55 protein-coding genes, 1 tRNA gene, 1 other RNA gene and 2 pseudogenes (1 of these 59 only partly in view) are annotated in these 57,671 nt (G+C 35.0%); 8 read left to right on the forward strand and 51 right to left on the reverse strand.

Annotated elements, in window-relative coordinates; all coding sequences use genetic code 11:
- The 5 genes from JHK62_RS02625 to JHK62_RS02645 all read right to left on the reverse strand — a co-directional run.
- Window positions 1-519, reverse strand: partial view of a BMP family lipoprotein gene (locus JHK62_RS02625; RefSeq protein WP_199575122.1) — the 5' portion only. Its footprint begins 543 nt before the window's first position; only the first 519 of its 1,062 coding nucleotides appear in the window; its start codon is at window positions 517-519; the stop codon falls past the left edge of the window.
- Between the two features lie 85 nt (window positions 520-604).
- The gene (locus tag JHK62_RS02630; RefSeq protein WP_199575123.1) at window positions 605-994 is read right to left on the reverse strand and encodes a cytidine deaminase; all 390 of its coding nucleotides are present in this window, start codon (window positions 992-994) and stop codon (window positions 605-607) included.
- The gene (gene deoC, locus JHK62_RS02635) at window positions 981-1,643 is read right to left on the reverse strand and encodes a deoxyribose-phosphate aldolase (RefSeq protein ID WP_199575124.1); all 663 of its coding nucleotides are present in this window, start codon (window positions 1,641-1,643) and stop codon (window positions 981-983) included. The genes JHK62_RS02630 and deoC overlap by 14 nt, the downstream gene beginning before the upstream one ends.
- A 26-nt stretch (window positions 1,644-1,669) precedes the next feature.
- Window positions 1,670-2,947, reverse strand: coding sequence for a pyrimidine-nucleoside phosphorylase (locus tag JHK62_RS02640; RefSeq protein ID WP_199575125.1), 1,278 nt, complete (start codon window positions 2,945-2,947; stop codon window positions 1,670-1,672).
- Entirely contained in the window at window positions 2,934-3,557 is a 624-nt protein-coding gene (locus JHK62_RS02645; RefSeq protein ID WP_199575126.1) for a class I SAM-dependent methyltransferase, read from the reverse strand. Before JHK62_RS02645 ends, JHK62_RS02640 begins: the two co-directional genes overlap by 14 nt.
- A gap of 75 nt (window positions 3,558-3,632) precedes the next feature.
- Here JHK62_RS02645 and coaA point away from each other — a divergent pair, with 75 nt between their 5' ends.
- Entirely contained in the window at window positions 3,633-4,553 is a 921-nt protein-coding gene (coaA, locus tag JHK62_RS02650; RefSeq protein WP_199575127.1) for a type I pantothenate kinase, read from the forward strand.
- 52 nt (window positions 4,554-4,605) lie between these two features.
- Window positions 4,606-4,857 (forward strand): 30S ribosomal protein S20, encoded by a 252-nt coding sequence (gene rpsT / locus JHK62_RS02655; RefSeq protein ID WP_199575128.1) that lies wholly within the window; start codon window positions 4,606-4,608, stop codon window positions 4,855-4,857.
- A 24-nt stretch (window positions 4,858-4,881) separates the two neighbouring features.
- On the opposite strand, the gene JHK62_RS02660 is transcribed toward rpsT, so the two are convergent.
- The 19 genes and pseudogenes from JHK62_RS02660 to pcrA form a co-directional block, all read right to left on the reverse strand.
- Complete coding sequence (locus JHK62_RS02660; RefSeq protein ID WP_199575129.1) at window positions 4,882-6,180, reverse strand: sensor histidine kinase; 1,299 nt, start codon at window positions 6,178-6,180, stop codon at window positions 4,882-4,884.
- Window positions 6,170-6,844 carry a response regulator transcription factor gene (locus tag JHK62_RS02665; RefSeq protein WP_199575130.1) on the reverse strand — a complete coding sequence of 225 codons (675 nt, stop codon included), beginning with the start codon at window positions 6,842-6,844 and terminating at the stop codon, window positions 6,170-6,172. Before JHK62_RS02665 ends, JHK62_RS02660 begins: the two co-directional genes overlap by 11 nt.
- A gap of 164 nt (window positions 6,845-7,008) precedes the next feature.
- Window positions 7,009-9,555: a M1 family metallopeptidase gene (locus JHK62_RS02670; protein ID WP_199575131.1), complete on the reverse strand. Its 2,547-nt coding sequence runs from the start codon at window positions 9,553-9,555 to the stop codon at window positions 7,009-7,011.
- 44 nt (window positions 9,556-9,599) lie between these two features.
- Window positions 9,600-10,253, reverse strand: a complete 654-nt coding sequence (gene phoU / locus JHK62_RS02675) for a phosphate signaling complex protein PhoU (protein WP_199575132.1) — start codon at window positions 10,251-10,253, stop codon at window positions 9,600-9,602.
- Window positions 10,254-10,261: 8 nt separating this feature from the next.
- A complete protein-coding gene (gene pstB / locus JHK62_RS02680; RefSeq protein ID WP_199575133.1) occupies window positions 10,262-11,020 on the reverse strand; it encodes a phosphate ABC transporter ATP-binding protein PstB in 759 nt (252 codons plus the stop codon).
- A gap of 17 nt (window positions 11,021-11,037) precedes the next feature.
- A complete protein-coding gene (gene pstB, locus JHK62_RS02685; protein ID WP_199575245.1) occupies window positions 11,038-11,853 on the reverse strand; it encodes a phosphate ABC transporter ATP-binding protein PstB in 816 nt (271 codons plus the stop codon).
- Window positions 11,850-12,734, reverse strand: a complete 885-nt coding sequence (pstA, locus tag JHK62_RS02690) for a phosphate ABC transporter permease PstA (protein ID WP_199575134.1) — start codon at window positions 12,732-12,734, stop codon at window positions 11,850-11,852. Before pstA ends, pstB (JHK62_RS02685) begins: the two co-directional genes overlap by 4 nt.
- A complete protein-coding gene (gene pstC / locus JHK62_RS02695) occupies window positions 12,724-13,656 on the reverse strand; it encodes a phosphate ABC transporter permease subunit PstC (protein ID WP_199575135.1) in 933 nt (310 codons plus the stop codon). The genes pstA and pstC overlap by 11 nt, the downstream gene beginning before the upstream one ends.
- A complete protein-coding gene (locus JHK62_RS02700) occupies window positions 13,649-14,524 on the reverse strand; it encodes a phosphate ABC transporter substrate-binding protein PstS family protein (protein WP_199575136.1) in 876 nt (291 codons plus the stop codon). The genes pstC and JHK62_RS02700 overlap by 8 nt, the downstream gene beginning before the upstream one ends.
- A 98-nt stretch (window positions 14,525-14,622) precedes the next feature.
- Window positions 14,623-15,930, reverse strand: a complete 1,308-nt coding sequence (locus JHK62_RS02705) for an RsmF rRNA methyltransferase first C-terminal domain-containing protein (protein ID WP_199575137.1) — start codon at window positions 15,928-15,930, stop codon at window positions 14,623-14,625.
- Window positions 15,931-16,066: 136 nt separating this feature from the next.
- Window positions 16,067-16,837, reverse strand: a complete 771-nt coding sequence (locus JHK62_RS02710; RefSeq protein WP_199575138.1) for an inositol monophosphatase family protein — start codon at window positions 16,835-16,837, stop codon at window positions 16,067-16,069.
- Window positions 16,821-17,105 carry a UPF0223 family protein gene (locus JHK62_RS02715; protein WP_199575139.1) on the reverse strand — a complete coding sequence of 95 codons (285 nt, stop codon included), beginning with the start codon at window positions 17,103-17,105 and terminating at the stop codon, window positions 16,821-16,823. The genes JHK62_RS02710 and JHK62_RS02715 overlap by 17 nt, the downstream gene beginning before the upstream one ends.
- On the reverse strand, window positions 17,095-17,511 hold the full coding sequence (locus tag JHK62_RS02720) for a Spx/MgsR family RNA polymerase-binding regulatory protein (protein WP_199575140.1): 417 nt from the start codon (window positions 17,509-17,511) through the stop codon (window positions 17,095-17,097). The genes JHK62_RS02715 and JHK62_RS02720 overlap by 11 nt, the downstream gene beginning before the upstream one ends.
- Window positions 17,512-17,634: 123 nt before the next feature.
- Entirely contained in the window at window positions 17,635-18,546 is a 912-nt protein-coding gene (locus JHK62_RS02725) for a bifunctional riboflavin kinase/FAD synthetase (RefSeq protein ID WP_199575141.1), read from the reverse strand.
- A gap of 43 nt (window positions 18,547-18,589) precedes the next feature.
- Window positions 18,590-19,480, reverse strand: coding sequence for a tRNA pseudouridine(55) synthase TruB (gene truB / locus JHK62_RS02730; RefSeq protein ID WP_199575142.1), 891 nt, complete (start codon window positions 19,478-19,480; stop codon window positions 18,590-18,592).
- A gap of 47 nt (window positions 19,481-19,527) precedes the next feature.
- Window positions 19,528-20,427 (reverse strand): annotated as a pseudogene (locus tag JHK62_RS02735) (DUF2130 domain-containing protein); the annotation flags it as partial.
- A gap of 173 nt (window positions 20,428-20,600) precedes the next feature.
- Window positions 20,601-20,778, reverse strand: a pseudogene (locus JHK62_RS07975) (DUF2130 domain-containing protein); the annotation flags it as partial.
- 62 nt (window positions 20,779-20,840) lie between these two features.
- Window positions 20,841-21,797, reverse strand: coding sequence for an aromatic acid exporter family protein (locus JHK62_RS02740; protein WP_199575144.1), 957 nt, complete (start codon window positions 21,795-21,797; stop codon window positions 20,841-20,843).
- A 72-nt stretch (window positions 21,798-21,869) separates the two neighbouring features.
- Window positions 21,870-24,122, reverse strand: a complete 2,253-nt coding sequence (pcrA, locus tag JHK62_RS02745; RefSeq protein WP_199575145.1) for a DNA helicase PcrA — start codon at window positions 24,120-24,122, stop codon at window positions 21,870-21,872.
- Window positions 24,123-24,315: 193 nt separating this feature from the next.
- Between pcrA and JHK62_RS02750 the strand changes: the two genes are divergently transcribed.
- Window positions 24,316-25,515, forward strand: coding sequence for a cation diffusion facilitator family transporter (locus tag JHK62_RS02750; protein ID WP_199575146.1), 1,200 nt, complete (start codon window positions 24,316-24,318; stop codon window positions 25,513-25,515).
- Window positions 25,516-25,537: 22 nt separating this feature from the next.
- Here JHK62_RS02750 and JHK62_RS02755 read toward each other — a convergent pair whose 3' ends face one another.
- From JHK62_RS02755 to JHK62_RS02800, 10 genes are all read right to left on the reverse strand, one after another.
- Window positions 25,538-25,870 (reverse strand): zinc ribbon domain-containing protein YjdM, encoded by a 333-nt coding sequence (locus tag JHK62_RS02755; RefSeq protein ID WP_199575147.1) that lies wholly within the window; start codon window positions 25,868-25,870, stop codon window positions 25,538-25,540.
- A 198-nt stretch (window positions 25,871-26,068) separates the two neighbouring features.
- The gene (locus tag JHK62_RS02760; RefSeq protein WP_199575148.1) at window positions 26,069-27,049 is read right to left on the reverse strand and encodes an Imm51 family immunity protein; all 981 of its coding nucleotides are present in this window, start codon (window positions 27,047-27,049) and stop codon (window positions 26,069-26,071) included.
- A gap of 99 nt (window positions 27,050-27,148) precedes the next feature.
- Window positions 27,149-27,532 (reverse strand): hypothetical protein, encoded by a 384-nt coding sequence (locus JHK62_RS02765; RefSeq protein WP_199575149.1) that lies wholly within the window; start codon window positions 27,530-27,532, stop codon window positions 27,149-27,151.
- A gap of 440 nt (window positions 27,533-27,972) precedes the next feature.
- Window positions 27,973-28,452 (reverse strand): hypothetical protein, encoded by a 480-nt coding sequence (locus tag JHK62_RS02770; protein WP_199575150.1) that lies wholly within the window; start codon window positions 28,450-28,452, stop codon window positions 27,973-27,975.
- Window positions 28,453-28,484: 32 nt separating this feature from the next.
- Window positions 28,485-29,054 carry a PBECR4 domain-containing protein gene (locus tag JHK62_RS02775; protein WP_199575246.1) on the reverse strand — a complete coding sequence of 190 codons (570 nt, stop codon included), beginning with the start codon at window positions 29,052-29,054 and terminating at the stop codon, window positions 28,485-28,487.
- Between the two features lie 255 nt (window positions 29,055-29,309).
- Complete coding sequence (glmS, locus tag JHK62_RS02780; protein ID WP_199575151.1) at window positions 29,310-31,127, reverse strand: glutamine--fructose-6-phosphate transaminase (isomerizing); 1,818 nt, start codon at window positions 31,125-31,127, stop codon at window positions 29,310-29,312.
- Between the two features lie 157 nt (window positions 31,128-31,284).
- Entirely contained in the window at window positions 31,285-31,842 is a 558-nt protein-coding gene (gene lepB, locus JHK62_RS02785) for a signal peptidase I (RefSeq protein WP_199575152.1), read from the reverse strand.
- 86 nt (window positions 31,843-31,928) lie between these two features.
- On the reverse strand, window positions 31,929-33,431 hold the full coding sequence (pyk, locus tag JHK62_RS02790) for a pyruvate kinase (protein ID WP_199575153.1): 1,503 nt from the start codon (window positions 33,429-33,431) through the stop codon (window positions 31,929-31,931).
- A 54-nt stretch (window positions 33,432-33,485) separates the two neighbouring features.
- Window positions 33,486-34,496, reverse strand: coding sequence for a 6-phosphofructokinase (pfkA, locus tag JHK62_RS02795; RefSeq protein WP_199575154.1), 1,011 nt, complete (start codon window positions 34,494-34,496; stop codon window positions 33,486-33,488).
- 81 nt (window positions 34,497-34,577) lie between these two features.
- Entirely contained in the window at window positions 34,578-37,682 is a 3,105-nt protein-coding gene (locus JHK62_RS02800) for a DNA polymerase III subunit alpha (RefSeq protein WP_199575155.1), read from the reverse strand.
- Between the two features lie 167 nt (window positions 37,683-37,849).
- Here JHK62_RS02800 and JHK62_RS02805 point away from each other — a divergent pair, with 167 nt between their 5' ends.
- The 4 genes from JHK62_RS02805 to JHK62_RS02820 all read left to right on the forward strand — a co-directional run bounded on the left by JHK62_RS02805 (window position 37,850) and on the right by JHK62_RS02820 (window position 39,865).
- Window positions 37,850-38,218: a GntR family transcriptional regulator gene (locus JHK62_RS02805; RefSeq protein ID WP_199575156.1), complete on the forward strand. Its 369-nt coding sequence runs from the start codon at window positions 37,850-37,852 to the stop codon at window positions 38,216-38,218.
- Window positions 38,215-38,913: an ABC transporter ATP-binding protein gene (locus JHK62_RS02810; RefSeq protein ID WP_199575157.1), complete on the forward strand. Its 699-nt coding sequence runs from the start codon at window positions 38,215-38,217 to the stop codon at window positions 38,911-38,913. Before JHK62_RS02805 ends, JHK62_RS02810 begins: the two co-directional genes overlap by 4 nt.
- Before the next feature lie 14 nt (window positions 38,914-38,927).
- Entirely contained in the window at window positions 38,928-39,740 is an 813-nt protein-coding gene (locus JHK62_RS02815; protein ID WP_199575158.1) for an ABC transporter permease, read from the forward strand.
- A 53-nt stretch (window positions 39,741-39,793) separates the two neighbouring features.
- Window positions 39,794-39,865 (forward strand) — tRNA-Arg (locus JHK62_RS02820).
- A 30-nt stretch (window positions 39,866-39,895) separates the two neighbouring features.
- On the opposite strand, the gene JHK62_RS02825 is transcribed toward JHK62_RS02820, so the two are convergent.
- The 7 genes from JHK62_RS02825 to rpiA form a co-directional block, all read right to left on the reverse strand.
- Window positions 39,896-40,534: a DUF3862 domain-containing protein gene (locus tag JHK62_RS02825; protein ID WP_199575159.1), complete on the reverse strand. Its 639-nt coding sequence runs from the start codon at window positions 40,532-40,534 to the stop codon at window positions 39,896-39,898.
- A gap of 36 nt (window positions 40,535-40,570) precedes the next feature.
- Window positions 40,571-40,917, reverse strand: a transfer-messenger RNA (tmRNA) gene (gene ssrA / locus JHK62_RS02830).
- A gap of 340 nt (window positions 40,918-41,257) precedes the next feature.
- The gene (locus JHK62_RS02835; RefSeq protein ID WP_199575160.1) at window positions 41,258-42,028 is read right to left on the reverse strand and encodes a LytR family transcriptional regulator; all 771 of its coding nucleotides are present in this window, start codon (window positions 42,026-42,028) and stop codon (window positions 41,258-41,260) included.
- 1 nt (window position 42,029) lies between these two features.
- Window positions 42,030-42,740: a purine-nucleoside phosphorylase gene (gene deoD, locus JHK62_RS02840; protein ID WP_199575161.1), complete on the reverse strand. Its 711-nt coding sequence runs from the start codon at window positions 42,738-42,740 to the stop codon at window positions 42,030-42,032.
- A gap of 9 nt (window positions 42,741-42,749) precedes the next feature.
- Entirely contained in the window at window positions 42,750-43,556 is an 807-nt protein-coding gene (locus JHK62_RS02845) for a purine-nucleoside phosphorylase (RefSeq protein WP_199575162.1), read from the reverse strand.
- A gap of 46 nt (window positions 43,557-43,602) precedes the next feature.
- Window positions 43,603-44,814: a phosphopentomutase gene (locus JHK62_RS02850; protein ID WP_199575163.1), complete on the reverse strand. Its 1,212-nt coding sequence runs from the start codon at window positions 44,812-44,814 to the stop codon at window positions 43,603-43,605.
- A 10-nt stretch (window positions 44,815-44,824) separates the two neighbouring features.
- Entirely contained in the window at window positions 44,825-45,505 is a 681-nt protein-coding gene (gene rpiA, locus JHK62_RS02855; protein ID WP_199575164.1) for a ribose-5-phosphate isomerase RpiA, read from the reverse strand.
- 220 nt (window positions 45,506-45,725) lie between these two features.
- Here rpiA and mnmE point away from each other — a divergent pair, with 220 nt between their 5' ends.
- Complete coding sequence (mnmE, locus tag JHK62_RS02860) at window positions 45,726-47,099, forward strand: tRNA uridine-5-carboxymethylaminomethyl(34) synthesis GTPase MnmE (RefSeq protein ID WP_199575165.1); 1,374 nt, start codon at window positions 45,726-45,728, stop codon at window positions 47,097-47,099.
- Between the two features lie 121 nt (window positions 47,100-47,220).
- Here mnmE and pepV read toward each other — a convergent pair whose 3' ends face one another.
- The 10 genes from pepV to JHK62_RS02910 form a co-directional block, all read right to left on the reverse strand.
- Complete coding sequence (pepV, locus tag JHK62_RS02865; protein ID WP_199575166.1) at window positions 47,221-48,630, reverse strand: dipeptidase PepV; 1,410 nt, start codon at window positions 48,628-48,630, stop codon at window positions 47,221-47,223.
- 9 nt (window positions 48,631-48,639) lie between these two features.
- Entirely contained in the window at window positions 48,640-49,242 is a 603-nt protein-coding gene (locus tag JHK62_RS02870) for a nitroreductase family protein (RefSeq protein WP_199575167.1), read from the reverse strand.
- 104 nt (window positions 49,243-49,346) lie between these two features.
- Entirely contained in the window at window positions 49,347-51,134 is a 1,788-nt protein-coding gene (gene uvrC / locus JHK62_RS02875; RefSeq protein WP_199575168.1) for an excinuclease ABC subunit UvrC, read from the reverse strand.
- A 64-nt stretch (window positions 51,135-51,198) separates the two neighbouring features.
- Window positions 51,199-52,122, reverse strand: coding sequence for a 2-dehydropantoate 2-reductase (locus JHK62_RS02880; protein ID WP_199575169.1), 924 nt, complete (start codon window positions 52,120-52,122; stop codon window positions 51,199-51,201).
- A gap of 30 nt (window positions 52,123-52,152) precedes the next feature.
- Window positions 52,153-53,211 carry a PTS sugar transporter subunit IIC gene (locus JHK62_RS02885; protein WP_199575170.1) on the reverse strand — a complete coding sequence of 353 codons (1,059 nt, stop codon included), beginning with the start codon at window positions 53,209-53,211 and terminating at the stop codon, window positions 52,153-52,155.
- A gap of 132 nt (window positions 53,212-53,343) precedes the next feature.
- Entirely contained in the window at window positions 53,344-54,039 is a 696-nt protein-coding gene (locus tag JHK62_RS02890; protein ID WP_199575171.1) for a YjjG family noncanonical pyrimidine nucleotidase, read from the reverse strand.
- Window positions 54,040-54,158: 119 nt separating this feature from the next.
- A complete protein-coding gene (locus tag JHK62_RS02895) occupies window positions 54,159-54,788 on the reverse strand; it encodes a hypothetical protein (RefSeq protein WP_199575172.1) in 630 nt (209 codons plus the stop codon).
- Window positions 54,789-54,865: 77 nt separating this feature from the next.
- The gene (locus JHK62_RS02900; protein WP_199575173.1) at window positions 54,866-56,218 is read right to left on the reverse strand and encodes a HAMP domain-containing sensor histidine kinase; all 1,353 of its coding nucleotides are present in this window, start codon (window positions 56,216-56,218) and stop codon (window positions 54,866-54,868) included.
- Window positions 56,202-56,873 (reverse strand): response regulator transcription factor, encoded by a 672-nt coding sequence (locus tag JHK62_RS02905; protein WP_199575174.1) that lies wholly within the window; start codon window positions 56,871-56,873, stop codon window positions 56,202-56,204. Before JHK62_RS02905 ends, JHK62_RS02900 begins: the two co-directional genes overlap by 17 nt.
- 105 nt (window positions 56,874-56,978) lie before the next feature.
- Entirely contained in the window at window positions 56,979-57,614 is a 636-nt protein-coding gene (locus tag JHK62_RS02910) for a PepSY domain-containing protein (protein ID WP_199575175.1), read from the reverse strand.
- Window positions 57,615-57,671 lie beyond the last annotated feature (57 nt).

The raw sequence follows: 57,671 nt of genomic DNA on the forward strand, positions 1-57,671 counted from the left end.
ACCACCTACAAATCCAACACTCTTAGTTTTAGTTGTTTTTGCAGCTGCAATACCAGCAAGATAAGCTGCTTCATGGTCAGCAAAAGTAACACTTGCTACGTTATCAAGATCATCGATAACGTCATCAATGATAACAAAGTTAGTATCAGTGTAATCTTCCGCTGCTTTGGCAACAGCATCACGTAAAGCAAAACCAATACCGAAAACTAATTTATAATTTCCACTAACAGCAGAGTCTAAGTTTGTTGCATATTCTGATTCACTAGTAGATTGGAAATAGTCAAAACCTTTTCCTTTAGAAAGACCATTTTCATCTCCCCAAGCTTGTAAACCTTCCCAAGCTGATTGGTTAAATGATTTATCGTCAACACCACCTGTGTCTGTCACCATCGCAACATTAAGTTGTGATTCATCCTTGCTAGAGTCTTTAGATGAATCTGATGAGTTACGATTTGAACACGCTGCAAGTCCTAAAACGGCAACAGTAGCCAAACCAACGCCAACAATTTTCTTGTTCATAAAAATGAACCCTCCTAAAATTTTTTATTGCAACTTACTGTTGCTAGTTTCTTAAACCTTATGGTTCAAGTAGAAATCTTACAGACTATGATAAATCTGTAAAAGAATATGGAAGTAACTCCCCGACCGTCATCTCGACCGTCTGACCATTTTTAGCAATCAATGTCACTTTGCAGCCTTGTTCAAAAAATTCCGCCATTACTTGACGACAAGCACCGCAAGGTGAAATTGGTTCTTTGGTTTCACCGTATATTGCAATTTCAGATAAATCTTTATGTCCTTCTGAAATAGCTTTAAAGATAGCAGTACGTTCAGCACAATTACTTAAACCAAAACTAGCATTTTCAATGTTACATCCTAAAAAGACATCACCTTTTTTGGTTTTAAGTGCTGCACCAACTGGAAATTTTGAGTAAGGAACATAGGCGTTTTTGCTAGCAGTTTTTGCTAACATCATTAAATTAGTATCCGCCATTAACTGTTTTTCCTTCCACAATTGCAACTCCTGCAGAAGTCCCGATTCGAGTTGCCCCGGCATTAATAAATGCTAGAGCATCTTCGTAAGAACGAGCACCACCAGCAGCTTTAACACCAATATCTGGTCCAACTGTTTCGCGCATCAAGGCAATATCTGGAACTGTTGCACCACCAGTTGAAAAACCAGTAGACGTTTTAACGAAATCAGCACCAGCTTTAACAGCAGCTTGACAAGCAGCGATCTTTTCATCATCTGTCAATAGAGCCGTTTCAATAATAACTTTAACCAGTTTATCACCACTAGCTTCTACTACACTTCTAATATCTTTTTCAACAAAGTCAAGATTTCCTGATTTTAATTGGCCGATATTGATCACCATATCTATCTCATCAGCGCCATTTGCAACAGCATCTTTTGTTTCAAAGGCTTTTGTAACACTTGTTGTTGCTCCTAAAGGAAACCCAACAACTGTACAAACTTTAACCGAGTTGTCTTTTAACTGTTCAGCAGCATGTTTGACATGACTTGGATTGACACAAACACTTGCAAATTGATACTTTTTGGCTTCTTCAATTAATTGATCAATCTGGTCAACTGTACTTTCAGCTTTTAAAAGTGTGTGATCAATATATTTATTAATTTCCATTTCTTTTCTATGTCCTTTCAGACTCATTAGACAATAATTTTCAATATTTCTTTTGAGTCAACGCTTTCATCACCTATTTTAACATTTTTTTTGAATTCTGTAATCATTTTTGGCTCTATTTTTTTATTTGAATAAATTTTTGCAATTGAAGTCCCTTTTTCAATCTTATCACCGACCTTTTTCTCAAAAACAATACCTGTTTCATAATCAAGAGTATCTGATTTGACTGCTCTTCCTGCTCCTAATCTCATAGCAAAAAGACCAAATTCTAAAGCTGGTAATTCTTGAATAATACCAGTTTCATCTGCAATTACTTCAGTAATAAATTGAGCTGAAGATGGGCGATAAAGATCCTTCAAATCACCACCTTGGTAGGCGATAAATTCTTCAAATTTCTTAAGAGCTAAGCCGTTTGTAAGATGATTTCTAATCTCAGTAAGCTCTACTTTTTTTCCAGCAAGTTCTAGCATGATTTGTGCTAACTCACAAATAAAGTGAGTAATATCCTCACGTCCTTTTCCTTGCATAATTTCAATCGCCTCTAATACTTCTAAACGATTTCCAATAGCACGTCCAAGGGGTTGGCTCATATTGGTAATAACAGCTATTGTTTTTCTTCCAACGGCTTTCCCCAAATCAACCATTGTTTGTGATAATTCAACAGCATCATCAATCGTTTTCATAAAAGCACCATCACCAACTGTAACGTCTAATAAGATACTGTCGGCACCAGATGCGATTTTTTTACTCATTACCGAACTAGCAATTAAAGGGATTATATCAACAGTTGCTGTCACATCTCTAAGAGCGTATAGCAATTTATCAGCTCTGACAAGCTTATCGGATTGTCCAATCACAGACAGATTAATGTCTTGTACTTGTTTAATAAACTCTTCCTGGGTTCTCTCGATTTTTAAGCCTTTAATGGCTTCTAATTTGTCAAGTGTTCCACCGGTATGACCAAGTCCTTTACCACTCATTTTGGCAACTGGAACTCCAAAACTAGCTACAAGAGGTGCTAAAATCAATGTAACCTTATCACCAACTCCACCCGTTGAATGCTTATCAACTTTTGTACCTGAAATGGCTGACAAATCGATTTGTTCGCCTGTCTCTAGCATGCTCATAGTTAGGTCTTTGGTTTCTCTTCTAGACATTCCTTTAAAATAGGTAGCCATGGCAAAGGCAGACATTTGATAATCAGGAACATCACCACTAGCAAACCCAGAAATAAGCCACTTTATCTCCTCGGTTGAAAGTTCCTTACCGTCACGTTTCTTTTGAATCAAATCAACTGTTCTCATTTTTAACACTCCTTAAAATATAGTAGCCCTTTTCCTTTTTTAAAACATCAACGTTACCAAAAACATCTTGCATTTTTGTTTTGGCACTTGGGGCACCTTGTTTTTTTTGAATCACGATTGTTAAACTACCATTATCATTCAAATAATCAATACTTTTAGCGATAATCTCATGAACAACTTCTTTACCAGCTCTAATTGGTGGATTACTAACAATATAATCAAATTGACCTTCTACTTGCTCATAAAGGGACGAGTGAAAAATACTTGCTTCAACATGATTTCTTTTAGCATTTTCTTTCGCCAATTCTAAAGCCCGATTATTAATATCAATCATAGTTGCTTTTAGTTTTTTAACTTTAGAAAGACTAATTCCAATTGGGCCATAACCGCAACCCACATCTAAAAGTGTCTTGTTAGCTTCAAAATCAGCATTATTTATCAGAGTTTGACTACCAAAATCAATGCGATTTTTGCTAAAAACACCTGAATCAGTTTGAAAATAAAAAACTTCTCCTAACAGGTAAGTTTCCAGATTTTTGATATGATGTGTACTTTCTGGATTTTCAGAAAAATACATGGTTGTCCTTGATTTATCATCTCTTTTAGTCATAGTACTAGTCTATCACAATCTGAAATGGTTTTCAATAATGGCTATAACATGATATAATGCTAAAAGGAGTATATTATGAACAATGAATTTATCAATTTTGAAAAAGTTTCTCGTGAAAATTGGCAACAGTTACATCAAAAAGATAGTCCTCTCTTAACAGAGTCAGAATTAAATTCCATTAAAAGTTTAAATGACCAAATTAGTATGCAAGACGTTTTAGATGTGTACTTACCATTGATTAATTTAATCAAAATCTATAAAAACGCTCAAGAAAATCTTACTTTTTCTAAAAGTATCTTCCTACAAAAAACAATTAAAGAACGTCCTTTTATTATAGGAATTTCTGGTAGTGTTGCCGTCGGTAAATCAACAACAAGTCGCTTGTTAAAGCTCTTGTTAACAAGAACTTTTAAAAATAGTCATGTTGATATGGTGACAACAGATGGTTTTTTGTACCCAAATAGCATTTTAAAAGAAAAAGAGATTCTTAATAAAAAAGGTTTTCCAGAAAGCTACAACATGGAATTACTATTAAACTTTTTAGATCGTATTAAAAGTGGTCATGATGTGGCTATTCCTGTGTATTCCCATGAAACTTATGATATTGTCCCTGATCAATTACAAACGATTAAAAAACCTGATTTTTTAATCGTTGAAGGGATAAATGTTTTTCAAAATCAGCAAAACAACCGACTTTATATGAGTGATTATTTTGATTTTTCCATATATATCGATGCTGATAGTCATCATATTGAAAAATGGTACTTAGAACGTTTCTTTAGTTTGACAGAGATGGCTAAAAAAGATGTTACTAATTACTACCATCGTTTTGTCAAAATGAGTTCTGATGAATTGACAACCTTCGCCAAAGACGTCTGGAAGAATACCAATCTCTATAACCTTGAAAATTATATTGAACCCACAAGAAATCGTGCTGAAATAATCCTACACAAATCAAAAAATCATCTTATTGATGAAATTTACCTTAAAAAATAAGAAAGGCTTGTCAAAAGCCAGATTTTTCTATATAATATGATAGTTAGTATAAATGGAGGTGAAAACATTGGCAAATATCAAATCAGCTGGCAAACGTGCTGCACTTACTTCAAAACAAAATGAAAGAAATGCTGCTCAAAAATCAGCTATGCGTACAACGATTAAAGCATTTGAAGCAAATCCAACAGAAGAACTTTTCAAAGCAGCTAGCTCTAGCATTGATAAAGCAAAATCTAAAGGATTGATTCATAAAAACAAAGCAAGTCGTGATAAAGCTCGTCTTTACACTAAATTAGCAAAATAAAAAAACCTGAAAATCAGGTTTTTTTTATTTATTTATTTTTAATTCAAAGATAGTGCCTTTGGGGGTATTATCACTAACAGTAATTGTAGCTTTTAAAACAGTAGCTAATTGTTTTGCCAACGACAAACCTAGTCCAAACCCACCTTTTTGTCTTGTTCTTGCTTTATCAACACGATAAAAACGATCAAAAATTTTTAGTTTATCCTGATCTTTAATCCCAATACCATTATCAATAACTCGAATAAGTATTTGTTTATCTTTTGGTATCACTTCTACAAGTATTTCACCAGATTCTTCCGTATATTTAATAGCATTATCAAACAAAATAGTGATTAGTTGCTTCAAAATTGTCTCATCTGATTTAAAAGACACTTTTAGATGATTAATGCCTTTAAAAACACGGTGATTTTCTTCTGCAACGATTTGGTAGTTATGAAATAATGTGCCAAAAAAGTCTGGAGAAATCTCTTTAATATCTGCTTTTATTCCCTCATCACGTCTTGCTAGATGTAGTAGATTCGTTGTTAAAATACGCATATTTCTCACTTCATCAAGACTTGAAGCGAGACTTTCAGTACTCTCTAAAATTGTTGTATTAGGTCTTCTTAAAAGATTTTCCAAACGATTTTGTAGAACTGATAGAGGCGTTCTTAATTCGTGACTAGCATTTTCAACAAATGATTTTTGCTTTTCATAACTTTCTCTTAACGGTTGACTACTCCACTTGGCCAAATAAAGACTGGTGACAACCGAAATCAGCCAAAAGATAATCATTACAGTGATAATTATTTTCACATAACGTTGACTAATATTTTCTAACTGAGTTGTATTAATAACTACTGTAGCATAAGCAACACTAGGATAATCATAACTACTAATATTAAGTGTAACTGTTCGGTAAAGTTCTTCTGCACCTATTATATTAGTTGTTTTGATGGGGACTATGCTTCCAATCTCATCTGTTTTTAAATGAATATTTTGAAGATTTGAAAAGATATCAATATCATTTAAAATTCGTCCCTTATTATCATAGATTATGATGTCTGTATTGGCAACCATTTGTCGTTCTATAGGATTATCGTCATTAATGAAATAATCTTGAGGAATACCACTTATTGTTTTAGTCATGCTTAGATAAACATAACGATCAATGTTTTCTTTAGCAGATTGCAAACTAGCATCAATCGAAGAATAGATACCAAATCTCATTACTTGTAAGATGATAACTGTCATAACAATAAAAATGCCTGTAAACACTGCAAAAAAATGGATGAAATAACTAAAATTATCCGTTTTAGAATGATTTTTTAATTTAGTCAGCATTTTTTAGAATGTACCCCACATTTCTTAATGTTTGAAGGTTTTTAGAAAATTGGCTATCTTTCAATTTTTTTCTCACTTTTGAAACGTAAACTTCAACAACAGAAATCGTGGTATCACTATCAAACCCCCAAATACGGTCAAAAATTTGGCTCTTTGGTAATATAACATTCTGATTTTGTAAGAAATACACTAAAATATCAAATTCTTTTCCTAGTAGTTCTACTTCTTTTTCTCTATAGTAAACCGTGTTTGTTTTAGTATCAACTCTTAAATCAGCATAAGAAAGCTCTTTATCACTTATTTTCCCAGAACGTTTTAAGAGGGCTTGAATTCTCATTTTTAATTCTTCCAAATAAAAAGGTTTGGTCAAATAATCGTCGGCTCCTAACTCAAAACCATGTCCTTTATCATCTAAACTTTCTTTTGCGGTCATAATTAAAACTGGTGTATTGATGCCTTTTTCACGTAATTCTTTAAGTACTTGAAAACCATTTTTTTCAGGCAACATCAGATCTAGTAAAATAAGATCATAAATGCCACTTTCGGCTTCATATAGACCTTCATCACCATCAAATACTTGCATAACATCAGCAAAATCGTCTAAAAAATCAAAAACAGAGTTTGACAAGCTCAAATCATCTTCAACTAATAATATTTTAATCATTTGTTTACCTCGTTTATTATTATAACATGATATCACTAAAAACCCTATCACACATTATTATGTTGATATGATTGGTCATCAATCAGTCTATCAGTGTTTTCTTAAGGATAACTAAAAAACTTGTTCATTGTCGAACAAGTTTTTTGTGATTAGTACATAAGATATTATCCCATTACTTTTGAGATAGCTTCAAGAACAGCTGCTTTCTCTTTTTCAATTAATGAAACACGTGCTTCAATTTCTTTAATTCCCATTGAGATATTACGGCTAATCGCCATATCAGACAATTGAGGTTCAAAGAATTCTTTGTATTCTTCAAGTCTTTCAGGCGTCTTGAAGTAAGCTGCTGGGTAGATAACGAATTTATCAAAACTCATATCGCCACCAAGAGTCTTCTTAATCCAATCCCAGTTTTCACGTGACCAAGTCCAGAATTCCCCTTGTGTCTCACTTTGAGAAAGGAAAGGTGCGTACCAACTCATTGCCAAGTCTTGTGGTTTAACAATATCTCTGTCTTTAAGCACACCTAGAACAGTTATAATCGTTTCTTTATTCTTAGTATTTGATAAGGCACGAGATAATTGTCTTCTAAAGTTAGAGTCGTTTGTTTCTGGATAAAGTTTCAAGAAAAGAGAAACTAATTCAGGAGTTTCAGCCGATTTCACTTGATTAGTCAAAACAGTAGAGCGAATAGCAGCTGGTATAGCTTCTAAGTTGTCTTTATAGTCATCAAAAATGCTATTGGCTTTTTGAACAACTGCTTCATCGCCAGAGTAAACCATAGAAGATAAGGTCAATTCACGAACCATCTCATCTTCATCTGACTCACCAGAAACTTTTTCAAAGCCAAGACGTTCGTAATTAGAGTGATAAATTTTCTTCACTAATTGTTTAAATTGAGCTTCTTCTGGACTATCAGTGTCAATAAAGCGCTCAAGGCTTGAAATGATTGATGAGATAGCTGCTGTTACAAGGTAAGACGTTTCATCCGTCAAACCAGCAATTAAACCAACTAAATCAGCGTATGAAATTTCGCCACTTTCAGCAAGTAATTTACGGTCTTGCAATAATTGTAATTTAGAAATATTATCTAGCGTATTGATATTAGAAACAAGGTTTTCTAATAATTCACCCTTATAATTAATAATGTAGTGAGCAGTATTTTCAGTATTGAAACGTAGTGGCTCATTATTCTTGTCACGTAACTGGCTATAATTTGGAATTTCCATTACACGTTCTGTTAGTGTTTCTGGAATACCTTCCCAGTTACTATTCAAAGGAACTTGCCATAGACGATCTTTATCTTCATGGCTTCCAATAAAGAATTGTTTTTGAGATAAAATCAAAGTATCGTCAACAACTTCTGCCGTAACAACTGGGTAACCAGGTTGCTCTAGCCAAGCGTCCATAAAGTTGGCAACATCTTTACCAGATGTCTTAGACAAAGCACTCCATAAGTCACGTCCAATGGTATTGCCGTATTGGTGTTTTTCAAAGTAGGCAGCTAAACCAGTAGCGAAAGCTTTATCACCCAACCATCTACGAAGCATGTGCATCAAACGGCTACCTTTTGCATAAACGATTGCAGGATCAAAAAGGGTATTGATTTCATCAGGATGATTAACAGCAACATGCACTGATTGAACCCCGTCTGTTGCATCACGTTTAAGAGCGTAAGGTGCACCTCCTGTTTGGAAGTCTTCCATAATGTTCCATGATGGTTCAATCGTATCAATCGCAACATACTCCATCATATTGGCGAAACTTTCATTAAGCCATAAATCATCCCACCATTTCATAGTAACGAGGTTACCAAACCATTGGTGTGCTACTTCATGGGCAATTACTAGAGCCACTTGTTGACGGCTAGATACAGTTGAATTTTCATCAACTAACAAAAGAACTTCACGGTAGGTAATAAGACCCCAGTTTTCCATAGCACCAGATGAAAAATCTGGTAGTGCAACGTGGTAAGAATGAGGAATTGGATATTTTACACCAAAATAATCTTCATAGAATTCAATTGTTCGAACAGCAATATCAAGTGCAAAATCTAATGATTTATCTGGATGCGCTTTGGTTGCGAAAACACCAACTTTGGTACCATTCTTAGTTTGCGTTTTTTTGCCTTGTAAATCACCAAGGGCAAATGCTAATAAGTAAGATGACATTCTTGGAGTTGTATCAAAAATCCAAATACCTGTTTCTTTTCTAAGATCAACATTAATTTCTGGCATGTTTGATAAAACAATTTCATCATCAGCTTGGTCAAACTTGATTGATAAGTCGAACGTTGCTTTTGCTTCAGGTTCATCAATACTTGGGAAAGCTTCACGCGCAAAATGACTTTCAAATTGCGTTGAAATCACTTCTTTTTTAACACCATCAACGCTATAGTATGACGGATAAATACCTGTCATATTATCAGTGATTTTTCCTGAAAATTCGATAACAAGAGTCATCACACCAGTTTCAGGCAACTCAACATGAACCGCTTCATTTTCATCATCCATAGTAAAGCTAAGAGATTTATTATCTAAAAGAACAGACTTAATCGTTAAGTCTTTTTGATGAAATGAAATGTGGTGTTGTAGCGCTTCTCCATTAATGGCTACATTCCCTTGGAATTGTTTCTTTTCTCTATTGATATCAAGAAAAATATTATAATTTTCTGGTACAAATTTTTCTACGTAATGTTCAACAGTTTTCATAAGTCTCCTTTAACTATATAAAAAATTTATCTTTTCATATTATATCATAATTCTATAATTTTGCCCGTTTTTAAATAAACAACCCACTCACAAAGATTTGTGGCATAATCAGCAATTCTTTCAAGGTCGACCAAGACTTGAAAATATTCTTTTCCTGACAAAAGGGCATCAGGATGATTCCGTATTTCTTCCAAAGTTAATTTGCGAATTTTCTTTGTGTCTTCATCTATTTGGTCATCCATTCTCGCAACTTCTTTGGCTCTTTTTTCATCTCTTTTAATATAGGCATTAAGAGCAGCTTCAACCATCACTTTAACTTGACGACCAAGCTCATTAATCTCATTTTCAACATTATCTAGTCTTTGTTGGCCATTAGTCCTAATAGTTGCTCTTGCCATCGAAACCGCATGATCCCCCATTCTTTCCACATCACTACTGGCTTTTAGGACAGTAATAACCATTCTTAAATCTTGAGAGACAGGTTGTTGCAGAGCAATAATTTCAAGTGATTTCTTTTCAAGTTTAATTTCATAATCATTAACCACTTTATCCTCATCAATTGTTTCTTGAGCAAGCTCAGTATCATGACTAACAAAAGCACGGACAGTCTTACCAATTTGAGATAGGACTTCAGTACCCATAGCGTAAAACTGGTTATGTAATTTTTCTAATTCTTCTTCAAATTGTGTTCTAAACATAGTTTCTCCTATCCAAACTTACCGGTAATATAGTCTTCTGTTTCTTTTTTAGCAGGATCCAAAAAGATTTTCTTAGTTTTATCATATTCAATAAGGGTGCCATCCAAAAAGAAAGCCGTTCTATCAGACATTCTACTTGCTTGTTGCATGCTGTGGGTCACCACAATCAAAGTGTACTCTTTTTTCAATTCATATAAGGTTTCTTCCACTTTTCTTGAAGAAATAGGATCAAGGGCACTAGTTGGCTCATCCAACAAAATAACATTAGGATTGGTTGCTAAGACCCTAGCAATACAAACCCTTTGTTGTTGTCCACCTGATAGAGATAAGGCAGAATCATTTAGACGATCTTTCACCTCATCCCAGATAGAAGCTTCTTTAAGAGAGGTTTCAACTACCTCATCAAGTAACTGTTTATCTTTAATCCCATTCAATCTTAAACCATAAATAACATTTTCATAAATAGACATTGGGAAAGGATTGGGTTGCTGAAAGACCATACCAATATTTTTGCGAAGATCTACAGTATCCATTCTAGGACTATAAATATTGTGTCCATTATACATGATCGATCCAGTAATGGTCACATCAGGAATTAAATCATTCATTCGATTAAAACATCTTAATAAAGTCGATTTTCCAGAACCCGATGGACCAATAAATGCCGTAATCTCATTGGCGTATAAATCCATTGTGACATTATTAAGAGACTTTTTTTTGCCATAATAAAGTGATAAATCACTCACATGTAATATTTCTTTTGCCATTTTTTCTCCCTTCTCTTTTAACCAAAACGTCCAGAAATATAATCTGAAGTTGATGGTAGAGTAGCATTTTGAAAAATGGTTTTTGTCTTGTCATATTCAATTAAATCACCATCATAAAAGAATGCGGTGTAATCACTCGCTCTTGCTGCTTGTTGCATATTATGTGTTACGATTATAATAGTATAATGCTCTTTTAAGGCCATCATTGTCTCTTCAACTTGAACGGTTGATATGGGATCTAGTGCACTTGCAGGTTCATCCATTAATAGAATATTTGGTTTAACAGCAATTGCCCTTGCAATACATAAACGTTGTTTTTGACCACCAGAAAGAGAAAGCGCTGATTTGTGAAGATCATCTTTCACTTGATCCCAAAGAGCTGCTTGTTTTAGTGACGTTTCAACGATTTCATCAAGAACTTTTTTATCTTTAAGACCATTTCTTTCAAGCGCAAAAGTAATGTTGCGATAAATTGATTTGGCAAAAGGATTGGGCCTTTGAAAAACCATGCCAATTTCTTTTCTCATTTCATAGACATTAATTTCAGGGCGATTGACATCAATCCCCTCATACCAGATTTCTCCAGTTACTTTTGCTGAAGCAATGGTGTCATTCATTCGATTCAAACTTCTTAAGTAAGTTGATTTACCAGAGCCAGACGGGCCAATTAAAGCGGTTATTTTATTCTTTTTAAACTGCATATCAATTCCCTTAATGGCTTCTTTTTTCCCATAAAAAACACGAAGGTCCTTTGTTTCAAGAGAGATTTCATCTTTATCAAAAGAAACAATGTGTTTTTCATTCCAATTATATTCCACTAGCTCTCTCCTTATTTTGATGTGATTTTTTGGTGTATTTTACGACCGATATAGCGTGCTGATAAATTAAAGATAAGAATAAATACCACTAAAACAGCTGCACTACCGGCTGATACTTCAAGTGCATCGGGTAAAGTACCTTCGCTATTGACTTTCCAAATGTGAACAGACAAGGTTTCTGCCTGTCTAAAAATTGATATTGGGCTTGATACGCTTAAAGGGTTCCAGTTTGACCAATCAAGAGCAGGTGCTGATTGACCAGCAGTATAAATAAGCGCAGCCGCTTCACCAAAAATTCTTCCACTAGCTAAAACAATCCCCGTAATAATTCCAGGTAAGGCTTCAGGAACAACAACATGAATAATCGTTTCCCAACGAGAAAGTCCAAGTGCAAGGCCAGCCTCACGTTGAGTGTGGTGGACAGATTTCAAACTTTCTTCAACATTTCTAGTCATCATTGGTAGGTTAAAAATTGTTAAAGCCATGGCACCAGAAATAATGGAAAATCCATAACCAAATTGAACAACAAAAATTAAAAAACCAAAGAGACCTACAACCACAGAAGGAAGTGAACTAAGAATTTCAATCGTGTTTCTAATAATAACCGTTAACTGATTTGGTTTGGCATACTCCGAAAGATAAATTCCCGCTCCTAATGAGATGGGAAACGAAATAAGAAGGGTAATCAACAAAAGCACAACACTATTGTAGAGTTGAACACCTATTCCCCCACCTTCTTTATAAGAACTGGACTGACCAGTTAGAAATTGCCAACTTACGTGAGGAAGGCCTTGAACCAAAATATAGCCTATTAAGCCAATCAAGATTAATAGGACAATCCCTGATAAGGCATATAAAACAAGGGTTGCCAAACGATCAATTTTTTTAGCGCGCATAATTTTTCTTTCCTCTCGGACGTGTAATAAGTTTTATCAGTAAATTAAAGACAAGACTCATTAAAAGTAGAATCATGGCAAGACTCCAAAGAGCATTGTTTTGAACAGTCCCCGTGACAGTATTTCCAATCCCCATTGTCAAAATTGACGTTAGAGTACTTGCTGGTGTTGTCAAACTATTAGGCATAACAGCCGCATTACCAACAACCATCTGAATGGCTAAAGCTTCACCAAAGGCTCTTGCCATTCCAAAGACAATTGCCGTTAGAATTCCAGGTGTTGCTGCTTTTAAAAGCACTCTTCTTATGGTTTGCCAGCGCGTTGCACCCAAAGCCAAACTAGCTTCTTTGTAATGCCTTGGAAGCGACTTTAAGGTATCAACTGTCATTGACGTTACGGTTGGTAGAATCATAACAAACAAAACAAAGACACCGGATAAAATACCAAATCCTGAGCCGCCAAAAAAGAAACGTACAATAGGAACAATAACAGTTAAACCAATGAAACCATAAACAACTGAAGGGATTCCAACCAGTAATTCGATGGCTGGCTGCATGATTTTAGCACCTCTTTTAGGAGACACTTCTGTCATGAATAGGGCAACACCAATGGCAAACGGTGTTGCAAGAATAGCAGATAAAATGGTTACTACAAAAGAGCCAAGAATCATTGGCAGTGCCCCTAACAGACGGTTACCATTTTCATCTTTTAAAGAAGGGCTCCATTCTGTTCCAAATAAGAAATCAAAAATATTCACTTTATCAATGAAAAAAGTTGATAGTCCTTTTTGAGCAACAAATAGTAAAATCAAAGCAACCACTACAACAATTAAAAATAGACAAAGAAAGGTAATTGTTTTTCCGAATATTTCTAACCGAGAATTCTTTGATTTGGATAACAGACGCTTTGAAATATCATTCATTTGTTTTCTCCATAACTGTACCGTCGGCTTTTTTAATTACCTTCATATCATTGATAGAAATGTAGCCGATTTCTTTAACGATACCTTCTTGAACGGTATCACTGAGCATGTAGTCTAAAAACTCTTTGGTGAGACCCGTTGGCTCACCCTTAGTATACATATGTTCATAAGACCAGATAGGCCAGTTATTCACATGAACATTTTCTTCTGTCGGTTCATAACCGTCTAAACTAAGTGCTTTTACTGTATCATTAACATAAGAAAATGAAAGATAAGAAATAGCACCTGGTGTCTGAGAGACAATACTTCTAACAGTTCCGTTAGAATCTTGTTCCTGAGATTTTTTAGAAGGTGTTCCCTTCATGATTATATTATCAAAAGATGTTCTTGTCCCAGAGCCAGAAGCACGATTAATCAAGACAATCTCTAAGTCGTTGCCGCCGACCTCTTTCCAGTTTGTAATTTCACCTGAAAAAATTTTTCTAAGCTGATCGATAGATAAATCGTCGACCATTACATCGGTATTGACTACCGGCGTAACCCCAACTACTGCGACTTGATGATCAACTAAAATAGAAGCATCAACACCTTGTTTTTCTTCTGCAAATAAATCGCTATTTCCAATATCAACTGCACCAGACTGTACTTGTGATAAGCCAGTTCCTGAACCTCCGCCTTGAACATTGATAAATTTCCCTATATTTTCTTTTGAAAATTCATCTGCAGCTGTTTCTACAAGCGGCTGAAGTGCTGTTGAACCGACTGCTGTGGTTGATTCTCCTTTATCAATCCAACTCGAACACGATGTAAGAACAAAGATTCCTAGGATTAATAAAGTAACTCGTAATAAATTTGGTATTTTGTTCATATTAACCTTTTCTTTCTGATTATTAAAACAATTGAAGACTTCTTAAGATATAAGACACCTTAATCATGTCTTCTTAATGATCCATTGGCTTGACTAAATTATGGTGTGCGCAATCCTTTTGGGTAAAAGTTTTTGATCGTTTTTCCAACAATTTTAACAAAGCCTAGACCATTACCTGCAACAAGTAATTGGTACCACCCTTTAGGATATTCTTTTTCTAGAGTGATAATATTCCCTGAAAGGTATTGTTTAAAATCATCTTCATTAATAGCAATTGAAGAAATTGTTTCATCACTAGTCAGTGCAACTCCAAGAGCAAAGCTTGGTTCAAACCGATTCTTTTTAAACGTGCCAAGGTGTAAACCATTTCTAGCTATTTTTAGTTTTGATAAATCTGGTAAATCATTGGGCAAAAGGTATAACTCTTGTCCAAAAGATTGTAACACTCCCTCAAGCTGAATTCTCAAATGAGTTTTTTGAAACTCAACCCAAAGCTCTAGTTGCTGTTTAGTAAGATTAGAGCGACCAGATTTAGGGAATACTCTTTTAGTTTTTCGCTTATCGATTAATTTAGCAACAAATTGACCTTCACCTTTAAACAGGTGTGGGTACATTCTTGCCGTTTGAGGAAGATTAATCCCTTCTTTCATACCATTTATTTTGTCAACAGGTTCTAATTCTAAGAAATCATACGCCTCTAATAACCATGAGACAACTTCTTCATTTTCTTCTGGTGCCCAAGTACAGGTAGAGTAGACTAGTCTTCCACCGGGTGCTAACATCTTAATCGATTCACGTAAAATTTCTTTTTGTAGCAGACTACACTCCTGTGGATACTCGGTATCCCAATACTTGATGGCTTCGGGATTTTTTCGAAACATGCCCTCACCTGAACATGGGGCATCAAGAACAATAAGATCAAAATAATCTTTAAAAACAGCAGCAAGACGATTTAAACTTTCATTGGTCACTACGACATTTCTACCACCAAAACGTTCAATGTTTTCAACCAATACTTTACTTCTCTTGGTAGAAATCTCATTACTGACAAGTATCCCAGTATGTTGAAGATAGGATAACAAATGTGTACTTTTGCCACCAGGAGCAGCAGCCAAGTCTAAAACACGTTCCCCTTTTTTGGGTGCAGCAATTTGTCCCACCATCTGAGCAGCTGGCTCTTGTGAATAAACAACACCAGAAACATGAGCAATGGAATGACCTGATATTTTGCCATAGTAACCCCAAGGCGTCTGAGGAATAGGATCAGGAAAAGTTGGTAACTGTTTTTTTAGAGGATTCACTCGAAATCCTGAAATAGCAGGCTTTTCAAAGCTAGCAATAAAATCTGCTCCATCGGTTTTTAATAGGTTATTGTATTTTTCAACAAAATCTTTAGGTAAATTCATAATACTATTATACTATAGTTTAGTGACTAACGCACCTAGTAAAAAACGAAACTAAAAGGGTTACGCTTCATACCTTACAAAACGCAACCCTTTCTTTGATCTATTTTGGTCAACTGGTAGAAGCTGAAGACCATTTTTATTTTTTATTTTCTTGGATAAATTGGTGAATGACTTCTTCATCAATTGTTGGGAAAAACATTATTTTTTGACGTGTTTTAAAATCAGGTTTCTCACCAGATAAGGTTAACAATTGATAGCCTAACGTCTCTCCCATAATACTTGCTGCCGCATAATCCCAAGGATAGACATAAGAGAAATAAGCCCATGCTTGTCCATTTAAAACACGCCCCATACTAAACCCTGCACTGCCATAGTTTCTGCATCCCAAACTGTGAGACACCAAGTCAGCAATCCCGTGATCATTTTCAGCAAACATCTTAGCATTACTAATGACTAACATTTGATGAAGCTCTTTCTTCTTATAAGGAGAGAGTTTTTCTTGATTACGATAGACTAAAAAGTCTCCTCCACCACTATATAAAACATCGTTCATCACATCATAGATTAAACCAAAGCGACCAACACCCTCTTCAAAATAAGCTACCATGACAACAAAATCTGATTTTTGGGCGATAAAATTGACGGTACCATCAATTGGATCAATCACCCAGACATTTCCTTTATTCCATTCGTGACGAACATTATTTTCTTCAGCTAGAATATTATCTTTTGGGTATAAGTCTTTAATTCGAGAAATGATTAGGTCTTGCACTTCTTTATCGATGTTAGTGACAAGGTCATCAAAACGTTCTTTCATCTGGATTTGCATTTTGTCCATCATTTTATTTATAATAAACGCTCCAGCTTCCCTAATTAACCCCTTGGCAAATTCAAATTTTCTTTTCAAAAGAAATCACGCCTTTCTTTTTTTCTCTAGCAAGTGTCATTACTCGATAGATAGAATAACCACTTAGTTTTTCAAAGGCTCTATCAATTTGTTTTTCCTGACTCTTACTAGAAACCACTTTTTTAAAATTATCATATGCACTTAATAAACTGATCACATCAACTTTTGACTCATAAGCTTTTTCAACCTGATTTAAAAAATGGAGCACTGATATTGTTTCTTCAGTACTCCAAGACAAGTCAATCGGATAAGAATAATTAGTTCCCATCTGTTCCCTCGATTTCTGCTCTGATAGTGGCATCTCTTAACTCTTGTTTACGATAATTACGAGAAAGAAAAGCTCTAATCTCATCTTCATTGTATCCAATTTGCATCATTTTATCATTTAAAATGATTGGTCTTCTCAATAAACTAGGGTTTTCTCCAATTAACATAATTAATTCTGAAATAGAGAGATCATCAACGTCTATATCTAGTTTCTGAAAGACTTTTGAGCGCGTTGAAATAATATCATCTGTACCATTTTCAGTAAATGACAAGATACTCATCAATTCATCATGGTTCAAAGGACTTGTTATTATGTTATGCTCTTTAAATTCAACTTCATGTTTTTTTAACCAAGCTCTTGCTTTACGGCAACTTGTACAACTTGGAGATAAAAATAAGGTAATCATATTACTAACCTCTTTACACTTATTTACTTCATTATAACAAAAATAAACTACTTTTGCTATGTTTTTCAAGAATATTATTAAAATTATCAATAATTTTAATAAGCGTTACTATTGGCGTAATACTTACCAATTTCTTGCTATCTGTTCATCTACTTGTAATTGCTCAACCAATGCATCAATCCCTGAAAAACGTATCATTTCACGTATTTTTTCAAGCCAAATAAGTTCAATTGGTTCACCATATATCTCATCTTTAAAGTCAAAGATATGAATTTCGACTGTTGAGGACTGACCATCGAATGTGACATTTTTACCAACACTTGTCATTGAACGATATTTTTTACCGCGAACAATAACATCTGTGACATAAACGCCATCTGTCGGAACAAATGTTCTATCAATCATTGCAAGATTGGCTGTTGGATAACCGATGGTTCTTCCCCTGGCTTCACCATGAGAAACTATCCCTCTGGTAGATAACGAAAAACCAAGCAACTGATTAGCCTTAAGAACATTACCTGTTGCTATTAATTCTTTAATCCAACTAGAACTAATTTTAACACCATCAATTGAAACCGGCTCAACAATGACAACTTGACCAGGAAAATGCCTTTGTAGATAAGATGCTTCTTGTAAATCACTACCAAAACGATAGTCAAAGCCAACAACAACCGTGTTTGCTCTTAACTTATCAATGTAGGTTTTAATAAAATCAAGTGCACTAGTTTTAGCAAAGCGACTAGTAAAATCCATTAAATAAAGGTAATCAACACCAAATTCAGCCATCTTTGCATAGCGTTTTTCTGGGTAATGGACATGTTTTAAAAGTATTTCATCATAGGGGGCAAAAACAACTTTAGGGGATTCCTTAAAAGTGATTAATGCCACTTTACTTTGTTTTTTTTCAGCATATTTCTTGGCAGTTTCAAATAGTTTTTGATGCCCCTTATGGAGAGCGTCAAAATATCCTAGCACTAAAACTGTCTCTTCTGTTTGATGAATATCATTAAAATCTGTTATTTCGAAAATTTTCATATTGTTATTTTATCATACTTTTCTATAATCAAGGAAAAATAATTTAGATAAGGACCTTTCTTGGTTTATAAAGTTCACCACGTTTTTCCAGAACAGTAACAAGTGTACTCTGATAAAAACCAGCAACAATAGTTTGTGTCATTTGAGCATCTAGTTGTATAAAACGACCGTGACTAATCTCTTTTACCATCTTATCAGTCAATTCAATCCTTGGTAAATCAGAAACACCATAAGCCATCGGCAAAAGAAAAGAGTAATCTTCTTTTTCAATTTTTTCTGCAATCTCATCAAGTGTTAAGCTATCAGACAAGTCTAAACCAGCAGCATTAGTTCGCGTGAGAAGGGACATGTGGCTAGCATACCCAAGTTGTTTGCCTAAATCAACTGCAAGTGTTCTAACGTAGGTGCCTTTACTACATTTGACTCTGAATGAAAAAGAACAGGTTTCTTCTTGAAAAGTGAGAGGACTGGTTCGTACAAATTCAAAAATAGACACTTGTCTTCTTGGACGATCAACTGCTTCACCATTTCTGGCATACTCATATAATTTTTTACCATTAACTTTAACAGCAGAATACATGGGTGGTATCTGTTCAATTTCACCGATAAAACTTGTCATGGCTGAATCAACCATTTCTTCTGTTAAGTCTTGCGCAAGAATGGGCGATCTATCAACCACTTCACCACTACTATCTTCTGTAGTGGTGGAAAAACCTAGTGTCACTTCGCCTTCATAAACTTTACCCGCATCTGTCATAAATTCAATAACGCGAGTTGCTTTTCCAACCGCTATGGGAAGAACTCCTGTAACATCAGGGTCAAGCGTTCCACCATGCCCTATCTTTTTTTCATTTAAAATTTTTCTTAGTTTAAAAACCGCATCATGAGAAGTCATGCCTGCTGCTTTTTTTAAATTTATTATTCCTGAAATCATAGTCCTATTATAGCACACCCATTCCTTAGCGCCGATTATTTTTTTGATTAGTGTTTAAGATTGTCAAACTTTTCTCTCATGGTTGGATTTTTTTTAGTCAATTTTTTGACTGACACGTCATCTAGTTTATTGTTTGCCAGTCTTAATTGATTTTCACTAGTGGTTAGGGCTGCCTTAATGGCTTCCATCCGTTTAATGGCCTTATCAATTTCATCAATGGCTTTTTTAAAGTTAGTACTTGCCGACTGATAATTTTTAGCAAAAGCCTTTTTAAAGACTTCCAAATCCTCTTCAAAATGCGTGATGTCAATATTTTGTTCTTTGACCATAGCCAGTTCTTGTTTGAATTTTAGCGAATTCATTGATGCGTTACGCAAAATACCAATCAATTGAATGAAAAATTGGGGCCTGACAACATACATTTTCTCATACTTATGGCTGACATCTACAATTCCTGTATTATAGTAATCGTTATCAGCTTCAAGCATGGAGACTAAGACAGCATACTCACAGTTTTTTTCCTTTCTATCCTTGTCTAATTCCTTAAAGAAATCTTCGTTTTTGTGTTTGGTCTTCGTTTCATCAGATTCATTTTTCATCTCAAACATGATAGAGAGGATTTCAACTCCATTATCGTCTGTCTCGCGGTAGATAAAATCACCCTTTGAACCTCTTTGAGACACTTGGTTATCTTTTTCAAAATAAGCATTAGGAAAGGCAAGGTTTCTCACCTTGTTAAATTCTGTTTCTGCATAAACTTCTAAACTCTCACCAATGGCTTTGGTTGATTGCTGTGCTTTAAAATTTTTATAAAATTCAACTTGTTCATTGGCTGCTTTTAGTTGAGCAGCGTAATCAATTTGAATATTCTTTAAGGCCAGTTCTTGCTTTTGTTCTTGTAGCACAAGAGCATTCTTTGCCTCATCTCTTTCCTTTTCAATCTGAGAGAGCTTGTCTTTTAATTCATAATCCTTTTCAAGTGTCACTTGATTGAGTTGATTTTTAACTGTGATAATCTCTTGCTCTTTTTTAGCAAGTAATCCGTCGATTTCTAGTTTTTTTGCCTCTTCTTGTGTTTTAAGTTGGTTTTCTAAGGCGATAATCGCTTGCTCTTTTTCACTCAAGGAGGTTTGCAATTGGTTTTTAGCCTTTTCTTCTAACAAAGCAACTTCTTTTGTCAACCGTTCTTGGATTTCTTTTTCAAACTCTGCCCCACGAACTTGAGATAAAAGTTCACTGTATTCTGTTTCATTGACAGTAAATGTGGTGCCACAATGTGGGCATTTTATTGTATTCATAACTAACCTAACCTCATTGTTTTCTAATTTATATTTTGGTGACTGACTAAGGAATTTCAAGACTAATCCGTGTGATAATCGTGGTAAAAATCGACTTTTAGCTGGATAATCCGCTCAACATCGTATAACAGTTGAAACAATATCGCCCTTGTCTCAAACTCATACCGTGTTTTAGGAAGGTCTCGTTTTCTAAAGGACTCTAAGAAAGCCTCAATATCACTTAAAAGTCCTTTGGCAGAATTTTTTTCACTGAGTTGGGCCGAAACCTCAACAAATAATTGTGATAATAGATAGCTTTCAGCACTTTTATATTGAAAATGATTGATGCGTTTAGCCATCTCTCTTAAAATTTTCAACTGGGCTTTTCGCATTTCAAAATAGTGAACTTGATAGTTAGTTTGATTGAATAACTGATTTCTCCTATCAAGATAAACAACTGCTAAGGCTTCTTTTAAGAGACTGTCTAATTGGTTAATAAGTTCAGCATCATTTCGACCATCACCAGTTTTTAAGAAAGAATCAAATTTCAAGAAAATCTTTTTTAATAAGTCTTCTACCTTGATGTGATAGTCATTAATTTGTTTTTGTCTTGAGGGCATGTATAGATTAAAAATGAGAGCAACACCTGCACCAATTAGAAAAAGCGAAAATTCATTTAATAAGAGGGACAAGGTTATTTTTTCAGCTATCAAAAGATGCGTTACCAAAACTGTACTTGGTGCGATCCCACTTTCAAGCTTAAAAGTATATGCTAAAGGCACGTAAATTAACAAATAGACGCCTAAGCTGATTATGGAAAAATCAAGCAAAAAGAATACTATTGCTCCGATTAAGAGGGCCAAAAGTGTTGACAGTAGTCGTTGTTTCGCAATTTTAAAAGACGACCGTCTCGTATCTAGAATGCTAAGGATAGCGATAATGCCAGCTGAAGTGGGATTAGAAAGTCCCCAAAGACTTGCTAAAAAAATTCCGATACTAGTTGCTAAAACCAGCTTAATCGTCCGTTGTAAGATAGGCATGGAAACTCCATTTCTTTCTTTAATTGAGTAGTACAAAAAGAGTGATAACCACTCTTTTTGTTTTGACAGTCCTTATTTTTTTGTAATGGGTGCAATATTAGCCAATACTTTTTTCAGACCAATCTCAGGGAATTTAATCTTAAGTTCTGGTGAGTCTTGACTGCCTGAAATTTCTAAAACAATTCCTTCACCCCATTTTTTATGAAGGGCAACATCGCCAATTTCCCAGTTAGTGACATTTTGACTTACTGATGCCTTAGCTTGTCCTAAAGGTCTGATTGATGACCTTTCATTTTTAAATGGACTTGCTTTGCGAGAGTTAGGCAAGGCTTTATTTGAGGAGAATGGGACAGGAGCCGTTGAAGTATTGGCAGGTCTAGCAAATCCTTGATAATCCAGTAAATCATCATCAATTTCTTTGATAAAGCGGCTTGGAAAATTATAACTGGTTTTTCCATAAAGCATACGTGAATTAGCATTGGTCAGATAAAGGACTTCTTCAGCACGAGTGATTCCAACGTATGCCAAGCGTCGTTCTTCTTCTAATTCTTCTTGGTTTTCTTGTGCTCTTGACAAAGGAAATACATTTTCCTCTAAACCAACAAGAAACACAATCGGAAACTCTAATCCTTTAGCCGCATGAAGTGTCATTAATGTTATTTGAGCATTTTCTGTTGGGCCATCATCCGTATCACTAATTAGAGCTAAATCATTGAGAAAGCGTGTTAAGCGTTCAAGTCCTGACTCTTTTTGTGACTGATTAACCAAGTCATCAAAATGTTTAGTCACTGATAGAAATTCTTCGATGTTTTCAATTCTAGCTTGACTTTCAAGTGTGTTTTGAATTTGAAGCGCTCTTAAGTAATTCGTAACTTCTAACACTTTTTTGGTTAGATCAGTAATAGGATAGTCATCTAGTTGATTTCTTAGCCGTAGAAGCTTGTTCGACAAGTCATAAATAGCTTGAGATGCTTTGCCTTTTATCTGAGATAAAACGATTTGATTAGCAGCTTCTAGAAGAGAAGTATTAATGGATGAGGCATATTGACGCAATTTATCAATAGTACCCGGTCCCACTCCTCTTTTGGGTTCATTGATAATCCGTTCAAAACTGATATTGTCACTTGGATTTGCTATCACATTTAAAAATGCAATAATATCACGAATTTCTTTACGAGAGTAGAACTTTGTCCCACCAACCATGGTATATGGCATATTGGCCTTCAAAAGGGCTTCTTCAATCGTTCTTGACTGGGCATTTGTGCGATAAAGCACTGCAAAATCTTGATAACTTCTTTTGGTTTCCTTGATTAATTTAGCTATTTCACTGACAACGAAAATAGACTCATCATGCTCATCACTCGCACGATAATACACAATAGCTTCCCCATCATTATTTTGTGTCCATAAGCGTTTTGGACGTCGATTTTTATTATTTTCAATGACCTTATTGGCTGCTTGAAGTATTTTCTTTGTTGAACGGTAGTTTTCTTCCAACAAAACAACCTTGGCATCTGGGTAATCTTTTTCAAAATCAAGAATATTTTGCATATCAGCCCCACGCCAGCCATAAATCGATTGGTCAGCATCGCCAACCACGCAAATATTTTTAAACCGGCTGGCTAATAATTTCACCAACTGATATTGGGCATGGTTTGTGTCTTGGTATTCGTCCACATGAATGTATTGATAACGTTGTTGATAGTATGAAAGGATTTGAGGATTTTCGTCAAATAGGCGAAGTGTTAACATGATAAGATCATCAAAATCCATGACTTGACTTTGTTTTAATTCTGATTGATAAAGGGTGTAGCATTTTGCAACAATCCGCTGATAAACATCACTTGCTGTTTTTTCATAGGTCTTAGCATCAATCAAATCATTTTTAGCATTAGAGATGGTTCCTAAAATACTACGCTCATTCCACTGTTTTGGATCAATGTTGAGCTCTTTCATCACCCGTTTCATGAGTGTTCTTTGCTCACCAGGATCAATGATTGTAAATTGACGATTATAACCAATAAATTCAGCTTCTCTTCTAAGAATGCGAACGCACATACTATGAAAAGTAGCAATTAAAGAATCTTGTGTGGCAGGGTTTAGCGCCATAGCTCTTTCTTTCATTTCTCTTGCTGCTTTATTGGTGAAAGTGATGGCTAAAATATTCCAAGGATTGACACCTTTTTCATCAATCAGATAAGCAATACGATGGGTCAATACACGTGTTTTTCCAGACCCTGCACCTGCCATAATGAGTAATGGTCCTTGGGTTGTTTGAACAGCCTCGCTTTGCTTTTCGTTCATACCTTTTAATAGTGAATTCATGGTTTCTCCCTTACAAGTCTATTTAAAAATTATACCATTTTTTCATTCACAAAAAAAGAGAATCTTGATTAGCTTATTTTGTTTTAAAACATGACACCCACTCATCGCAAAGGCAACTGTTAGTTGATAAATGAGTTTTTTATTTGCCTTAAACATGATATAATAATGTGATTAATAGAGAAAGGAGACAACAATGAACAACCCTTCAGAAAATTTGAAGCAAGCACAAAAAGGCCCTATTCTTAGTATCATTGTTTATCTCTTATTATCCTCGGCCAAATTGTTAATCGGTTTTCTCATCCATTCTTCTTCTTTGATTGCCGATGGTTTCAATAATATTTCTGATATCATTGGTAATGCTACTTTACTAATTGGTTTAAAAATGGCACGAAAGCCTGCTGACAGCGATCACAAGTTTGGCCATTGGAAGATTGAAGATTTGGCTAGCTTGTTAACGTCATTTATCATGTTTATTGTTGGTCTTCAAGTTCTCGTTCAGACCATTGAGGAGATGATTGCTAACACACACACACCTATTGATCCTTTAGGTGCTTTGGTTGGACTATTTTCTGCTCTTTGTATTTACGGTGTCTATCGTTACAATCAAAAACTGGCTAAAAAGCTCAAATCTGGAGCTCTTGTCGCTGCTGCTAAAGATAATTTAACCGATATCGCCACTTCACTTGGAACAACTGTCGCTATTGTTGCTAGCCGTATGCAGTACCCGGTTGTTGATAAAATCGTAGCGATTATTATTAGTCTTTTTATCATCAAAACAGCTTTTGAGATTTTTAAATCAAGTGCCTTCAGTCTTTCTGATGGCTTTGATGATAAGCGCCTTGCCGAATATAAAGTGGCTATTTTAAAGATTCCTAAAATTTTATCCGTTAAATCCCAAAGGGGAAGAACTTATGGGAGTAATGTATACCTTGACTTGGTTTTAGAAATGCATCCTGACTTGTCTGTTTTTGAAAGTCATGCCATTACAGAACAAGTTGAAGCCTTACTGAAGCAAAAATTTGGCATTTACGATATTGATATTCATGTGGAGCCAGCAAAAATCCAAGAAGACAGGGACAATGAACTTCTCTACAAGACACTCTATAAAAATGAAAAATTATTTTTATCAAAAATACCTGATTATGAAAAGTTATTAGCCGATGACTTTTACATGATTGCAACGAACGGACAATACTTGTCTCTTGCTGATTTACAAGCAACAGACGAACATTTTCCCAACAATTTTAAAGCATTTCAACTGATCAGTGTTAACCCGAAAATCAAATTGGTCACTTATCAACTTGAAAACAGTTCACATACTAGCCTTTGGCGTCGTCATGAAGAATGGCAATTGATTTTTCATCAAATCACAAAAAAAAACGAGCTCTGTTAAGAGCCGTTTTTCTTTTATGAGATCATATTTTTTTAACGAATTCTGATTTCAATTTCATGGCACCAAAGCCATCAATTTTACAGTCAATATTGTGGTCTCCCTCAACAAGACGGATATTTTTAACACGTGTACCTTGTTTGATATCTTTTGGAGCACCTTTAACTTTTAAATCTTTGATAACAGTGATGGTATCGCCATCTGCTAAACGGTTGCCATTACTGTCTAAGACGACTAAACCTTCTTCAACAGCCTCATCTTCTAAAGACCATTCATAAGCACACTCTGGACAAACCAGCAAGACACCATCTTCATAGACATATTCTGACTGGCATTTGGGACAATTTGGTAGTGACATCTTTTTCTCCTTTACGTCAATTACTACCATTCTACTTTATCTTGAGTAAGATGGCAAGATGAATTGGCTTAGAAAATATTTACCGGTTAAGAAACAACTAGTATCTTTCAATTCCAATTGGGTATTTTTATTATTAAAATTAAAAACCAAGACTGGATTAATTCATCTTGGTTTTTAATATCAATTTATTATAAAATCCTAGTCCCAATCTATCTTGTCATGATTGTTTTTAATGTACTCAGAGATAAGATGAGGGTTTTCTATAAGCTGTTTCAAGTTTTCATATAAGGATTTTAATAGTGTTTCATTCGCTTGTGAATAGCTAAAGACAATACTTGAAGCTTCTGGGTCCATCTCTAAGCCGTCTAATAGTTCTGGTGCTTGTTCTTGCCAGTAATGGCTCAAAAAGACTTCCCAACCATAACCATTAAGATAGACATCATAAGCATCATCTACTTCTGTTGCAATTGCCCAAACAGTTGGATCAGAAACGTCAAGAGACACAAAACTTTCATCAGTATCATGGATTAGAAAGTTATCATCAGTACTTGGCTCTAACTCATCATCACTTAGAGGATAACCCTCCACTAAAGTAGGATCAATAATTAACTCTCGTTCCACCTCTGAGGCAATTCCTGTTAAGGTCATAGTACCATTCATTCCTAGTATTTTAGGCTCTCTTTCCATCTTCTCTCCAGTGACTTTACAAAAATAGTTTCCTCGAAAATAAAGTTTATAAAAACCTATGTCTAATTCTTTTTCTTCTTCGGTGAGAGGAATGTTGGTAAGCGTGTAAAAGTAACCCCGTTTCCAATAATCTACTGGCACAATAGATGGGGTAATAAGTAAATTATCATAATCTGGTTGATAATTGCTCATGGTCAAGTCGGTTACTCTATTTTTAAATAAAACAACAAGATGACTGCCTTCCGCAAAAGGATCAAAATCAACTCGATGAATATTAGCTAGGAGTACTTTACCGTAAAAATACAGGCCTTTTCGAGGAGAGAAGAGAAAGACATCTCCAGTTTGAGGAGAAATCTTTGATTTCTCAATGACTTGAAGTTGATGCTTACTTGATTTATTATCATAAAAATCATCAATTTTTCTTCGTGTCTCTTTATCTAACTTAAGATAGCGTTCCTCTATACGTTCTGCTATCAAATTGGGATTATTCATTATTGTCTCTTTCTAGATAATTGGTTTTTCAACTCTTACAGACCATTATAACAGAAAAACACCCTCAAATGAGGCCATTATTCATTTTTACTGTTAAAATCATTGTAAGACAGTCAGTTCAGCTAATTGGCGTTTAGCTTCTCTCACAAAATAAAAGTCAGAACTTCCTTTGGCAAGTTCGCCAAAATATTTTTTGGCACTCTCGCTATCCTCCATAAGCTTGGCATTTAAACCACTACAATAGAGCTTAAAATAATCAGAAAGATTTCCTTCTTCTGGCCTATCATCGAAAAAATGATTCTCTTTTTCTAACAACAATAAGTCTCTAAATGTTTCTAGAAATGTTAAATAGCGATTTTTTAATACTGTTATTTTTTTATTGCCTTCTATGTTCAATAAGTTTTGGTAATAAATTTCAAACTGTGCAGACTCTCCTAACAATAAATGGTTAAAAGCCAAGAGGAATGATTTTTCAATAGCCATTGCTTTCCTAGACAATCTGGGAAAAGTATCAATGGTTATTTTATCCAAAAAAGTAATAGACTCCCTGAAATTTCCTTCATAAAAAGTTAAAATAGCGAAGTTTAAATAAGATTGTGCTCGTAAAACTTTATGGATTTTCCAGTTTTTTAAAGAACTTTGTTTCGCTTCAAGAAAGACACGATATTTTTTTTAATCTTTTTCTCCATGTAAAATGTATCTCAAGGCTTTTTTAACAGACTGGATTATGTCAAATGCTAAGATTAAATAAATAACACCTAACAAAAGAAAAATATGATAATAAATAGTTTGTTGGAATATAATTGTTCTCAAAATTATCAATAGATTAATATAAATTGCATAAACGTGTACAAATTTGCTTAGTTTTTCAAATTCCTTACTTGACATTTTTAAAATGCGTTGTTTAAACATTTAAACTCCTTCTATTCATCTTCAGTGCCCAAAATAATTGCTAATGCAGCTGATGCGGTTATGCTAGCTGGTACAGCACCTGTCCCAATACTTGCAAAAAGAACAAACACAGAACCAGCCAAAAGTCCTACAGCTATTATTTTATCATTCAATACCCTAAACCCAGACTCAGTTGTGTTAGTCGTTATTACACCATTTGGATCTGTGATAATAGTTCTACTATTAGTATAGGCACCCAAAAGACCATGCTCAAAATCTGCATTAAGATTAAGACCAACATCATAACCATTTTTACCATTATCGGCTCCAGCTGAGATATCTAGTCCATCTTTTCCAATACCCGCATTAACCTCTACCGTATTCCCAAATAAACTTAGTGAGAGATTGGCTTTTAAGTTACCATCTTCTATACCAAGACTGCTAGTCACTACATCTAAGGTGCTTAATTTAACACCAGATAGTTCACCATTTGTAAACTGACCTTGAATCAAACCATTAATTCATTTATTCTATGGCTTGTATGTTACATTTTAACATGTATCGTTTTCTTATGAGTTAATAAGTCTTTAGCATAAATAGATCTAACAATATCTCCCTTTGGAAAGGATTTTTGACGTTTTAAGTTAAGCAAAGATTGAGGAACTATTTTGTGGCGATCATCTAATAATGTCAATGCTAGAAGTTGTTTATTCGTTCTAAGAGCATAATCAAACGAAAGGTAGAGATATGTTCCTCTAGTTACCAATCTCACGTGTTTACCTATTAAGTCTCTAATGGAAGTTAGTGCTTGTAACTTTTGTAGCGTTGTCCCATCCTTTTTAATCTTTATAGCATGTAGGACAACTTGATTGGAAAAACAATCATTAAAAAAACTATGGCTTCCTTTTTCATAATCTATCCCACACAAGTGCATGAAATTGGAATAAGAAAAGTAAACATCAATTTTCTTATCATCAGTACAATAAGTTACTACTTGATTAACAAAGTATGTTTTAAAAAATTTAGCTGCATCATTTAAAAGACCTAAATGGCGTTTCAAAACTAATATGTCATTATTGTTTGGCTTTTTATAACTTTTTGGATACTTGACCATTAATCCCCCATAAATAAATAGACGACCCATTAACTGAGTCGTCTATTTAGTCGGTTTATTCTGGTGTCTGCCACCACTTGGCCCTTATGTCCAAGATTGCTATCGGATTTCGTTTTGGTGTCCGCCACCACTTGACCCTTATGTCCAAGTTTACTATCAGATTGACCATGAGCCGACTACTCATCTACACTTTCATTATAACGTTTTCCTTTTATTTTAGCAAGTAAAATTCACTTTTAGTAAAGCAGAAAAAAGCTATTCAACCGTCACAGATTTTGCAAGGTTTCGTGGTTTATCGACATCTAATCCTCTCTGGAGTGAGGCATAGTAGGCGATTAGTTGGGTTGGAACAACCATCCCTATACTTGAGAGGTAAGGATGAACTGCCATAACAACAATATCATCTGAATCTTTGTCTGCTCCTTCTTCGACAATGGTTAAAACAGATGCACCTCTTGCAATAACTTCTGAAACATTTCCTCGTGTGTGTGATAAAACTGATGGATTGTTGGATAATAGAGCAATCACAGGTGTCCCGTCTTCAATGAGAGAGATGGTGCCGTGTTTCAACTCACCTGCAGCAAAGCCTTCACACTGGATATAAGAAATTTCTTTTAGCTTCAAACTGGCTTCCATAGCAACATAATAATCATTGGAACGTCCGATATAGAAAGCATTTCGAGTCGTTTCTAATAGCTCTTGTGTTTTCTTTTCAATCACTTCTTTTTGTGAAAGAGTTGATTCAATGGATTGCGCCACAATCGATAATTCTTTAATCAAATCAAAATCTAGAGATTTTGGATTTCCTATCTTATCACCCACTGCCTTAGCAAGAAAGGCTAGCGTTGCAATCTGTGCCGTATAAGCTTTTGTGGAAGCTACTGCAATCTCAGGCCCTGCATGGATTAACATGGTATAGTTGGCTTCGCGTGACAAGGTTGAACCAGCAACATTTGTGATGGTTAAGCTTGGAATACCAAGTTCATTAGCCTTAACAAGAACCTGGCGACTATCAGCGGTTTCCCCCGACTGACTTAAAAGAATCACCATTGGTTTTTCACTCATTAACGGCAAATCATAACCCCACTCAGACGCAATTCCCAATTCAACAGGAGTCTGGGTTAACTGTTCTAAAAACTGTTTAGCCGCATAACCCGCATGATAGGATGTTCCGGCAGCAATAATATAAAGACGATCAGAGGCTTTAACGGCATCAATAATAGCATCATCCACAACGATTTCTTGGTTGTCATTACTATAAGTTTTGATAAGACGACGCATGACGCTAGGCTGCTCATCAATTTCTTTTAGCATATAGTAAGGATAAGTGCCTTTACCGATATCTGATAAATCAAGGCTTGCTGTGTAGCTCTCTCTTTCAATAGGATTGCTATCAAAATCTTCAATACGGATGCTATCTTTTTTAACCGTTACTATTTCCTTATCGTGGATTTCCATAAATTCACTGGTTTCTCGAATCATCGCCATTGCGTCCGAGCAGACCATATTATAGCCATCCCCCAAGCCGATAAGAAGAGGCGATTTATTTTTGGCCACATAAATAGTATCAGGTAGCTTGCTATCAACTAAGGCAAAGGCATAAGAACCTTCAATGATAGTCAAAGCTTTTTTAAAGGCATCATATGTTGTTAGTGAGTTTTCCTTGGCCAACTGTTCAATCAAATGAACGACAATTTCAGTATCAGTGCTGCCTAGAAACGCATGATTAGTCAGATAAGTCTCTTTAAGGTCAAGATAGTTTTCAATAACACCATTGTGTACCAAAGTCAGTTCTTTGGTGGAGGATTGATGAGGATGGGCATTTTCAACACTGGGTTTTCCGTGTGTCGCCCATCTGGTGTGACCAATCCCGATGTCTCCAGCTAGGTCAATCCCAATTTTTTCTCTTAAATCAGCAATTTTACCAAAAGCCTTGATCAACTTAGCTGATTTATTGCCATCCACTAAAAAAATACCCGATGAATCATAACCTCTGTATTCAAGTTTTTCTAAACCTTGCATTAAAATATCTTTGGCATTTCTATTGCCAACAACTCCTACAATTCCGCACATATATTCATTGGTGATAACAAACGATCACACTCTCCTTGTAATTGGTATAGTCTAATTTGTTTTATAATAAACAACTGTAATTAGTATATTACAAGGTTTGTTAAATGTCAAAGAAATAATTGGTATAGTCTGATAAAAACAAAAAATGAATAGTTGCCTATTCATTTTCAATAAATCCAAACTGATCTAATGGCAGAATGCGAAAGTTCACAACACCCTTGATTTGTTTTTGACTAATCAGCCCAAATTCTCTACTATCTTTTGTGTTTTGTCTATTATCATTTAAAACTAGAAAATAACCTTTGGGGATTTTTGTGATATTAGACTGTGTCAATGTTTCCAATGTAAAATCCGAAGTAAAATAAGCTTCAAAACCATATCGATTATGATAATCTGTTTTTAGATTATCAATATAGGGCTCTTCTTCAATCATAGCATTAAGATAAAAAATATCATCCATAAAGGTTACAGAGTCACCTGAGGTAGCTATAACACGACCCACGTATTCCTTTTTATCAACCTTGTAAACAACAAAATCCTTAACGGCAGGCTTGGTTCTTGTTTGAACAGTAACAAAGTCACCTGATTTTAAAAAGTTATTAGCCTCATTTTTTGAAATTTCATGCGTTGAAAAAAAGAAGAGACGTAATAATAAAACTAGATTGATACCAATAATAATTAAAAAAATATTTCTAAAAAAATCTCGTTTAACCATGGTCTCTCCTCAACAATTCTTTTCTTAATTATACCATGTTTTTTGATAGAAAAAAAGATAGCTGTTATAGCTATCTTGATTTTTTATTATTTAACAGTACGAATTCTCATTGTGTTTGTACCACCAGTACCAACTGGTACACCAGCTACAATGACAATGTTATCACCTGACTCTACAAGCCCAGAAGATAAAGCCACTTTTTCAGCCACTTCAAACATATCATCTGTTGAGTCTGGTCGATCTGCTAATACTGGAATAACACCCCAGTTAACCATTAATGATTTTTGAATTTTTTCATCAAAGGTAATCGCAAGAATATCTGACTCAGGACGGTACTTAGAAATAAGACGTGCTGTATTTCCTGTTTCAGTAATGGTTACTACTAATTTAATATCCATTGAGCGTGTCGCATCCTTAACAGCTGATGCAACAACTTCTGTTTTGTTAGAACGCTCAAAATTATCAGAATTAAGACGACCATATTCACTAAGAAGTGTTTGAGCATTTTTGTCAATCGTTGCCATTGTTCTTACTGACTCTACAGGGTATTTACCATTAGCAGATTCTCCAGAAAGCATTGTAGCATCAGTACCATCAATGACAGCATTGAAAACATCAGAAACTTCTGAGCGAGTTGCACGAGGTTTTTCAGTCATTGTTTCAAGCATATTTGTTGCTGTGATAACTGCTTTACCTGCAGCATTTGTTTTAGTAATAATCATTTTTTGATAAACTGGTACCATTTCAAATGGTACTTCAATACCCATGTCACCACGAGCAATCATGATACCATCAGCGGCATCAATAATTTCATCAATGTTATCAATACCTTGTTGATTTTCAATTTTTGCAAAAAGTTTAACATGTTCATTGCCTGTTTCACGAGTAATGGCACGAACTTCTTCAACATCTTTAGCAGTACGAACAAATGAAATGGCAATAAAGTTAAGACCTTGTTCTAAACCAAAGCGAATATCGGCATTATCTCTTTCTGCGAGAGCTGGGAAAGGAATTTTAGTATTTGGAATGTTAACACCTTTTTGTTTAGCAATAATACCATCATTTTCAACAAGAACTTCTAATTCATGATTTGCATGGTCTTTTGAGATAATTCTTAATCCAACTTTACCATCATCAATAAGGATTTGTTGGCCTTTTTCAACGTGATCAAAAATGTCTAATTTACCAGCAACACTTAGGGCAATCTTATCTCTTGTTGATTGTAAGCCTTGTTTTGTTGCTACTCTAATTTTATCACCTGTTTGATAAGTGTATTCTTTGGCATCATCTGAAAACAATTCAGTTCTCATTTCAGGACCTTTGGTATCTAATAAGAATCCTACTTTTTGTCCAGCTAATTCCTCAGCATAACGAACGGTTGCCATACGGTCACCTTGTTCTTTATGATCACCATGAGAGAAATTAAAACGAAAGACATTTGCTCCAGCTTTAATTAATTCAGCAATATTATGAGCAGACTGTTCAACGTCAAGTTCCCCACTCCAATAGCCATCTTCACCATATTTTTTGCCGCCTCGAATCTCAACAGCCGGACCTAGTGTGGCAACGATTTTAACACGTTTGTTCATTCTTGAAAAACTCCTTTATTTCTTACTAATATTCATTTATTTAAATAGTTGGTTTTATTTTGCTAATACACGATTTAAATCAGCAAAATCTAAGCGTGCTTTGTGAGGATTATTGACAATAATTTTACCTTGATCGTCAAGACTAAATAAGGCACCTTCTTCAGCAGTTCCTAAAATTGGGCTTTCTACTAGATTTTCATTTTGAATACCAATAGCATAGCCGCCTTTACCTTCTTTTAATAACTCGACAGCTCTTGCTCCCATCCAGCTTGCTAAAACTCTATCACGAGGGCTTGGTGAGCCACCACGAAGGATATGACCTAGATTGGTTACCCTTAAGTCGTTTGTATTACCAGCGTCTTTTAATTTAGCAGCAAATTCATCACCACTCATAACCCCTTCAGCAAGAACGATGATATGATGATTTTTACCATTGGCAAATCCTTGATTAATCTTTTGGACAACTTGATGGATATCATAATCCTCTTCAGGAACAATAATTTGGTCAGCACCAGAGGCAATTCCAGCCCAAAGTGCAATATCACCTGCATTTCTACCCATCACTTCTACGATAAAAGTTCTTTTGTGGCTTGATGAGGTATCACGTAATTTATCAAGTGCCGATGTTGCTGTACTAACAGCTGTATCAAAGCCAATTGTGTAATCTGTTCCAACAATATCATTATCAATTGTCCCAGGAATACCTACAGCAGGAAAACCATGCTCAGTTAGGCGCATTGCACCGTGATATGAACCGTCTCCACCTATAACAACGACACCTTCAATGCCATGTTTTTTTAATTGTTCAATACCTGCAAGTTGACCTTCAAGCTTACTGAACTCTGGATATCTAGCTGAGAATAAGAATGTTCCACCACGAGAAATCTTATCTCCAACAGCTCTTGAATCTAACGGGAAAATATCCCCAGCAACCATACCAGCATAGCCATAATTAATACCATAAACTTCCATACCTTCTGAAATTGCTTTACGAACAACTGCCCTAACAGCAGCATTCATTCCAGGTGAGTCTCCTCCACTGGTTAAAACAGCAATACGTTTCATTATTATCAGCGCTCCTTTTTTATATTTAACGTTCCTATTATAGCACAATCTCTTGTAAAAATCTTTACTTTCTGACTCATTTCAACGAAAAACCGTTTTCAGAACATAGGGACTTAGTAGTTCAATTAACTTTTCTTCTTTTGCAACAAAGTATTTCTGACTTTGAAGCGTTTCCTTTGATTCTTTGTAATGAATCACAACAGGCAAAGAACCAGGAAATTGTTTTAGAATTCTAGTAATCTTATAGTCATTCTCATGATTAGCAACCAGCAACCAACATTTTTCATTTGTAGGAATAATAAGAGAATCAAGTAGCATCTGCAACTGCTGATTTCTCAACTGAATTTTACCATGAAACAGGAAGAATTGACCTTCAACTAGGGTGTCTCTATATTTTTTATAGATTTCTGGAAATAGAGTAACATCTAGTTTTTTATTAGTGTCACTAATTGTTAGAAAAGCCATTTCCTCGCCACTCGTCTTAGTTCTGATAACCTTGATTTTTTCAATTTCACCAAGAACCGTCATTTGTTGACCTTCAACTAATTTTGAAAATGGCGTAAATTGACCCTTTCTTTTTTCCATTTCTTCTTTCAGTGGATGAGGACTAATCCCTATACCAAGACTATTTTTCTCAAGTAGATATTTTTCAGCATTTGTGTAATCTTCTTCTTCCAACCATTGATAAGCACTATCAGAGAAAAGACTACCGAGTTCACTAACAAAAATTAATAAAGAATCCAAATTCTTTTGAATTTTTTTCCTATTAGGGTCAAAATTATCAAACAAGCCAACCAAAACAAGTGGTTCAATGATTTTTTTCACCCGATATTTTTCAGGAAGTCTAGTTAAAAAATCTTCTATCCCCTGATAAGGTTTGTTATCAACAATCCAAAAAGCCAATTCTTTGGGCAACTCTTTGATGTGCTTAATGCCAATAGAGATAGAATGTTGATAGACTCTATCATAATATGAAGCATTGTTTACTGTTAATTTTTCAAGGCTAAAGCCATTATCAAGAGCGTCACTAATGTAGTGATTACCAGAGTAATTGAGTAAAACATTATAAAAAACATCTGGATAATGAGCTTTGAAGAAAGCTAACTGAAAAGCCAGAGCTGAATATGCATAAGCATGACTTCTATTAAAGCCATAACCTGCAAATTTTGCCATCATATCAAATAAATGCGAAGCAATTTTTTCTGGTCTGCCTAATTCTTTAGCACCTTTTAGGAAATCTGAGCGCATGACATCCATTTGCTCTTTATTCTTCTTTGACATGGCTCTACGTAATAAATCAGCCTTCCCCAAAGAAAAACCAGCGTAGACTTGGGCAATCGTCATGACTTGTTCTTGATAGAGCATAATACCATACGTAGGCTCTAAGATTGGAGCAATTGCTGGATCGATCAGATCAATAGCCTCTTTTTTAAATTTTCTCTTAATAAAATTGTCAATATAATCACTTGCACCAGGTCGATTCAAACTGGTTGTAGCCACTATTTCTTCAAAACGAGATGGTTTTATCTGTTTTAAGAGGTTAATCGCTCCTGCTGCCTCAAACTGAAAGATACCAGCAGTTTTCCCTTGTGCAAATAGAGCTAATGTTTTTTCATCTTCTAGATTAATTGTTTTAATATCAATAGTAACCCCTTGTTCTTTAAAGAGTTTTTCCTTCATTTTTTGAACAAATGTTAGATTTCTCAAACCAAGAAAGTCCATTTTTAATAGACCATTTGCTTCAACAGCTTGAGCATCATACTGCGTTATCATCATATCTTCGCCTGGTTTTAATGGGATATGATTGGTTAGATTATCGTCACTTAAAACAACCCCAGCTGCGTGAATTGAAGTTTGTCTAGGGTTTCCTTCAATTTTTTTTGCTATTTCAAAAGCTTTTTGAAACTCTAATTTGTTGGTGATGATTTGACGAAAATGAGCATTTTTTTCGTATGTATTGGTCAAAGTATTATTGAAAGAAATACGCTTTGTTAAAGCTCCCAATTCATATTCTGTAGCTCCAAAACGTTTAAAAACATCTCGAATAGCTTGTTTGGCACCAAATGTTGAAAAAGTAACAATTTGAGCAGCGTGTTCACTCCCATAGCGATCTCTCACATAATGGAGGAATTCTGAACGGTAGATGTCTGGTAAATCGATATCAATATCAGGCATGCTATAGCGTTCTTTATTTAAAAATCGTTCAAACAAGAGGTTATTTTTAACAGGGTCTATCCCTGTGATTTCTAGCAAATAAGCTACAAGACTACCTGCTGCAGAACCTCTTCCCATTCCCATATAATAGCCTTTACTAAGGCCAAAGCGGATTAAATCCCAAACAATAAGAAAATAGTCATCAAAGCCCATATCGTGAATAATGGAAAGTTCTGTTTCTAGACGTTTAGTATAGGTTTCTCCATCTAGTTTTTTTATTTTTAAAGACTGGTATGTTTTTTCACGTAATTCAATACTCGCATCTTTATCACGGTTAAAACGAGGTAATTTTAAGGAAGAATTAAAGTGGTAAGAAATACTTGAAACAAGTGCCTGAAGATTCTCCAGTGCTTGAGGAAATCGCTCCTTAAATAATCGTGTCATTGTTGGAGCATCTTGAAACTGTTGATTACCTTCAAGGGGTTTGGTTTCTTTTAGAGAAATATTTTCTTTTATAGCATGAAGCACTTGAAGCACTTCTTTATCCTTTGTCTCAAAATATCTCACAGTATGTAAGGGAAGAATTGGTTTTTTAAACTGCTTAACTGGTGTATCTAAAGTCACACCAATATAGTAATCATACGGAAAAGAAAGTTGGTTAATCCCATCAAAATAAGGAATGATAATAACTAGTTCACTAAAATAATCATCGTTATCTAAAAGATTCTTTTCACCTTTCATTAAAGCGGTTGATAGTTTCAATAATTGACGATAACCTAGATTATTTTTTGCAATGACATTGATTGCTACTTCTTGATTATCAATAAGAACAGTCGTTTCCAAACCGACAATAGGATGAATATTATTTTTCTGACTTTTATTAATAAAATGATATGCAGCATAAAGATTATCCTTATCCATAATTCCTAGATGAGAATAACCAAGTTCCTTAGCGGTTTTAATATATTCGTCTAAATCAATGAGACTGTCCATGAATGAATAGACTGTTTTAGTATCTAATTGAACAAACATCGCTTCTCCTTTCCTAGATTATCATGACTTCAATTTATATTATACTATGAAACTGTAAAATAATGTTAATTCTTTTTTATTCTTTTATAGTTGTTTTTCTTGACAAGAAAATGTTTTTTCTGTATTATTAAAGTAGTACAAAAACATTTTAGTGAAAGGAGACTCTGATGGCCTGGAAATTTGATGAGAAATCCCCCATTTATGTTCAGATAGCCCAACGTGTCAAAATGAGGATAATTAGCCAAGATATCAAAAGTGGTGAGCAATTGCCTACTGTAAGAGAATTTGCAGAGGAAGCTGGGGTTAATCCCAATACAATGCAACGTGCTTTTATAGAACTTGAACGTGATGGAATGGTGTATTCGCAAAGAACATCTGGTAGATTTGTTACCGATGATGAAAAACTAATCGAACAAAAACGTCACGAATTGGCAGAAGAAGAAATAAAGCTATTTATTAATCACATGAAAAAAATTGGCTTTGATAATAAAAAGATTATTGAAGAATTAATGAAATATTTAGGAGAAAGTAAATGACAGACTTACTACAATTACATCATGTCACTAAAAACTATGGTAAATTCACTGCCTTAGAGGATATTACCTTAAATTTACCTGCTGGAAAAATTATTGGCTTACTTGGACCAAATGGTAGTGGAAAAACAACGCTCATCAAGTTAATTAATGGTCTTTTGCAACCAACTAACGGTGATATTGTTATTGATGGTTTTAGGCCATCTGTAGAAAGCAAGAAAATTATTTCCTATTTACCAGATACTACTTATCTACAAGACAATATGAAGGTTGAAGATCTTTTGATTCTATTCAAAGATTTTTATGATGATTTTGATAGTAATCGTGCAACCACTCTTTTAAACGATTTGAATATTTCTCTCAATCAAAAACTTAAAAACTTGTCTAAAGGAAATAAGGAGAAAGTTCAATTAATCCTTGTTATGAGTCGTAAAGCAAAACTATATGTTCTTGACGAACCTATTGGTGGTGTTGACCCAGCTGCTAGGGATTATATTTTAAAAACTATTATCAACAATTATTCCGAAGACGCTTCTGTTATTATTTCAACACATTTGATTGCTGATATTGAACCCATTTTAGATGAAGTTGTCTTTATTCAAAATGGTAACATTGTCCTTCAAGGCAACGCTGATGACTTAAGAGAAGAACATGGAAAATCAGTTGATGCTATTTTCAGAGAAACGTTTAAAGCTTAAAGGAGAATAACACAATGTTTGGAAAATTATTAAAATATGAGATAAAATCTGTTGGAAAATGGTATTTTGCTCTTTACGGTGCTATCTTGTTTTGTGCCACTATTTTAGGACTATACATTAGTAGATTCAACAATGATAGTCGAATTAATGGTGAATTCTTTTTAGAGGGACGAGAGCCATCAACCTCTGAAGCAATCATTATGTTAGCTATTATACTTATCTTTGTTTCATTAATCATTGGAATCGGCATATCTACTTTCTTTATTATTGTCAATCGTTTCAACAAGAATATCTTTGGTCGCGAAGGTTATCTAACCTTAACCCTTCCAGTATCAACTCATCAGATTATTCTTTCAAAATTATTTGCCTCATTGATGTGGTCACTTTTAAGTTCAATAGTTCTTCTTCTTAGCATTTTTTTACTGATATTACCAAGTATTCCTTTAGATGAACTATTCTTATACCTACCAAGCATCACGGCTAATATTCACGTTGATATATTCTTAATCGTCTTAAGCTACATTATTGTAAGTAGTATTACTTCTATTCTTATGCTGTACCTAGCGATTTCAATTGGACAACTCTTTCAAGATAAACGTGCATTAATGGGATTTGTAGCTTTCTTTGCAATAGGTATTTTAATAGCCATCATAAAACAACTTATATTTGGTGACACTAATCTTTCTGATGACAGTTACTACATTGATTCTAATTTCTTAAGTATTAAACTCTTCTTTATCAGAGAAATCTTCATTAATTTATTCATATCTGCTGTCTATTACTTTGGCACTCACTATATCATCAAAAATAAATTAAATATTCAATAAGAAAAAGCCTCTACTATTGAGGCTCTTTTGGTTTTTATGATATAATAAGGCTACCAACTTTAGTGTAATGGATATCACGCAAGATTCCGGTTCTTGAAATGGGGGTTCGATTCCCTCAAGTTGGATACGATAAAAGAGCCTTTTGTGGCTCTTTTTTAGTTATCTTTCTTTTCTTCTTTTAAACCAGACTGTTCTTTAGAGGTTAATCCATCTTGATTAAAGAACATTTCAACGGTAGCTACCCCATCTGATTTCAGTCCACTAATCCAAATGGCTTGAATATCACGACCTTCTGAAGAAGAAACCTCTGACAAGACATCAGGCTCTCCAAAAACTTGTTTCACTTCAAGATAAGAAGTGCCATTAGTAATGTCATTGTAAGCTTCTTTAGAGATAGTTGCTTTACGGATAAAACTAAAATTTGAGATTGATCTCACAACGGTACTATTTTCAAATAATTTTATCGTTACTTCAACATTATCGAACTGCCATTTGTAGACATCAAGACTAACTTCTCCTGCTGGTTCTTGTTCAATACTTGTTGGCTCTCCAAATAAAGTTTTTAATTCTTCAAACGTTGTACCACCCTTAAATTCATCTTGTGCTAAAGCAATATGAACATCGTTAAACTTAAATCGAATATCTTGATGTTCAGCAATTTCAGCAGCTTTTTGAGTTAAGGCTGATTCCTCTTCTGTCGTTTTTGCTTCTTCTTTTGTTTTATTACCACTTGAACAAGATATTAAAAAAAAGGCAGACAAAATGACACCTAATGATAAAAGGATTTTTTTCATGTTTTTCTCACATTCTTCTCATCTTTTAGTATTTAGTAATGGAGCCGGTGGGAGTCGAACCCACGTCCAAACATCTGCTAACATATTTGTCTACAACCATAGGCTATGTCTTATTTTGACTAATTAATGACACATAGCTCAAGCCAAAAATCAGCGAGTCTATTAGTCTCTTTATGATTAGCTAGACAATAATCACACGTAGCTTACTATTTTAAGACTTTTAATGAGACGTAAGCAATCTCATAAAAGCCACGAGAGCTGGTTTTTAGGCAGCTACAGCGTAAGTTGTGTTATTTTTTGCAGTTATATTTAACTGGCATTTTACATCTGCCGATGGGTTGCAAAATAGGCCTCATAATGCCTGTCGAATCCGTAACGACCCCTAATTATTAATAGTTAATACCTTACTAGTATATCAAAAAAATAGCTATTAGCAAAGTACAAAAAAGTACTAAAAATTTAAGTAATACTTTACCTGAGCATATTGAAAGTCACTATGGCATAGAAAACATTTTATTTGTCGTTCAACCACCTTTAAAAGTTAAAAAGTCTTTAAATAAATTATCAGTAAGGTTATAGTACCTAACATCTGTTATAGAATTTTTTGATTTGTGTAGAATAGACATCATTTAAACTAGTAAAAGGGATGACAAGATTTGTCATCCCTTTTAGTTTTCTTATAATTAATTCGATTAGATCAAAACAATTAGTACAGATTGCTTTTTATGTTAGCCACTTCTTTTTGATAAATCGGTTCATCTGATCAAAATAAAAGTCTTTACGGTTATAAGTTAAATCAGTATATTCTGCTAAATCGATAATTTTTTCAAGAAAAAGTTTAGATGAAAATCCAGTTGTTTGATGTAATTCTTTCTCATCAAAAGCTCTAATCAAATGCGATAGAGGATTTCTAACTGATTTTTCAAATTGTCTGAGTAAGTGTACTGTTTCCTTAATCTTTTTTGGTGCCTCAGAAAGTAGAATCAAATCAACTAAACTTCTTGACGTCACGCGAGAGTCTCGTCTTCTTGAAATGAATGCTTGAATGGTTTGATTACTTGAGGTTTCCATTTTTTCAAACTCCCATTTATCATAACGATCAGACCTAGAATTTTCAACATAGTCAAACAAATCAGGGATTTCTTTTAGCAAGACCCTCGTAAATAAACGATAAAGAATGGGACTAACACTTCTTACAAAATCAATAATACGACCATTTTTTATCTTAGCCTCTAAGTCTAAAATGTAGTTAATAATGGTTTCTTCATTTTTTGAATGGCTCACTAAATCAAGACCATAGTTTTCTTTAATTGACTGATTCTTTTCATGATGCTTGTAGAGAAAATCAATATTCAATTCTCTACGTTCTTTTAGCATCTCTAAAATATAAAGGCAGTCTGTTTCAAGATCATCAATGAGACTTGCCATTTTAAAAGCATTTTGATAATCATAAACATCTAATAAGAAATGGAGCCCTCTTTCAGATTTATTCATATTACTCACTAATCAAGGTTTCAAGACCAACCTTCATCATGTCTGTAAAAGTCGTTTGTCTTTCTTCAGCGGTTGTGTCTTCTTCAGGATTTGTCAGATTATCTGAGATGGTCATAATACCAAGAGCTTCCACTTGATGTTTGGCAGCAAGGTAATAAAGAGCAGCTGCTTCCATTTCAACAGCCTTGATACCCATGCTACCAAGTTTGATAATTTTATCAAAAAAGTCAGAATAGAAAAGATCAGCCGATAAAACACTACCAACATGAGTAGTCATTCCAAGTTCTTTGGCGATATGATAAGCCTTGTCTAATAATTTGAAACTAGCAATTTGAGGGAAGTCAAATTCTGGCCAATCATTTCTAATAATGGCAGATGTTGTTGCAGCAGCCTGTGCTAAAACTAATTCGCGCACATGGACATCTTTAGATGTTGATCCTGCTGTACCAACACGAATAAGACGCTTCACACCGTACTGTGTGATTAATTCGTGGGCATAAATTGAGATGGACGGCATCCCCATTCCTGTACCCATCACGCTAACACGATGGCCTTTGTAAGTCCCTGTATAGCCCAACATTCCTCTAACTTCGTTAAAAAGAACGGGATTTTCTAAAAAATTCTCAGCGATGAATTTGGCACGCAAAGGATCACCTGGTAAAAGAATTTTATCGGCAATTTCGCCTGGTTTTGCTGAAATATGAATTGACATGTTTTCTCCTTATAGTTCGACTAGTATTGATTTGATCAGATTTTTAAACTGATCTTTAATTCTTGTAGTAACTTCCACCACTTCATCATGATTTAGCTCTGATTGGAAACCTGCTGCGTAATTAGTAATAGCAGAAATACCTAAAACTTTTAGACCTGAATGAGCTGCGACAATAACCTCTGGAACGGTAGACATCCCTACAGCATGAGCTCCCATCAGTTGATAGGCTCTAATTTCGGCAGGTGTTTCATAGGTTGGTCCAGCAACTCCAAGATAGACCCCGTTTTCAAGGGTCATTCCAAGGTCTTTTGCAACTTTATGTGCAACCTCTCGGTAAGCCTTGGTATAGGCATCTGACATATCAGGGAAACGTGGGCCAAACTCATCTAGATTTGGACCAATTAAAGGATTTTCACCAGTCATGTTAATATGATCTGTGATGGCCATTAAGGTTCCTGGACCATAACCGATACCTCCTGCAGCATTAGTGACAATAACACCTTGACACCCTAGAGCCTTCATGATTCGAACTGGAAAAGTCACTGTTTCAAGTGGATTACCTTCATAAAAATGAAAACGTCCTTGAAGCGCTAAAACATAACGTCCAGAGAGCCTTCCATAAACAAGTTTTCCAGCATGACCAACCACAGTTGATTCTCCCCAGTTGGGAATATCAGAATAATCAATGACAATAGCGTCTTCGATATCATCAGCCAAATCCCCTAGACCTGAACCAAGAATTAAGCCAAATTCTGGTTTAGTCACACCTTTTCCTTCTAAAAAGGCTGCTGTTTCTTTAATTTTATCTAGTAACATTTTTTCTCCTTTGTTATTGTTTTAACGAGACATTTCTCATTTGCGGTTATTTTAAATCACTTAAGAAACTTTCACCAATCATTGCTTTTGAGACTCCAAAGTTTTCAGCAATAGTTGCAGAAATATCAGCAAAATGACCTACAGGAATGACTCCTCCACCTTTAAAGCTCTTACTAAACATCAAGAGTGGAATGTACTCACGTGTATGGTCTGTCCCAACAAATGTTGGATCATTACCGTGGTCTGCAGTAATCATCAACAAATCATTTTCTTTCATGTTGTCCATGATTTCCGGCAAACGACCATCAAATAGCTCTAAACAATCACGATAACCTTCTGGGTTGCGACGGTGACCGTATTGTGCATCAAAGTCAACGAGATTGGTAAATGATAAACCTGTTTTGAACTCTTTGAGATTAAGTGTTTTAATAAGTGTGTCAACACCATGTGAATCTGATTGGTTGTGTCCCATATCATTAGAGATACCAGAGCCATTATAGATATCATTGATTTTACCAATAGCATAAGTAGGAACGTTAGCATCATGCAGATGGTTCAAAACAGTTTCTGAAAATGGTGATGTGGCATAATCATGACGATTGGCTGTTCTAGTAAAGTTACCAGGCTCACCAACGTAAGGTCTTGCAATAATACGACCTAAAAGTGATGGACGTTCTAAGGTGATTGAACGAGCGAACTCACAAATCCTATACAATTCATCAATTGGAATAATGTCTTCGTGAGCTGCTATTTGAAGAACTGGGTCTGCTGAGGTATATACTATTAGCTCACCAGTTTTCATTTGACGTTCACCAAAGTCAGCAATGACTTGTGTACCAGAATAAGGTTTATTTGCTTCTCTGATAATCTTACGACCTGAAAATTCTTCAATTTTTTCAAGTATTTCTTCAGGAAAACCATCTGGGAAAACATCAAAAGGTTCTGTGATTTTAAGACCCATGATTTCCCAATGGCCTGTTAAAGTATCTTTCCCAAGCGACTCTTCTTCTAATTTAGTGACATACCCACTTGGATGATCTTCTTTAGGAACCGTTTTAAGTGGTGTTTCTCTTGGAATATTACCTAGTCCTATTTTTTGCATATTGGGAACATCTAACCCTACTTGCTCAGAAATATGACCAATGGTATCAGATGTGGTATCTGGTGTGCCAACGTTGAAAAATTGATCCGCATCTGGTGCAGAACCAATACCTACTGAGTCTAATACGATTAAATGTACGCGATCAAATTTTGCCATTTGTTTCTCCTTATTTCTTTTTTTCGATAATTGAAACACCTTTTGATGTTCCAACAATAACTGTATCCACCATATCGTTAAAGAGGCCATGCTCAACAACTCCTACGGTTTCATCCAATAATTTTCCTAATTTTTCAGGCTCAGATATGACATCAATGTGTAAATCAATGATGTGGTGTTTCATATCAGTCACCAATAGTTCCCCTTTGTCATCATAACGATAGCTTGGCTTATAGCCAGCTTTCTCAAACTGATTGAATAATTGCTTAATACCATAAGGAATCACTTCAACCGGTACTTTAAAGGAACCTAGTTTTTCTGATAATTTTGATTCATCAACAATCCAAATATAGTGTTTGGTATAGCTAGCAACAATTTTTTCCATTAGAAGCGCTGCTCCGCCACCCTTAATACCGTTTAAAGCATCATCAACTTCATCTGCACCATCGACAGTAACATCCACATAAGGCACATCATCAATCGATTTTAAAGGAATCCCAAGAGCTTTGGCTTGATTTGCAGTATTGTGAGATGTTGTTACACCAGCGATGTCAAGACCTTCTTCTTTCACTCGACGGCCAAGTGCTTCCACAAAAAAAGCTGCCGTTGAACCAGTCCCAAGACCAACAATCATTCCATCTTTGACAAATTCTGCAGCTTTTATACCAACTAATTGTTTTAAATTTTCCATTATAACTCCTAGATAGTTTTATCAATTATAATTATATCATATTTCATGCTATTTTCGTATAAAGGGATTTAGAGGCTATAAGGAGATAGTTCTCACTGTTAAAACTGCTTCTTTTTTTTCTGAAACGATCTCTTTTTTTAAGTTTTTTCTTTAACGTGTTATAATAATAGTTATCTATTCAATAGATTGATAAATGAATTAAAAATTTTAGAGGTATTTTATGATAACAAAAGAATTTGATACCATTGCTGCTATTTCAACCCCTCTTGGTGAAGGAGCTATCGGTATCGTACGTCTTTCTGGAACTGATGCCATCTCGATTGCCCATCGTGTTTTTAAGGGAAAAGATTTGAGTAAGGTTGACTCTCACACTTTGAATTATGGCCATATCATTGATCCTGAAAATAATGAGATTCTTGATGAAGTGATGGTTGGTGTCATGAAAGCACCAAAAACATTTACTCGAGAAGACGTGATTGAAATTAATACGCATGGTGGTATTGCCGTCACCAATGAAATTTTACAATTAGTGTTACGCGAGGGTGCTCGTATGGCTGAACCTGGTGAATTTACAAAACGTGCGTTTTTAAATGGTCGAGTAGACTTAACTCAAGCTGAAGCTGTGATGGATCTTATTCGTGCCAAAACTGATAAAGCCATGTCAATTGCAGTTAATCAACTTGATGGTTCACTCTCCACTCTCATCAATAACACCAGACAAGAAATTCTTAACACCTTAGCTCAGGTAGAAGTCAATATTGACTACCCAGAGTATGATGATGTTGAAGAAATGACTACAGCACTTATTAAGGAAAAAACAGAGTCTTTTGAACGCCTACTAAGTAACCTACTGAAAACAGCAAAACGTGGCAAAATTCTCAGAGAAGGATTGTCAACAGCGATTATCGGACGCCCAAATGTTGGAAAATCAAGTCTTTTAAACACGCTCCTTAAGGAAGACAAGGCCATTGTCACAGATATTGAAGGAACCACACGTGATGTGATCGAAGAATACATCAATATTAATGGTGTACCACTTAAATTGATTGACACAGCTGGAATCCGTGAAACAGATGATGTGGTTGAAAAAATCGGTGTTGAACGTTCTAAAAAAGCTTTAGAGGAAGCTGATTTGGTGCTCCTAGTATTAAACAGTTCTGAAAAACTCACCAAACAAGACGAAGAATTATTAGCAATTAGTCAGAACAGTAATCGGATTATCCTACTTAACAAGACTGATTTGCCTCAAGCAATTGAGATAGAAAAACTTCCAGAAGACTGTATTAAAATATCTGTTTTAGAGCATACTAACATTGATAAGATTGAAGAGAGAATTAACGCTATCTTCTTTGATAATGCAGGGATTGTTGAAAAAGATGCGACCTATCTGTCCAACTCTCGCCACATTTCACTTATTGAAAAGGCTATTGAGAGCTTGAAAGCTGTTAACGAAGGTCTTGAACTCCAAATGCCTGTTGACTTGCTCCAAATTGACCTAACAAAAACCTGGGAAATCCTTGGTGAAATTACTGGTGATGCTGCCCCTGATGAACTGATCACTCAACTCTTTAGTAATTTCTGTTTAGGTAAGTAATCATATCACTAACTAGAGATACTTGTAAAAGGTATCTCTTTTTTGATAGAAAAAGCCCTCTTTTATTATAAAAAGAGGGCCCAAAGAAACTAATCTATCATGACTACGTTTCTCATTAAAATTATTTTATAAGCTCATAAATGGCTTCAGCATAAATAGCTGCTGCTCTGTATAAATCCTCTACATCGGTAAATTCATTAGCTTGATGCATGGTATTTTCATAGCCAGGGAACATAGCACCATAAGCAACACCACGTTTTAGAAGGCGTCCAAAGGTACCACCACCAATAATTTTTTCTTCCCCTTTTAAGCCAGTGTGTTTTTCATAAACATTCAGTAAAGTAGCAACTAATGGATCATCCATTGGTACATAGTGGGGAACATGACCATGTTCTGACACTGTTACTTTTTCAACACCTGCTAGTTTTTCAAGCACTGCTTTAATCTTTTCAGGTGTTGTTCCTTGTGGGTAACGCATATTTAAAGCGATTGTATTATCATTTGAGTGTTCATCAAAATTGAAAACACCAGCATTCATTGTCAATTCACCCATTTTATCATCGGTGTAGGCAATCCCTGTATTTTTACCATAGTAATCCTGATGAAGCACATCGCTAATCAAGGTTAAAAAGGCTTTGGCTGGACCAGCAAAATCACAATTAGCAATAAAGCTAGCGAGATATGTTGCACCGTTTATACCAACTTGCGGTGACATCCCGTGAGCTGATTTACCAATAACAGTAATGACAATTTTACCCTCTTCTTCTGTTACTGTACCAGAAATTTCAGGATTTTCTAGCACGTATTTATCAAAAGCAGATTTTGTTTCATCAAGTGTTAGGTTACCAGAAATAATGGCTTTAGCAGACTCGGGAACCATATTTTCGCGAAGCCCACCTTTAAAGCTGTGAAGGACAAGGTCTCCAGAATTTTCACCAGAAAAATGAAGGTACTCAGTGATATTTCCTTTTTCCCCATTAATGATTGGAAATTCAGCATCTGGAGAAAAACCAAAGTCAGGCAATTCTTGGTCATTATGTTTGAAATAATAGTCCATATCACCCCAACCAGACTCTTCATCAGTACCAACAATAAAGCGAACTTTTTTTGAAACAGGAAGTCCCAAGTCTTTGATGATTTTCAATCCATAGTAACATGCCATTGTTGGACCTTTGTCATCTGATGAGCCACGCGCATAAAGTTTTCCGTCTTTAATAACCGGTTCATAAGGATTAGTCTCCCAATCACTACCGGCTGGCACAACATCAAGATGGGCAAAGATACCTAAGACCTCATCACCGTCACCATATTCAAATTGGCCGGCATAATTGTCAATATTTTTAGTGGTATAACCGTCACGCTCAGCCATTTTTAAAAAATGATTAAGTGCATTAACAGGACCAGGTCCAAAAGGATGAGTGGTATCCGCTTTATCATCCTCACGTTCAGATTTGATTCTTAATAAATCAAATAAATCTGACATCATCTCATCGCGACGTTTTGCTACTTCTTGTTTAAAATCTACAGTCATTATTTCTCCTTATCTTTTCTCAATTAATTCATCTACTGGTATTCTGAAATTTGCTTCTAATTTCTCATCGCTATAGCCGACACTCAAGACAATTTCTGGTCTAAATCTTGGATCAATTCCCAAAACGTCATTGGCTTTTGATTTATCAAATCCCATTAAAATATTTGTTCCAATGCCTTGATCCGTCAAAGCCAAAGCAAGATTCATGGTGACTAACCCAATATTGAAAGAAAGAAACTCTCCTTTGGTTTTCTCATCATACTTCTCAAGCATTTTAGGGTAAACCGTTGCGTAATTGCCCAACTGTTCATCAGAGATTTTATTGACAGCAAATCGAGCAATTTTTCTAGCACGCTTAGGAAGATCAGTATCACTAAAGATAACAATCGCACACTGTGCTTCCTCAATTTGTTTGACATTACGGCCAAGCATGATCTCTGCAAGCTCATTTTTCTTTTCTTTCACAATGACAAACTTCCATGGTTGAATGTTAAGAGCACTTGGTGCCAAAGTGGCAATTTCAATAGCCGTTCTCACATCATTTAAATCAACAGGTTTGTCGTTAAAAGAGCGAGTGGCATGACGTTTTTTGTTAAGGTCTAGAAATTTCATAGTTTGCATCCTTTCTAAAAGCTCTAATAATATTATTTTATCATTTTTTGAAAAGGATTTCAGCAATTGATAAAAATAAAATCTTAAGCAATGATTAGCTCATTTTATTTATTTTTACTGGCATCTTCATATAATACTTCTAAAACTGTCTTTGCAACCTTTTGGGGTATACCAAGATCAGCAATATCTTCGATACTTGCTTCTCTTATCTTTGTCAAACTCTTGAATGTTCTAAGCAATTTTTGCTTCCTCTTTGGACCAAGTCCAACAATACCATCAAGTTTTGAAGAAAAGGAATTTTTACTACGGACTTGTCTATGAAAAGTAATGGCAAAGCGGTGAACTTCGTCTTGAAGTCGGTGAAGCAAGAAAAATTCTTCAGAGTTTCTTTTTAGGTCAATCACTTGTATGGGATCTCCAAATAGTAACTCTTGTGTTTGGTGCTTATCATTTTTTTGTAGACCTGCAACTGGAATCTCTACATCAAGTTCTTTTAACACCTCCTTAGCAACAGTCATCTGCCCTTGACCACCATCGACAATAATTAAATCAGGATAAGGCAGTCCTTCTTTTTTTAGACGACTATATCGTCTATGAATGACTTCTCGCATTGAGGCATAATCATCGGGACCAACAACTGTTTTAATCTTATATTTGCGGTAATCTTTTTTACTTGGTTTACCGTCAATAAAGACAACCATGGCTGAAACAGGACTTGTTCCCATAATATTGGAATTATCAAAAGCTTCAATATGATGCGGAGTACTGATATTAAGTTTTTTACCGAGGTTTTCAATAGCACCTTTGGTTTTCTTTAGGTCTTTTTCCAATAAGTCAAATTTTTGTTGGAGGCTCATCTTAGCATTTTTGGTTGCAAGATTAACCAACTGCTTTTTTTCACCACGTAAGGGTTTAACAACCTTACTTGAAACCAAAGCTGAAACCATTGTTTCATCAATATCTTGAGGGATAAAAATCTCCTTAGGCAACAAATGTTTGTTTTCTTGATAAAACTGACCAATATAGGTTAGGAAATCTTCTTCAGGGTCATTGTAGTAAGGAAAAAGATTGACATCTCGTTCAATTAGTTTCCCTTGTCTAACAAAGAAAACCTGCACACACATCCAGCCCTTATCAATCGCATAAGCAAAAATATCACGATCAATCATATCCTGATGCATAACTCGTTGTTTGGTTCTTAGTGTAGCAATTGCTTGTAAGAGATTACGGTATTCTGCTGCTCTTTCAAATTCTAGCTTGTCAGCAGCTACTTGCATTTTTTCTTTAATCTGATTAACAATCTTATCATCTTGACCATTTAGAAAATGCTTCACATCAACTGCCATTGCCATAAAGAAAGCCTTGTCAACATGACAAACCGTGTGCGCCATACACTGGCCTAAATGATAGTAAAAACAAACTTTTTCTGGTGGGTTGGTGCATTTTTTGAAAGGAAAAATCCGATCCAGCATTCTTTTAATATCATTGGCTGCCCCTGAATCAGGGTAGGGACCAAAATAATGTCCACCATCTTTTTTAACTTGTCTTGTGATGATAATTCTAGGATAATCCTCATTAGTAATCTTGATAAAAGGATAAGATTTATCATCTTTCAAGCGAATATTATATTTAGGCTTATTTTCTTGAATGAGATTAATTTCAAGAAGGAGAGCTTCTGTGTTTGAATTAGTCACGATAAATTCAAAATCATCTATCTCAGAAACAAGCATTTCAGTCTTTGTGTCATGACTTCCTCTAAAATAAGACCTCACACGATTACGAAGATTCTTAGCTTTACCAACATAAATGATTTGCCCATTTTTGTCCTTATGAAGATAACAGCCTGGACTGTCTGGTAATAATTCTAGTTTGTGTTTAATACGTTCATTCATGAGTTTATTATATCAAAAAAGGAGCAAAAGCTCCTTAATAGACTATCTTATTTCTTTTTAATCCTTATTTGATTTTAAGAACTGATTCTTTTGCATGAATCATTTGTGTAATCAATTGACAATAAGGGGTGTCAATACCAAGTTTTTTCCCTTTTTTAACCACTGCACCATTGATAAAATCAATTTCAGTTGGTCTATGGTTTTGAACCAAGTCTTGGTGCATTGAAGGATAGTGATGTGCTGCTTTCACTGACGTATCCATCACATACTTAGTGATTTCTTCCTCGTTTAAAGTCACACCCTCTGCACTTCCAACAGTAACAAATTCGTGAATGATTTCATGAACCATATCAACACCATCTTGGCTAGCAAATAATTCTCCAATGGTACAATCTAAAAGGGCACAAGTTGAGTTCATAGTTCCGTTAACACAAGCTTTTCGCCAAATATTTGGAATAACATCTTCGTCATAGATAGCATTTAAATCAGCAGCATTTAACATGTCAACAATTTGATGGACTTCATCGAGATTTGAAGGGTCTAGGCTCTGTAAATTCAAGCTTCCAACCCCTTGTAAATGGGCATGTCCAGGTCCTTTAAGACCAGCTGTCCAAACTGTAACACCCATAAGAAGATTTTTCTCAGAGATATATTGTTTGATAACATCTTCATGCCCTAATCCGTTTAGAAGACAAAGAACTTTTGTGTTTTCTCCAATAATACCCTTGATATCATTTAACATTTGTGGCAATTGCATTGCTTTAGTAAACAAAATAATCAAGTCTGCTTCATCTTTAGCTTCAGTTGGTTTCATGATTGGGAGTTTGACATTATCTTCAATATCACCCGTAATTTTTAAACCATTTTCTTTAATGGTATTAATATGGTCTTCCCAACCATCTAATAAAATCACATCATTATTTGTTTTTGAGATTTGGTAACCGAAACGACAACCCATGGCACCTGCACCTGCAATATATACTAACATTATAGCCTCCTTTAAATTTTAACTCTGATTTTAGCTTTCAAATACAAAGATATCATCTTTATATAGTTTTAAAACATCTTTACAAATTTTGTGTGTGACAAAACCGACACCAAATGGAACTACTAGCCAAACTAATAAAATTAGTAACAGACCACTACCTCCTTCTAACGAAGCAATTGGACCAACGGCTCCAACTAGACCAAAACCAGCTGAAGTTGGTGTTCCAATAAGGTTAAACATAGGAACAGTAATAGAACTAATGGCTGCTGTTACAAGCATAGGAATAGCCATCACTGGATGCTTCAAGAAGTTTGGCATCATCATTTTCATTGCCCCTAAAGCAATCGCAATAGGAACGCCAGATTTATTAACTTTTAATGTTCCCCAAACTAAAACTGCTGTTGTTGCAGCAATTCCCATCGAAGCTGCACCGGCAGATAAGCCATTTAAACCAATCGCTAAAGAAATAGCAACCGTGGAAATTGGACTAACAATAATCATTGAGAATGCCATAGCAATAAGAATAGACATCAACAATGGTTGAAGTGTTGTGAACGTATTAATGATTTGACCGATTAAGGTCGTCACGTAAGACACATACGGCAGTATCAACCAGCCAATATAACCCACAACAGTACCGATGATAATTGGTAACAAGATGATATTTAATGACCCAAACTTGTCTCCGAAAAACTGAACTGCCAAAACAGCCAAACTAGCAGTTATCATCATATTGATTAAATCACCAATACCTCTTAATTGAAAAATACCACTAGTAACCCCTTCGGTAACTATTTCAGTATAAGCCCAAGCTCCTGATCCAATATAAGCAGCCCCTCCAACTGCTAATTGTTGCATCGTAGAAAATTTAAACTGTTGTGCAATCAAAACACCAGCCATTATCGGGGTGAAAAACTGAAACACTTGAACAATATGTAAAAAATCTGCTGCAAAAGCATTAGGGAGTAGCGGCTTTAAGAAAGTCGCTAAAATCGCATTAGGGATTAAAGCTACAACAATAGCAATCGCTGTTCCTCCTAATACCTTGTTAACAAAAGAGCTAATGGTTTCTTTTTGTGTGTTTGACATCAAATAACCTCACTTTTTTTATTGATGTGATATTAATCACACCTGCTTTTTCAGTATAACAAAAACAATTGTGATTGTCATCACTATTTTCAAAAAAATAAAAAAAGAGGAGACGACCATAGCTTTTCTCCTCTATATAGTTTTGTTTACTAGGCCTAGTAAATCTTCAAGCTTTTTAATTTCAAATGTTGGTTTTATCTCTGATGAATTAACTTGATTATCAGGATTGTACCAAACGGTATCAATGCCAACATCCCTACCACCTTTAATATCGGCTAAAAGATTATCTCCAATCACAAGTGCATAACGAGCCCTAAACCCATCAATAGCTTCTGCGACGTGATTAAAAAAAGCTGGGTCAGGTTTATGATAACCAATTTGATCAGAAATGAAAACCTGTTTAAAATAGTGACTGATTGGAGAATGCTTGAGACGGTTTTCTTGAATAGCCGTGATACCATTGGTTATGGCGTAAAGTTGAAAACCTTCCTTACTTAATTGTTCTAATAAATTGACAGCAAAAGGATAGACATCTCCTTGTAGACCGAGATAATACTCATAGCGTTTAGCCCAAAACAAACCATCTTCAGTACGATTAAAATGAGCAAATAAGTTGGCAAAACGTGTTTTAACGAGAACGTCTTTTGTGATTTCTTTTTTTGATAAGGCTTCCCACATGGCTTTATTCATCGGCTTATAATAAGCCATATAAGTAGAAATATCAGAAACATTAGCTTCTTCTAATAATAGCGTCAAAGCCTTTTCTTCTGCTAATTCAAAATCAAATAAGGTGTGATCCAAATCAAAAAGTAAAAAGTGGTAAGTCAAGGTAAGAATTCCTTTCTGGATAAAAACTTTGAGTTTATTATATCATAGAAACAAAAAAGTAGTCGCACTTTCTCGGTGCTAACTACTTGATTAATTGATTAGGAAGTAACTAATTTTTCTTAGTCAAAATATGGTTTTAAGCGAGTTAGAACGACTACTGCCCAAATAGAGAGTACAAACATCGCAATAATCACAAGTGGCACGGATACTTCGGCTGCATAGTAAGTACCAACAATCTGAGCTAGAGATGTTAAAACACTTAAGAACATTACTATACGGGAATTATTAATAATAGCAACAATTATCACACACGGTACCAAGGCCAATGCCATCAAGTGTAAGCCAGCAAAAACTTGACTAGCAGCCATTAATGCCAATTCTGGAGTTAGTGATAACCCATTGACTGGATAGACAAGCCTCCCCAATGAAAAAACAGTATAAAGAATACCGATAGTTAAAACAAGAAACAGAGCCAACATGAGCGATGACAAAACAGGCTTACATTTTTTTATTTTTTCGTAGAAGAACAAAACTGCTGCTAATAGTGTTGGTGCGCTAAAGACTAGTAATTCATCCGCAAATTGTAAGGTGAGCTGATGTTGTTTAGCCCATAACAAGACACCACTTGCCTGCGTTGATGGCATCGGTAACGTTAAAACAATAAGTATACAAGAAACCATTAATAAGGCAAATCCTAAAAGCCATAAAATACTATAAGTGATAAAAGGTCGTTTTTTTAGGTGAGTCATAGTGTCTCACTCCTTTTTATTATTTTTTGATTGGGCATATTCTTAAAAAGTAGTTTTAATAAAAACTACTTTTTAGCTTATCGATTGGTTTTAAAAATCACTTTAAAGTCACTCCCATGTCCTAATTCAGACTCAACTCTGACTTGGGCTTGATGTAGAGTCGCTATTTCTTTAACTAGTGACAAGCCAAGACCTACACCTTTTGTGTGTCTTGAACTATCAATACGATAAAAACGATGCCAGATTTTTTCCAACTCTTGTTTTGCTATCCCTTGACCATTGTCTTTGATGCTCAGAATAATATTATTTTCAGATTGACTTAGACTCACTCGAATCTTATCTTTAGTAAATTTAACAGCATTTGAAATAAGATTATCAATCAAGCGTTTTAATAAAATAGGATCACCAACTAGATTTATGCCTTCTTCAATCTGTGTGTCCAAGAAAATCGATTGTTCATTAAACAACCTTTTACTATCTTCTAAAAACTGGTTGACAAATTGAGAAAAATCAATGGTTTCCATTGTCAGTTGGGTCTTGTTTTCTGCTCTAGTTAATTCCAAAATTTGTTCAACCATTTTTTTCATTAATTGTGATTGCCGATGAATGACATTGAATGATTCTTTGGCATCTTCCATGGTATCAGCGTAATCTTTACCATATTCGCTCTCAGAAAGAATAACCGTTACTGGCGTTCTGAGTTCATGTGAGACGTCATTATTGAATTGTTTTTCTCTTTTAAAAGACTGATCAATGGAGGCTAACATGGTATTGATCACCTGAGCCAAATTGGTTAATTCATCTCCTTTGTCAGAAACTGCAATTCGCTTACTGTAGTCTTTTTTATTGGTTATTTCTTGGGCTGTTGCTGTTATTTTTTTTATCGGTTGAAATGATTTTTTAAGAATCAAGTAACCACCTACAATAACAAAAAACATCACCAAAGGTAAAACAATGATAACTGAAGTGAGTAGCGTTCTTAAACCCTCGCCCATCTGGTTTTTAACACGAATCGCACGTAGCCATTGGTTGCTATTTGCAATAGCTAAATCATAATATTGAAAAGTTCTCCCATTATTTGTGACGTCCGATATTTTATCAGGCTTAAAAGGTAAACCAGCATCAAAAAAATGAGGAAAACTACCTTGTAGAACCTGGTTACTACTATCATAGATAGCATAGTAAATACCATCATCAAAAGATTCAAACTCTTCTAATTCATCGTCGTCTTCATCTAATTCTTCTACCATTTCAATAGCCTGTGATTGCAATTCTCTCTGACCAGCCGTTTCAGAAATAGTTCTTGAAACAAAAAAAGAGGCGATAACAACTGCGATTAATATGATGAAGATAAAAAAACTATACCAAAGCGTTATTGTCGTAATAATACTCCTTTTTCTTGAAAAGGTCTTTTTATTCGGGAATGACATAGCCAAGCCCTCGCTTCGTTTGAATGATGGATTGTTTTTGATTTGAGTCTAGTTTCCGTCTGAGATTTTTTATCAAGACATCAATAATATTTGATTCGCCGACATAGTCTAGATTCCAGACATGTTCACGAATTTGTTCTCTAGAGAGCACTTGATTCCGATGACTTGCCAGATACTCTAAGACTTCATATTCTTTACCAGTCAAATTGATAACTTTTTTATTTTTTCTAACTTGTTTTGTAGTCAAGTCAATCTCGATGCCATTAATAGTAATCACATTTGAAAGAATGCGACGATTAGTTCGTCTCATCATTGCTCTAAGACGTGCCATTAATTCATCAAAAGCAAAAGGTTTTGTGAGGTAGTCATCTGCTCCGGAATCAAGACCAAAAACACGGTCTTCTAGAGCATCCTTCGCAGTAAGCATCAAAACAGGAACTTGATTACCTCTGCTTCTTAGCTCTTTAAGAAATTCAAACCCATCCATTTTTGGCATCATGACATCTAAAATAATCACGTCATACTCACTAACAGCAACATAATCAAGGGCTTCTTGACCATTAAAAGCACTATCGGTCGTGTAGTGTTGTGTTTTTAATAATTTAGCGATAGTCTTGTTCAAATCAAACTCATCTTCAACAATTAAAATTTTCATCTTGTAATCCCTTTCTTATCCATTATAGCACAAGAGTTTATAACATAAAAAGGAGAGGGGAAATCCCCTCTCCTTTTTATCGATTAGTTTTTAAGTGACCATAACTTAATCATCAAATTTTTCTGAAAGGATTGTTGCATCATCAGCACTTAAAGTAAGTTCTTTTTCAAGATTGTCAGTGATAATAGTTACTTCATAGACCATTTGATTTGGGTAATCAGTGTCTAGTGAAATATCCTTTAATTGAGCCTCTGGATAGTTTTTGTTGATGAGTGTGATAACATCTGTTATTTTTTGTTTAGGTTCAGAGATTGGATAATCGTCTTCATTTTCAACCTTGCTTGAGATGATTTGACCTGAATTAGCATCAACAATATAAGATTTTTGCATATTGTTATCAGCAATCTCAATCTCATAGTGAGGTTGATTGTTATCAAAACCCAATTCAATATCAGTTACAAATCCTGTTTTAGCTTCTGCTAATGCCGTTTTCATAGCTGAATTAAAATCAACTTTAACAGTTTGTGTTTGTGGTGATGGATCTGCCTTTTGTGTATCATTTTTACTTTCTAAATGATCATCATCAACATCGTCTGCTTCATCATCAAAAATAGTTTCTACTTTTTCTTCCATTGGAGAATCTCTATCGAACAATTCATTGGCAATAGCATAACCTCCAGCTGCAATAACGATAATAGCAATAATTCCAATCATTAACGATTTTTTTGTTAGTTGTTTCATTTTTGTTACCTCTTTCTATTTTAAAAAGTTAGTTTTCTTATTTACACTTTAATGATA

This window comes from Streptococcus pacificus, assembly GCF_016481305.1.
GTDB lineage: Bacteria > Bacillota > Bacilli > Lactobacillales > Streptococcaceae > Streptococcus > Streptococcus pacificus.

What these genes read in the sequence shown, in the direction of transcription:
- JHK62_RS02630 (WP_199575123.1), bottom strand. Translation starts at nt 994, where the DNA reads ATGGCGGATACTAATTTAATGATGTTAGCAAAAACTGCTAGCAAAAAC.
- deoC (WP_199575124.1), bottom strand. Translation starts at nt 1,643, where the DNA reads ATGGAAATTAATAAATATATTGATCACACACTTTTAAAAGCTGAAAGT.
- JHK62_RS02640 (WP_199575125.1), bottom strand. Translation starts at nt 2,947, where the DNA reads ATGAGAACAGTTGATTTGATTCAAAAGAAACGTGACGGTAAGGAACTT.
- JHK62_RS02645 (WP_199575126.1), bottom strand. Translation starts at nt 3,557, where the DNA reads ATGACTAAAAGAGATGATAAATCAAGGACAACCATGTATTTTTCTGAA.
- coaA (WP_199575127.1), top strand. Translation starts at nt 3,633, where the DNA reads ATGAACAATGAATTTATCAATTTTGAAAAAGTTTCTCGTGAAAATTGG.
- rpsT (WP_199575128.1), top strand. Translation starts at nt 4,606, where the DNA reads ATGGAGGTGAAAACATTGGCAAATATCAAATCAGCTGGCAAACGTGCT.
- JHK62_RS02660 (WP_199575129.1), bottom strand. Translation starts at nt 6,180, where the DNA reads ATGCTGACTAAATTAAAAAATCATTCTAAAACGGATAATTTTAGTTAT.
- JHK62_RS02665 (WP_199575130.1), bottom strand. Translation starts at nt 6,844, where the DNA reads ATGATTAAAATATTATTAGTTGAAGATGATTTGAGCTTGTCAAACTCT.
- JHK62_RS02670 (WP_199575131.1), bottom strand. Translation starts at nt 9,555, where the DNA reads ATGAAAACTGTTGAACATTACGTAGAAAAATTTGTACCAGAAAATTAT.
- phoU (WP_199575132.1), bottom strand. Translation starts at nt 10,253, where the DNA reads ATGTTTAGAACACAATTTGAAGAAGAATTAGAAAAATTACATAACCAG.
- pstB (WP_199575133.1), bottom strand. Translation starts at nt 11,020, where the DNA reads ATGGCAAAAGAAATATTACATGTGAGTGATTTATCACTTTATTATGGC.
- pstA (WP_199575134.1), bottom strand. Translation starts at nt 12,734, where the DNA reads ATGCGCGCTAAAAAAATTGATCGTTTGGCAACCCTTGTTTTATATGCC.
- pstC (WP_199575135.1), bottom strand. Translation starts at nt 13,656, where the DNA reads ATGAATGATATTTCAAAGCGTCTGTTATCCAAATCAAAGAATTCTCGG.
- JHK62_RS02700 (WP_199575136.1), bottom strand. Translation starts at nt 14,524, where the DNA reads ATGAACAAAATACCAAATTTATTACGAGTTACTTTATTAATCCTAGGA.
- JHK62_RS02705 (WP_199575137.1), bottom strand. Translation starts at nt 15,930, where the DNA reads ATGAATTTACCTAAAGATTTTGTTGAAAAATACAATAACCTATTAAAA.
- JHK62_RS02715 (WP_199575139.1), bottom strand. Translation starts at nt 17,105, where the DNA reads ATGGGAACTAATTATTCTTATCCGATTGACTTGTCTTGGAGTACTGAA.
- JHK62_RS02720 (WP_199575140.1), bottom strand. Translation starts at nt 17,511, where the DNA reads ATGATTACCTTATTTTTATCTCCAAGTTGTACAAGTTGCCGTAAAGCA.
- JHK62_RS02725 (WP_199575141.1), bottom strand. Translation starts at nt 18,546, where the DNA reads ATGAAAATTTTCGAAATAACAGATTTTAATGATATTCATCAAACAGAA.
- truB (WP_199575142.1), bottom strand. Translation starts at nt 19,480, where the DNA reads ATGATTTCAGGAATAATAAATTTAAAAAAAGCAGCAGGCATGACTTCT.
- JHK62_RS02740 (WP_199575144.1), bottom strand. Translation starts at nt 21,797, where the DNA reads ATGCCTATCTTACAACGGACGATTAAGCTGGTTTTAGCAACTAGTATC.
- pcrA (WP_199575145.1), bottom strand. Translation starts at nt 24,122, where the DNA reads ATGAATTCACTATTAAAAGGTATGAACGAAAAGCAAAGCGAGGCTGTT.
- JHK62_RS02750 (WP_199575146.1), top strand. Translation starts at nt 24,316, where the DNA reads ATGAACAACCCTTCAGAAAATTTGAAGCAAGCACAAAAAGGCCCTATT.
- JHK62_RS02755 (WP_199575147.1), bottom strand. Translation starts at nt 25,870, where the DNA reads ATGTCACTACCAAATTGTCCCAAATGCCAGTCAGAATATGTCTATGAA.
- JHK62_RS02760 (WP_199575148.1), bottom strand. Translation starts at nt 27,049, where the DNA reads ATGAATAATCCCAATTTGATAGCAGAACGTATAGAGGAACGCTATCTT.
- JHK62_RS02765 (WP_199575149.1), bottom strand. Translation starts at nt 27,532, where the DNA reads ATGGCTATTGAAAAATCATTCCTCTTGGCTTTTAACCATTTATTGTTA.
- JHK62_RS02775 (WP_199575246.1), bottom strand. Translation starts at nt 29,054, where the DNA reads ATGGTCAAGTATCCAAAAAGTTATAAAAAGCCAAACAATAATGACATA.
- glmS (WP_199575151.1), bottom strand. Translation starts at nt 31,127, where the DNA reads ATGTGCGGAATTGTAGGAGTTGTTGGCAATAGAAATGCCAAAGATATT.
- lepB (WP_199575152.1), bottom strand. Translation starts at nt 31,842, where the DNA reads ATGGTTAAACGAGATTTTTTTAGAAATATTTTTTTAATTATTATTGGT.
- pyk (WP_199575153.1), bottom strand. Translation starts at nt 33,431, where the DNA reads ATGAACAAACGTGTTAAAATCGTTGCCACACTAGGTCCGGCTGTTGAG.
- pfkA (WP_199575154.1), bottom strand. Translation starts at nt 34,496, where the DNA reads ATGAAACGTATTGCTGTTTTAACCAGTGGAGGAGACTCACCTGGAATG.
- JHK62_RS02800 (WP_199575155.1), bottom strand. Translation starts at nt 37,682, where the DNA reads ATGTTTGTTCAATTAGATACTAAAACAGTCTATTCATTCATGGACAGT.
- JHK62_RS02805 (WP_199575156.1), top strand. Translation starts at nt 37,850, where the DNA reads ATGGCCTGGAAATTTGATGAGAAATCCCCCATTTATGTTCAGATAGCC.
- JHK62_RS02810 (WP_199575157.1), top strand. Translation starts at nt 38,215, where the DNA reads ATGACAGACTTACTACAATTACATCATGTCACTAAAAACTATGGTAAA.
- JHK62_RS02815 (WP_199575158.1), top strand. Translation starts at nt 38,928, where the DNA reads ATGTTTGGAAAATTATTAAAATATGAGATAAAATCTGTTGGAAAATGG.
- JHK62_RS02825 (WP_199575159.1), bottom strand. Translation starts at nt 40,534, where the DNA reads ATGAAAAAAATCCTTTTATCATTAGGTGTCATTTTGTCTGCCTTTTTT.
- JHK62_RS02835 (WP_199575160.1), bottom strand. Translation starts at nt 42,028, where the DNA reads ATGAATAAATCTGAAAGAGGGCTCCATTTCTTATTAGATGTTTATGAT.
- deoD (WP_199575161.1), bottom strand. Translation starts at nt 42,740, where the DNA reads ATGTCAATTCATATTTCAGCAAAACCAGGCGAAATTGCCGATAAAATT.
- JHK62_RS02845 (WP_199575162.1), bottom strand. Translation starts at nt 43,556, where the DNA reads ATGTTACTAGATAAAATTAAAGAAACAGCAGCCTTTTTAGAAGGAAAA.
- JHK62_RS02850 (WP_199575163.1), bottom strand. Translation starts at nt 44,814, where the DNA reads ATGGCAAAATTTGATCGCGTACATTTAATCGTATTAGACTCAGTAGGT.
- rpiA (WP_199575164.1), bottom strand. Translation starts at nt 45,505, where the DNA reads ATGGAAAATTTAAAACAATTAGTTGGTATAAAAGCTGCAGAATTTGTC.
- mnmE (WP_199575165.1), top strand. Translation starts at nt 45,726, where the DNA reads ATGATAACAAAAGAATTTGATACCATTGCTGCTATTTCAACCCCTCTT.
- pepV (WP_199575166.1), bottom strand. Translation starts at nt 48,630, where the DNA reads ATGACTGTAGATTTTAAACAAGAAGTAGCAAAACGTCGCGATGAGATG.
- JHK62_RS02870 (WP_199575167.1), bottom strand. Translation starts at nt 49,242, where the DNA reads ATGAAATTTCTAGACCTTAACAAAAAACGTCATGCCACTCGCTCTTTT.
- uvrC (WP_199575168.1), bottom strand. Translation starts at nt 51,134, where the DNA reads ATGAATGAACGTATTAAACACAAACTAGAATTATTACCAGACAGTCCA.
- JHK62_RS02880 (WP_199575169.1), bottom strand. Translation starts at nt 52,122, where the DNA reads ATGTTAGTATATATTGCAGGTGCAGGTGCCATGGGTTGTCGTTTCGGT.
- JHK62_RS02885 (WP_199575170.1), bottom strand. Translation starts at nt 53,211, where the DNA reads ATGTCAAACACACAAAAAGAAACCATTAGCTCTTTTGTTAACAAGGTA.
- JHK62_RS02895 (WP_199575172.1), bottom strand. Translation starts at nt 54,788, where the DNA reads ATGACTCACCTAAAAAAACGACCTTTTATCACTTATAGTATTTTATGG.
- JHK62_RS02900 (WP_199575173.1), bottom strand. Translation starts at nt 56,218, where the DNA reads ATGTCATTCCCGAATAAAAAGACCTTTTCAAGAAAAAGGAGTATTATT.
- JHK62_RS02905 (WP_199575174.1), bottom strand. Translation starts at nt 56,873, where the DNA reads ATGAAAATTTTAATTGTTGAAGATGAGTTTGATTTGAACAAGACTATC.
- JHK62_RS02910 (WP_199575175.1), bottom strand. Translation starts at nt 57,614, where the DNA reads ATGAAACAACTAACAAAAAAATCGTTAATGATTGGAATTATTGCTATT.